The sequence below is a fragment of the Moorena sp. SIO3E8 genome (genome assembly GCF_010692445.1).
Lineage (GTDB): Bacteria > Cyanobacteriota > Cyanobacteriia > Cyanobacteriales > Coleofasciculaceae > Moorena > Moorena bouillonii.
In genome coordinates this window covers 1-55399 of record NZ_JAAHHM010000041.1, presented here as the reverse complement: position 1 = coordinate 55399, position 55399 = coordinate 1, and the positions used below count along the sequence as shown (strand labels likewise).

At 43.1% G+C, this 55399-nt stretch carries 54 protein-coding genes, 1 tRNA gene and 2 pseudogenes; 45 read left to right on the top strand and 12 right to left on the bottom strand.

Annotated elements, in window-relative coordinates; translation table 11 throughout:
* Positions 1 to 460: 460 nt before the first annotated feature.
* Positions 461 to 922 carry a hypothetical protein gene (locus F6K46_RS18745; protein ID WP_293059977.1) on the bottom strand — a complete coding sequence of 154 codons (462 nt, stop codon included), beginning with the start codon at positions 920 to 922 and terminating at the stop codon, positions 461 to 463.
* 195 nt (positions 923 to 1117) lie between these two features.
* Between F6K46_RS18745 and F6K46_RS18740 the strand changes: the two genes are divergently transcribed.
* Positions 1118 to 3370: an ABC transporter substrate-binding protein gene (locus F6K46_RS18740; RefSeq protein ID WP_293059974.1), complete on the top strand. Its 2253-nt coding sequence runs from the start codon at positions 1118 to 1120 to the stop codon at positions 3368 to 3370.
* A 28-nt stretch (positions 3371 to 3398) separates the two neighbouring features.
* Here F6K46_RS18740 and F6K46_RS18735 read toward each other — a convergent pair whose 3' ends face one another.
* Both F6K46_RS18735 and F6K46_RS18730 read right to left on the bottom strand, forming a co-directional pair.
* Positions 3399 to 3566, bottom strand: coding sequence for a hypothetical protein (locus F6K46_RS18735; protein ID WP_293059971.1), 168 nt, complete (start codon positions 3564 to 3566; stop codon positions 3399 to 3401).
* Positions 3567 to 3594: 28 nt separating this feature from the next.
* A complete protein-coding gene (locus F6K46_RS18730; protein ID WP_293059968.1) occupies positions 3595 to 4947 on the bottom strand; it encodes a nicotinate phosphoribosyltransferase in 1353 nt (450 codons plus the stop codon).
* 375 nt (positions 4948 to 5322) lie between these two features.
* Between F6K46_RS18730 and F6K46_RS18725 the strand changes: the two genes are divergently transcribed.
* Positions 5323 to 5472: a hypothetical protein gene (locus F6K46_RS18725; RefSeq protein WP_198954255.1), complete on the top strand. Its 150-nt coding sequence runs from the start codon at positions 5323 to 5325 to the stop codon at positions 5470 to 5472.
* A 261-nt stretch (positions 5473 to 5733) separates the two neighbouring features.
* Here F6K46_RS18725 and F6K46_RS18720 read toward each other — a convergent pair whose 3' ends face one another.
* Positions 5734 to 6384 carry a glutathione S-transferase family protein gene (locus F6K46_RS18720; protein WP_293059965.1) on the bottom strand — a complete coding sequence of 217 codons (651 nt, stop codon included), beginning with the start codon at positions 6382 to 6384 and terminating at the stop codon, positions 5734 to 5736.
* Positions 6385 to 6481: 97 nt separating this feature from the next.
* Entirely contained in the window at positions 6482 to 7189 is a 708-nt protein-coding gene (locus F6K46_RS18715; protein ID WP_293059962.1) for a diacylglycerol/polyprenol kinase family protein, read from the bottom strand.
* 62 nt (positions 7190 to 7251) lie between these two features.
* Between F6K46_RS18715 and yidD the strand changes: the two are divergent.
* From yidD to F6K46_RS18670, 9 genes and pseudogenes are all read left to right on the top strand, one after another.
* Positions 7252 to 7458 (top strand): annotated as a pseudogene (gene yidD / locus F6K46_RS18710) (membrane protein insertion efficiency factor YidD); the annotation flags it as partial.
* A gap of 158 nt (positions 7459 to 7616) precedes the next feature.
* Positions 7617 to 8327: a M15 family metallopeptidase gene (locus F6K46_RS18705; RefSeq protein WP_293028433.1), complete on the top strand. Its 711-nt coding sequence runs from the start codon at positions 7617 to 7619 to the stop codon at positions 8325 to 8327.
* 286 nt (positions 8328 to 8613) lie between these two features.
* Entirely contained in the window at positions 8614 to 8985 is a 372-nt protein-coding gene (locus tag F6K46_RS18700; protein ID WP_364303389.1) for a DUF3110 domain-containing protein, read from the top strand.
* A gap of 162 nt (positions 8986 to 9147) precedes the next feature.
* Positions 9148 to 10086: an N-acetylmuramic acid 6-phosphate etherase gene (murQ, locus tag F6K46_RS18695; protein WP_293059956.1), complete on the top strand. Its 939-nt coding sequence runs from the start codon at positions 9148 to 9150 to the stop codon at positions 10084 to 10086.
* Between the two features lie 2 nt (positions 10087 to 10088).
* A complete protein-coding gene (locus F6K46_RS18690; RefSeq protein ID WP_293059953.1) occupies positions 10089 to 11630 on the top strand; it encodes a site-2 protease family protein in 1542 nt (513 codons plus the stop codon).
* Positions 11631 to 11915: 285 nt separating this feature from the next.
* Complete coding sequence (locus F6K46_RS18685; protein ID WP_293028420.1) at positions 11916 to 12179, top strand: hypothetical protein; 264 nt, start codon at positions 11916 to 11918, stop codon at positions 12177 to 12179.
* A pseudogene (locus tag F6K46_RS18680) lies at positions 12145 to 12490 on the top strand (IS1 family transposase); the annotation flags it as partial. The gene F6K46_RS18685 and the pseudogene F6K46_RS18680, both read left to right, overlap by 35 nt.
* Positions 12491 to 12555: 65 nt before the next feature.
* Positions 12556 to 13191 (top strand): class I SAM-dependent methyltransferase, encoded by a 636-nt coding sequence (locus F6K46_RS18675; RefSeq protein WP_008179339.1) that lies wholly within the window; start codon positions 12556 to 12558, stop codon positions 13189 to 13191.
* A 66-nt stretch (positions 13192 to 13257) separates the two neighbouring features.
* Positions 13258 to 13962, top strand: coding sequence for a hypothetical protein (locus F6K46_RS18670; RefSeq protein ID WP_293059948.1), 705 nt, complete (start codon positions 13258 to 13260; stop codon positions 13960 to 13962).
* A 204-nt stretch (positions 13963 to 14166) separates the two neighbouring features.
* Here the strand turns inward: F6K46_RS18670 and F6K46_RS18665 are convergent, their stop codons facing one another.
* Positions 14167 to 16089 (bottom strand): family 10 glycosylhydrolase, encoded by a 1923-nt coding sequence (locus F6K46_RS18665; protein WP_293059945.1) that lies wholly within the window; start codon positions 16087 to 16089, stop codon positions 14167 to 14169.
* 129 nt (positions 16090 to 16218) lie between these two features.
* Between F6K46_RS18665 and F6K46_RS18660 the strand changes: the two genes are divergently transcribed.
* Positions 16219 to 17148: an ADP-ribosylglycohydrolase family protein gene (locus F6K46_RS18660; RefSeq protein ID WP_293059942.1), complete on the top strand. Its 930-nt coding sequence runs from the start codon at positions 16219 to 16221 to the stop codon at positions 17146 to 17148.
* Positions 17126 to 17392, top strand: coding sequence for a hypothetical protein (locus F6K46_RS18655; protein WP_293059939.1), 267 nt, complete (start codon positions 17126 to 17128; stop codon positions 17390 to 17392). Before F6K46_RS18660 ends, F6K46_RS18655 begins: the two co-directional genes overlap by 23 nt.
* On the opposite strand, the gene F6K46_RS18650 is transcribed toward F6K46_RS18655, so the two are convergent.
* From F6K46_RS18650 to F6K46_RS18640, 3 genes are all read right to left on the bottom strand, one after another.
* Positions 17385 to 18389: a hypothetical protein gene (locus F6K46_RS18650; protein ID WP_075905402.1), complete on the bottom strand. Its 1005-nt coding sequence runs from the start codon at positions 18387 to 18389 to the stop codon at positions 17385 to 17387. The two genes, F6K46_RS18655 and F6K46_RS18650, sit on opposite strands and share 8 nt — an antisense overlap.
* On the bottom strand, positions 18386 to 19423 hold the full coding sequence (locus F6K46_RS18645) for a hypothetical protein (protein ID WP_075905404.1): 1038 nt from the start codon (positions 19421 to 19423) through the stop codon (positions 18386 to 18388). The genes F6K46_RS18650 and F6K46_RS18645 overlap by 4 nt, the downstream gene beginning before the upstream one ends.
* A gap of 110 nt (positions 19424 to 19533) precedes the next feature.
* Positions 19534 to 20193, bottom strand: coding sequence for an Npun_F0813 family protein (locus F6K46_RS18640; RefSeq protein ID WP_075905406.1), 660 nt, complete (start codon positions 20191 to 20193; stop codon positions 19534 to 19536).
* 486 nt (positions 20194 to 20679) lie between these two features.
* Between F6K46_RS18640 and F6K46_RS18635 the strand changes: the two genes are divergently transcribed.
* The 3 genes from F6K46_RS18635 to F6K46_RS18625 all read left to right on the top strand — a co-directional run bounded on the left by F6K46_RS18635 (position 20680) and on the right by F6K46_RS18625 (position 23188).
* Positions 20680 to 20752, top strand: a tRNA-Arg gene (locus F6K46_RS18635).
* A gap of 225 nt (positions 20753 to 20977) precedes the next feature.
* Entirely contained in the window at positions 20978 to 21289 is a 312-nt protein-coding gene (locus tag F6K46_RS18630) for a hypothetical protein (RefSeq protein WP_075905408.1), read from the top strand.
* A 171-nt stretch (positions 21290 to 21460) separates the two neighbouring features.
* Positions 21461 to 23188 (top strand): succinate dehydrogenase/fumarate reductase flavoprotein subunit, encoded by a 1728-nt coding sequence (locus F6K46_RS18625; protein WP_293059933.1) that lies wholly within the window; start codon positions 21461 to 21463, stop codon positions 23186 to 23188.
* Positions 23189 to 23291: 103 nt separating this feature from the next.
* On the opposite strand, the gene F6K46_RS18620 is transcribed toward F6K46_RS18625, so the two are convergent.
* The gene (locus tag F6K46_RS18620; protein WP_293059930.1) at positions 23292 to 24185 is read right to left on the bottom strand and encodes a tetratricopeptide repeat protein; all 894 of its coding nucleotides are present in this window, start codon (positions 24183 to 24185) and stop codon (positions 23292 to 23294) included.
* A gap of 690 nt (positions 24186 to 24875) precedes the next feature.
* Here F6K46_RS18620 and F6K46_RS18615 point away from each other — a divergent pair.
* The 10 genes from F6K46_RS18615 to F6K46_RS18570 all read left to right on the top strand — a co-directional run bounded on the left by F6K46_RS18615 (position 24876) and on the right by F6K46_RS18570 (position 34591).
* A complete protein-coding gene (locus F6K46_RS18615; RefSeq protein WP_293059927.1) occupies positions 24876 to 25898 on the top strand; it encodes a hypothetical protein in 1023 nt (340 codons plus the stop codon).
* Between the two features lie 70 nt (positions 25899 to 25968).
* Complete coding sequence (locus F6K46_RS18610; protein ID WP_158069870.1) at positions 25969 to 26142, top strand: hypothetical protein; 174 nt, start codon at positions 25969 to 25971, stop codon at positions 26140 to 26142.
* A gap of 386 nt (positions 26143 to 26528) precedes the next feature.
* A complete protein-coding gene (locus F6K46_RS18605) occupies positions 26529 to 28322 on the top strand; it encodes an SLC13 family permease (protein WP_293059924.1) in 1794 nt (597 codons plus the stop codon).
* 376 nt (positions 28323 to 28698) lie between these two features.
* Positions 28699 to 29571, top strand: coding sequence for an ABC transporter permease (locus tag F6K46_RS18600; protein WP_293059921.1), 873 nt, complete (start codon positions 28699 to 28701; stop codon positions 29569 to 29571).
* A complete protein-coding gene (locus F6K46_RS18595) occupies positions 29571 to 30851 on the top strand; it encodes an ABC transporter ATP-binding protein (protein WP_293059918.1) in 1281 nt (426 codons plus the stop codon). Before F6K46_RS18600 ends, F6K46_RS18595 begins: the two co-directional genes overlap by 1 nt.
* Positions 30852 to 31017: 166 nt before the next feature.
* Positions 31018 to 31206, top strand: a complete 189-nt coding sequence (locus F6K46_RS18590; RefSeq protein ID WP_293059915.1) for a hypothetical protein — start codon at positions 31018 to 31020, stop codon at positions 31204 to 31206.
* Positions 31207 to 31305: 99 nt separating this feature from the next.
* Positions 31306 to 31749 (top strand): acyltransferase, encoded by a 444-nt coding sequence (locus tag F6K46_RS18585; protein ID WP_293059912.1) that lies wholly within the window; start codon positions 31306 to 31308, stop codon positions 31747 to 31749.
* 286 nt (positions 31750 to 32035) lie between these two features.
* Positions 32036 to 32881, top strand: coding sequence for a glycosyltransferase (locus tag F6K46_RS18580; protein ID WP_293059909.1), 846 nt, complete (start codon positions 32036 to 32038; stop codon positions 32879 to 32881).
* 42 nt (positions 32882 to 32923) lie between these two features.
* Positions 32924 to 33649: a 3-deoxy-manno-octulosonate cytidylyltransferase gene (kdsB, locus tag F6K46_RS18575; RefSeq protein ID WP_293059906.1), complete on the top strand. Its 726-nt coding sequence runs from the start codon at positions 32924 to 32926 to the stop codon at positions 33647 to 33649.
* Between the two features lie 93 nt (positions 33650 to 33742).
* Positions 33743 to 34591, top strand: coding sequence for a sulfotransferase domain-containing protein (locus F6K46_RS18570; RefSeq protein ID WP_293059903.1), 849 nt, complete (start codon positions 33743 to 33745; stop codon positions 34589 to 34591).
* A 284-nt stretch (positions 34592 to 34875) separates the two neighbouring features.
* On the opposite strand, the gene F6K46_RS18565 is transcribed toward F6K46_RS18570, so the two are convergent.
* Positions 34876 to 35016, bottom strand: coding sequence for a hypothetical protein (locus F6K46_RS18565; protein WP_293059900.1), 141 nt, complete (start codon positions 35014 to 35016; stop codon positions 34876 to 34878).
* A 309-nt stretch (positions 35017 to 35325) separates the two neighbouring features.
* Here F6K46_RS18565 and kdsA point away from each other — a divergent pair, with 309 nt between their 5' ends.
* The 15 genes from kdsA (at position 35326) to F6K46_RS18490 (ending at position 50875) form a co-directional block, all read left to right on the top strand.
* Positions 35326 to 36156, top strand: coding sequence for a 3-deoxy-8-phosphooctulonate synthase (gene kdsA / locus F6K46_RS18560; protein WP_293059897.1), 831 nt, complete (start codon positions 35326 to 35328; stop codon positions 36154 to 36156).
* A 190-nt stretch (positions 36157 to 36346) separates the two neighbouring features.
* Complete coding sequence (locus tag F6K46_RS18555) at positions 36347 to 36853, top strand: HAD-IIIA family hydrolase (RefSeq protein ID WP_293059894.1); 507 nt, start codon at positions 36347 to 36349, stop codon at positions 36851 to 36853.
* Positions 36854 to 37212: 359 nt separating this feature from the next.
* Positions 37213 to 38433, top strand: coding sequence for a polysialyltransferase family glycosyltransferase (locus F6K46_RS18550; protein WP_293059891.1), 1221 nt, complete (start codon positions 37213 to 37215; stop codon positions 38431 to 38433).
* A gap of 227 nt (positions 38434 to 38660) precedes the next feature.
* Positions 38661 to 39890: a glycosyltransferase family 4 protein gene (locus F6K46_RS18545; RefSeq protein WP_293059888.1), complete on the top strand. Its 1230-nt coding sequence runs from the start codon at positions 38661 to 38663 to the stop codon at positions 39888 to 39890.
* Position 39891: 1 nt separating this feature from the next.
* A complete protein-coding gene (locus F6K46_RS18540) occupies positions 39892 to 40092 on the top strand; it encodes a hypothetical protein (protein WP_293059885.1) in 201 nt (66 codons plus the stop codon).
* Between the two features lie 144 nt (positions 40093 to 40236).
* Positions 40237 to 41448, top strand: a complete 1212-nt coding sequence (locus F6K46_RS18535; RefSeq protein ID WP_293059882.1) for a glycosyltransferase — start codon at positions 40237 to 40239, stop codon at positions 41446 to 41448.
* Between the two features lie 50 nt (positions 41449 to 41498).
* Entirely contained in the window at positions 41499 to 42395 is an 897-nt protein-coding gene (locus tag F6K46_RS18530; RefSeq protein ID WP_293059879.1) for a glycosyltransferase family 2 protein, read from the top strand.
* Between the two features lie 6 nt (positions 42396 to 42401).
* Positions 42402 to 43343, top strand: coding sequence for a polysaccharide pyruvyl transferase family protein (locus F6K46_RS18525; RefSeq protein WP_293059876.1), 942 nt, complete (start codon positions 42402 to 42404; stop codon positions 43341 to 43343).
* Positions 43344 to 43369: 26 nt separating this feature from the next.
* A complete protein-coding gene (locus F6K46_RS18520) occupies positions 43370 to 43528 on the top strand; it encodes a hypothetical protein (RefSeq protein ID WP_293059873.1) in 159 nt (52 codons plus the stop codon).
* Positions 43528 to 44376, top strand: coding sequence for a methyltransferase domain-containing protein (locus F6K46_RS18515; protein WP_293059871.1), 849 nt, complete (start codon positions 43528 to 43530; stop codon positions 44374 to 44376). The genes F6K46_RS18520 and F6K46_RS18515 overlap by 1 nt, the downstream gene beginning before the upstream one ends.
* Positions 44373 to 45623, top strand: a complete 1251-nt coding sequence (locus F6K46_RS18510; protein WP_293059869.1) for a glycosyltransferase family 4 protein — start codon at positions 44373 to 44375, stop codon at positions 45621 to 45623. The genes F6K46_RS18515 and F6K46_RS18510 overlap by 4 nt, the downstream gene beginning before the upstream one ends.
* 313 nt (positions 45624 to 45936) lie before the next feature.
* A complete protein-coding gene (locus F6K46_RS18505; RefSeq protein ID WP_293059867.1) occupies positions 45937 to 47031 on the top strand; it encodes an O-antigen ligase in 1095 nt (364 codons plus the stop codon).
* Positions 47032 to 47051: 20 nt separating this feature from the next.
* On the top strand, positions 47052 to 48071 hold the full coding sequence (locus tag F6K46_RS18500; protein WP_293059866.1) for a glycosyltransferase family 2 protein: 1020 nt from the start codon (positions 47052 to 47054) through the stop codon (positions 48069 to 48071).
* A 154-nt stretch (positions 48072 to 48225) separates the two neighbouring features.
* A complete protein-coding gene (locus tag F6K46_RS18495; protein ID WP_293059864.1) occupies positions 48226 to 49425 on the top strand; it encodes a glycosyltransferase family 4 protein in 1200 nt (399 codons plus the stop codon).
* Positions 49426 to 49630: 205 nt separating this feature from the next.
* Entirely contained in the window at positions 49631 to 50875 is a 1245-nt protein-coding gene (locus tag F6K46_RS18490) for a glycosyltransferase (protein WP_293059861.1), read from the top strand.
* Here F6K46_RS18490 and F6K46_RS18485 read toward each other — a convergent pair.
* A complete protein-coding gene (locus tag F6K46_RS18485) occupies positions 50783 to 51013 on the bottom strand; it encodes a hypothetical protein (RefSeq protein ID WP_293059858.1) in 231 nt (76 codons plus the stop codon). The genes F6K46_RS18490 and F6K46_RS18485 overlap by 93 nt on opposite strands.
* A gap of 285 nt (positions 51014 to 51298) precedes the next feature.
* On the opposite strand from F6K46_RS18485, the gene F6K46_RS18480 reads away from it, so the two are divergent.
* The 4 genes from F6K46_RS18480 (at position 51299) to mraY (ending at position 55137) form a co-directional block, all read left to right on the top strand.
* A complete protein-coding gene (locus tag F6K46_RS18480; RefSeq protein ID WP_293059855.1) occupies positions 51299 to 52486 on the top strand; it encodes a glycosyltransferase family 4 protein in 1188 nt (395 codons plus the stop codon).
* Between the two features lie 234 nt (positions 52487 to 52720).
* Positions 52721 to 53617 carry a hypothetical protein gene (locus F6K46_RS18475; RefSeq protein WP_293059852.1) on the top strand — a complete coding sequence of 299 codons (897 nt, stop codon included), beginning with the start codon at positions 52721 to 52723 and terminating at the stop codon, positions 53615 to 53617.
* 29 nt (positions 53618 to 53646) lie between these two features.
* Positions 53647 to 53907, top strand: coding sequence for a hypothetical protein (locus tag F6K46_RS18470; protein WP_293059849.1), 261 nt, complete (start codon positions 53647 to 53649; stop codon positions 53905 to 53907).
* 120 nt (positions 53908 to 54027) lie between these two features.
* Positions 54028 to 55137 (top strand): phospho-N-acetylmuramoyl-pentapeptide-transferase, encoded by a 1110-nt coding sequence (gene mraY / locus F6K46_RS18465; protein WP_293059846.1) that lies wholly within the window; start codon positions 54028 to 54030, stop codon positions 55135 to 55137.
* Positions 55138 to 55399 lie beyond the last annotated feature (262 nt).

Here is a 55399-nt window from a genome sequence, read left to right as displayed (position 1 = left end):
TTGCTCGCTTTAGCTCTCTAGGGTCTCGATTGCTAGCTATAAATTCTTCCAGAGTCATGAGAACATGGTGGTAAATTTATATTCCATGATATCTCATTTTTCTTCAAAATCATTTAGGATTGGTATATATTAAAAATAAGTAATAGATAGAATAAAGTCAATAGATAGAATAAAATTAAAAAAATATTGATTAAATGGCCACCTAGTTTATTCTAAAAGTCCTAAGGGATGTTTTTTTTAGACAAGGTTGATTGTAAAAAGGTTGACTTGGCTAGAATTCAGTCTATTAATCATTGATCATTGATCATTTTTCACAAGCCTTTATCCTGTTTTAAATAATGTTCTTGACAGTTCTAATTCGTGGTTTTTAGAAAGGTTTAATCGCCGCCATTGCAGCAAGGGCGTGATTGCCCACTCACGAAGCCAGATAAGGTTGAACGCGATGGACGAAGTCCCGCTTTCAGCGATCGCGTGGCCTTTTGGCCAAGGTTGAACGCGATGGACGAAGTCCCGCTTTCAGCGATCGCGTGGCCTTTTGGCCAAGGTTTGATGGTTGATGGTTTGATGGTTGAATGTTGTTCGCGTAGCGTGGCCTTTGGCCAAGGTTGATGGTTGTTCGCGTAGCGTGGCCTTTGGCCAAGGTTGATGGTTTGATGGTTGAATGTTGTTCGCGTAGCGTGGCCTTTGGCCAAGGTTGATGGTTTGATGGTTGAATGTTGTTCGCGTAGCGTGGCCTTTGGCCAAGGTTGATGGTTGTTCGCGTAGCGTGGCCTTTGGCCAAGGTTGATGGTTTGATGGTTGATGGTTTAAGATAGAAGGTTTGATGGTTGATGGTTTGATGGTTTGATGGTTGATGGTTGAAGATTAGAGGGTTAACAACTGAAAGCCGGATGTATAACTGGCAACCTGTAACGTTAAACATGTAACATGTAACCTGTAACGTAAAATATAAACTTTATAACGTTAAACCTGTAAACTATAACGTTAAACCTTCAACCTGTAACCTTCAACCTGTAACTTTCAACCTGTAACCTTCAACCTGTAACCTGTAACGTTAAACCTGTAACCTGTAACCTGTAACCTGTAATCTGTGACCATTCAACTGATCAGGTGATATATGCTAAAAAAAGCCATCGTATTAGTATCTATAGTACTGCTTGCCTGCGCTACAGTTGTAGCAATCGATACCTTCCAGGGATATCAAGAGAGGATAACCATTGCGATCGCAGCTCCGTTAAGCAATGCTAGTGAATCAGCACAACGCTCAGGCAGAGCAATGGTAGACGGTGCTGAACTTTACATTAACCAAGTTAACAAGGCTGGTGGTGTTAAGGGCAAAAAGTTGAAGCTAGAGGTTTATGATGACCAAGGAAATCAGGATGTGGCACGGCAGGTTGCGAAGAAGATTGCTCAATCAAATGCGATCGCAGTGATTGGTCATTACAGTAGTGGGGTATCTACGGCTGCTGGTGAAGTTTATCAACACCATAAGATTCCTGCGGTGACCGGCTCAGCTACTGCTGATGGGTTCACCCAATCGAACAGTTGGTATTTTCGCACCATTTTTTCTAACAGTGCTCAGGGTACTTTTATCGCCAATTATATCCAAAAGATTCTGGGATCTTCCAATATTAGCCTAGTTTACAGCCCCAGCACTTATGGCTTGACCTTAGGGAAGACTGTTGAAGAGACCTTTCGGCAGTTAGGGGGAGAAGTAGTCAGTAAGTGGGTATTAGGGGATGATATAGACCAAGCCATAGAAACGATTTATCAAGATTTATTGGCTTTAAAAAATAGCGGGAAAGACCCAGGAGTGATTGTGATGACAGCGAATCGCAATCAAGTGGCTGGATTAATTGCCAAAATGAAGAGTTCTGGGATGGATTTCCCCATTTTTGGCGGTGACTCCTTAGCCGAAATATCCTTGGGGCAACGGTTTGAAGACTCCCCAGAGGAGAGGAATGAACCAGGCTTCTTTACCAATGGAATTTATGCCATTGCTCCGATTATTTTTGACATTTCTGATGATGGCGGTCAACAGTTCAGAAACGACTTTGAAAAGAATTACAAACAAGCGCCGGGATGGGTGGCGACTTGCTATTATGATGCGGCAAAAGCCATTGTTGAGGCCATTAAACGCTCTGATATTACCTGGGAGGATTTACCGAAAAACCGTTTGATGCTTAAAGAAAGCTTAGCAACTATTAATAGCCAGGAAACGGCATTCAAGGGGGCAACCAGAAATATTTATTTTGACTATTACGGCAATGCAGTAGCACCATTTTTTGTGGGTATTTTTGATAGAAGAAATTTTATTTCAGCGTTTAGCCAGCTGCAAATAATCCCGGACTTACGGGCTGTTGTTAATCTGCAAGAACAGCTCGACAGTGGTGAAATTGTAAAGGTTGGTAATAACTATATGGTAAAGACCCATATCGTTTACACCGGGATGGATATCAATGAGATTAGTCACATAGATGAAAAAACGTCCTCCTATTTGGTGGATTTTTACATTTGGTTTAGGTACCAAGGCGATATTCCAGCAGACCAAATCGAGTTCACAAATTATGGCATTGAGCGGCTAGATTCAGGAGAAAAATTGACCTTAAAGGAACCGATAGATACAGAGTTAAATGATGGTATTAATTATAAAGTCTACCGGGTTAAAGGCGATTTTCATGAAAAGTTTGATTTTCACGATTACCCGTTTGACCATCAGACTCTATCAGCCAGATTTCGACATCTTAACCTAACCCGGGACAAACTAATTTATGTAGTGGACTTCGTGGGAATGCGAGACACCACTACAGAAAAAGTTCTCAAAAATTGGAAGAGAGCTAAAGTGTTTGATAAGATTACCGATTGGAGTGTTGAGAATGCTAATTTTTTCCAGGATACGGTGATTAACGATTCGACTTTGGGCAATCGACGATTTATCGACACAGACTTAGATATAGAATACTCCCGATTCAATGTGGTTATTAAAATCAAGCGGGATTTAGTCAGTTTCAGTATCAAGAATCTATTGCCTCTACTGTTTTTTGTAGTGGTGGGATACCTGTTCATGTTTCTCCCCTTCGATCACATCTCCGTAGAAGCAGTAAGTGGCTTGCTACTAGCGATTGTCTTTTACCATCTGAGCTTGATAGAAGCACTACCGGAGGGGGTTGGCTATGTAGTGGCTCTAGACTATGCCTTTTTTATCGTTTATGTACTCAATGGCTTACAGTTGTTGATGGTGGTGATTGGGAATAGTGAGCGCTTTCAGTCTGGTAAGATTAAGATTAGCAAATTAATGGAGTTTGGAAGAGTGGCGTTTCCAGTGATTTTGGTAGTTTACACGTCTCTTCTGTGCTGGCGGTATTTGTAGTTATTTGTTATAGCGGTTTACGATTTTATTAAGTACATATTTCTGGTTTTTTAGGGAGCAGGGAGTAGCGATGCAGAGGTGCGACCCGTGGCGAATTTAATTCGCCAACGGAAAGCGCACCTAAGCGGTCTTGGGGGTTTCCCCCATGAGCGACTGCATCAAGACGGGAGTAGGAAATAGAGCAGTTGGCATTCAATCTAAGTTATTGATTAATGTTTGACAGCTTACCCTTTGGAGGTAGCTATGGTGAGCTGCTGTAGGGCATCAGAAATTTCTACCGGTAGTGGGGTTGGCTGATGAAGTTGTCGGGTTGACGTCGCAAGACTAGCAACAGAGGCAGCTGTGCGTTTTTGGATGACGTCTAAGGATTCTGGTGGCTTGAGTCGTTGACCTTGTTTGATGACTTGTTCCAGCAGGGGTTGTTCATGATCTTGGCAGGATTCAGCCATTAATCCTAGCCGGTCTTTGATAACTGTATCTTGGTGAAATTGGCGATAGATTTGCTTGCGTCCTGGATAGGTGACTTTGCTACTGGACTGTTTCATGGTGGGAATGCCATCAATTTCTACTAATTTGTAGACTCCATTGACTGGGTTTCCAGTGACTAGGCGAGTTCCGAGTCCATAACCGTCGATACAAGCACCAGCCTGTTTGAGTCTGGCTATTTCATACTCGTCTAAATCCCCACTGGCAAAAATTGAGACATTGGGTAAATGCGATCGCACCTCTTGGGACAAGGTCACTAAATCCCCAGAATCCAAACGTACTCCAGTCACTTGGATTTCTCCAGCTGCGATTTGTTGAGCCAGACTCTTAGCGGCTGCTACAGTATCGTAGGTATCTATTAATAAGGGAGCATTGGGAAAATACCGATAAAAGGCCGTAAAGGCATCCTGCTCACTTCCAGATACTGCTGTGATCGCCATGACCAAAGCATGAGCCATGGTTCCTTTAGGCTGACATCCTAATTTCAGGGCTGCTAATACATTAGATGTGCCATCCAACCCACCTGCTATAGCTGCTCGTGCTGCCCACAAGGATGCCTGAGGACTAAAGGCTCGTCGAGTGCCAAACTCTAGTAAGGTAGCCTCGGCCCCCGCCACATCTCTGAGCCGTGCTGCCTTAGTGGCAATCAAGGTCTGATAGTTAATTGTATTGAGTAGGTAAGTTTCTACTATCTGTGCTTGCCACAGAGGAGCATCCACCCGCAACAACGGTTCATTAGCAAACATTGCGGTTCCCTCGGGCACTGCCCAGACATCACCGGTGAAGCTTCCTTCTGCTAAGAGTGACCAAAACTGTTCCGGTGCTCCCTGAAAAATGTCTGTTTGTTGTAATGCTTCTAGTGCCTGGGGACTAAAGCGAAACTGTTCCAGGTAGTCGAGTACCTGGGCGAGTCCCATAGCAATCAAGTAACCAAAGCCATTAGGTAAACGTCGGGCAAATAGTTCAAAGGAAGCTCGTTTTTGGGCTAAGCCTTCACCACTATAACAGGCTGTCATGGTCAGCTGATACAGGTCAGTTAATAAGCTATAGTCCTCAGGTGTAGGTATTAATTCCTGGTGTTTATCATTCATGGTAGTACTGTTTAAGTAGTAATGTTTAACATAAGGTAAAGGAACTTTAAATAGGTACAGATTTGTTAACAAGCATCTCAAAATTACCAAACAAATCTTAGTGATTAGTTAACCTTGATAAAAGTATTGCAAATATTGCCAAACAAATATTACTAATACTGATCCCAAATCGATAATTTTCGATAAGATTAAGTACACCAAGACAAAAACGTCTTTCAGTCTTTACTGAGAGTTAATACTCAATAATTTGAGAACAGCAATTTGATGAGAGCAGGAAAGTAATCGTGAACCACCAGAAAAGCTAAAGGTTCGCGGTAATTATAACCACTGCTGCTGTTTTCAACTCTAACTCAACTAATTCAGGAGAGCAATTTTATGGGTTTTTACAAACTATTGGAAAGCAGTATTCAATATCTTTCTGAAGCAGTAGCTAGGATTTTTGGTCCTAATGATGACATTTATCCTGCTATTGGTGTTCAACCCTTTAGCGGTGACCCCTTTGAGCAAAAAGAGGCATCTTGGTAAATTCTTCGGTAAATTCTTTGAATTTAGCTAGAATTTGAACGCTAACTATAGCGGTTATTGCTGGAATAAACAACACCCTTAGGGGCGCACGCTGTGCGCCCCTACAGCTAATGTCGGGTTGCCTATTGACGGGATGATTTAAGCTGGGAGCGAACACTGTGATGTAGGTCATGTGGTAATTTAGCGGTTCTCATAACTCCCTACTCCCTACTCCCTACTCCCTACTCCCGTTAACTCAGGCGTTGCCAATTTTCTAGTGGTTTAGCGTGACAAAATTGCTTTCACCTTTGCTTTAAACATTTCAAACTCTTCTGGTGTTGGTTGCACTTGCTGCCAACTTTCCCGTTGCTGTAAAGCTGTTTGCCAATTTTGGACTGAGGGATAGTCAGCTAAATAAACGCCGATCTTGCTCATAAAATATACCGACAAACCGGCGACAATATCGGCTACCGTAAATTGCCCTTCTACAAAATAGTTTTTATTGCCCAATTTTTCGTTATAAAATTTCATCACTGTGGCAACTTGTTTTTGAGCTTGTTCTAATTTTTTGGCTTCTACTTCAATCTCCAAGTTATGGCGCATAAATGTTACGATAGCAGGAGCAAGCTCATTGACGTTGACCAGTTCTATCATCCTCACTGTAGCAATAGCTTGGGGGTCAGTGGGCATAAGAGCAGGAGTTGGATATTTAGCTTCTAAATAATCTAAGATGGCTAAGGATTCTATCACTTTAAATCCATCATCGATTAGGACTGGAACGTGATGAAAAGGATTGATTTCAATAAATTCTGGCGTAAATTGATCACCATCTAATTTTATTTCAACAGGCTCAAACTCAATCTGTTTTTCTAATAAAGCAATCCATACCCGTCGGGCATTGTTGGACATGGGATTATTGTAAAACTTTAACATTGAATCAACTCTCCCTTCCTATCAACGTTTGATTTATTCTTAGTTTAATATCTACTTTCAAGCACAAGCTCATAAACTGATCTATTTCAAGAACCCTTTAACCCAAGGTGAGGATTTGACTTAAAAAGAACCCTACTGCTGCACTACCGAGAGGCACTGTGAGATTATCAATACCGAACTTGGAGAAGGCTTCTAAGACTGTGGCAAAGAATGCGATCGCAATTGACATCAACCAGGTTTCCCAGACATTACCTTGAACAGCTAAAAGGATCAGGCTACTGACGACATAGCTAGTTACCGCCATGGTCCCAGACCCTTCCCAGCTTTTTTGCATCCCCCAAGCCTGATAGGGATGTTGGCCAAATTTCTGACCAATCAGTCCTGCCAGTCCATCCCCCCATGCCATCACTAAAATACCAATAGCGGCATACTGGAATTGTTGTAAGGGCCAAAACCAGGCAATCACGACACCAATACTGACAGCATAGAAGAAAGTGCCTAGACTTTTCCGCCCAACGCTGTTAATACCAGGCAAAATAGGAATGTAATAGGACAAAAGAGCGATCGCACTAGCGATAACTGATGCCAAGATACCTACCCAGGCAGGTATTTGTAGCCACCAAGCCACTAAAATAACGTTACCCGTGCCAATGTGAACAATTTTACGGGTAATTTCTGAATCCCTGGCGGTGCGCTGATGTAGTGTTTCCGCCAGCAGCACAATCGCACCGAGACCGACAGCAATCAGTGCAATTTGCAGCCATAGGGTTGGGATTGATTCTATCCAGGGTACAGAATTAAACAAGGATCTGATGGCAGCATACTTTAAGACCTATTTATTACTGTATTAGATGGGGTGACCATTACATGAAACTTTTACTGATTTGGCTAATTCGAGGCTATCGAGCGTTTATTTCCCCCCTATTTCCCCCAGTCTGCCGCTTTCGACCAACCTGTTCCCAGTATGCTATCCAAGCCATTGAGCGGTTTGGTGTCTTTCGGGGCGGTTGGCTAGGAATTCGGCGTATTCTACGGTGTCATCCTCTCTATCCAGGAGGTTATGATCCCGTGCCTGACGTTTATCCTAATGGTAATAGCGATAAATCTAGAAGTGTTGAACAGGGAACAGGGAACAGGGAACAGGAAACAGGGAACAGGGAACAGGGAACAGAGAAGAAGTAGTGACTCTTGTGGTTTGAGTATGCTGAAAAAACTGATAACTGCTATAACTTATGAAACCTTATCAGCAAATCCCAATTGTAGAGTGTGGAGAACCCCTCATCCCCATTCCCTTAGAACAATTTGCCGCTCGTACCCCTCATCCCTACCAAAAACTGGGGGCACCTTATGGTAAAGCTTCCCCTTATTATCTGCGCCAGAGTGTGATAGAAGCACTCTTTGTGGCTCAAAGCCAACTCCAACAGCAGCATCCAGGTTGGCGCATCCAGATTTTTGATGGCTATCGACCGGTAGAAGTCCAACAATTCATGGTTGACCATACCTTTGCTGAAGTAGCTCAGGCCCAACAACTCAACCCAACCACCCTATCGGAAAAACAACAGCAAGCCATTTGGGAACAAGTCTATCAATTTTGGGCAGTACCCAGCTCTAACCCTATGACTCCACCCCCTCACAGTACAGGTGGTGCGTTAGATATTACCCTGGTGGATGCTACTGGTGAAACCATTGATATGGGCTCTGAGATTGATGAAGTCTCACCACGCTCCCATCCCGATTATTACGCCAATCAGCAAGACTTGCCTTATCATCACAATCGACAGCTGTTAAAAAATTTAATGTACTCGGCTGGGTTCCGGTGTCATCCTAGAGAGTGGTGGCATTTTTGCCTCGGAGACCAAATGTGGGCTTGGCTGCGCAATCAAGAAGATTCAACCAATACCTTGATCGCACGATATGGTGGTGTTGACTGCGGAGCATGTTGAGTCCTGAGTACTGAGTCGGAGAGTCGGTCAGTCCTAAGTGGGGAGCGTGCTAAGTGGGGAGCGTGGTGATAGCTCAGTTGCTGCTAAGATGGTTTAGCAGTGGCATTGTAGTGGAATTGTTAATCAAGTAGCTCAAAGAATGCTACAAATAGACCATTTTTTATTGCCCCTCTTGCCTCTCTTGGCCCTCCTGCTATCTCTCCCTGGCATTAAAGCAAAATGGTATCAGATATCCTATAAAAACAATTAAAACATAACGATTACTTAAGGTTATATAAGATTTATGATGGCACCTAAGCAAGTATACGTCCTTTTATTTAATGCCCGGACAGAAAACGAGGGAATTCACACCATCCAAATTGGCGATAAGCAAACGGTATTGATGTTTGAAGAGGAAGACGATGCTACCCGCTTTGCTTTATTGCTCGAAGCCCAGGATTTCCCAACAGCAACCGTGGAAGCTATCGATCTAGAAGAGATTGAAGAGTTTTGCCAATCGGCTGGTTATGACTCGGAGTTGGTTACTGAAGGAATGTTGGCCATGCCACCGGAAACAAATCTAGAAAAGACTGATTGGCAACCTGACGTCAAGAAAACCGAAGAACCAGAAATATCAGAGCTAGACCGCATTCGCCGTCAGTTGGAAAATTTATTGTAAACTGATAAAAATTTGAGGAATACTTTTTAACTGTCCCCCTTGACCGGTAAACCAAACAACCAAACAACCTACCAGACACCGAATCGGCAAAGGCGAACAACCGTCAACGGTTCAAGCTTCAACCAAATAACCTTCAACCTTCAACTAATGACTAAATAAATAATGCAAAATTTAGAACAACGGGGACATCTACTGACCGAACAGATTAATCCCAATAGTCAGAACCTTGACCAGCTGACATCCCTAGAGTTAGTCGATCTATTTAATCAAGAAGATACCAAAACCCTAGATGCGATCGCAGCAGCTCGTAGCCAGCTAGCTCAAGCCATTGACTGCACAGCAAAGGCATTGCGTCAAGGAGGATGCCTCTTCTACGTGGGGGCTGGTACCAGTGGACGCTTGGGAGTCCTCGATGCTGCCGAATGTCCCCCCACCTTTTGTACACCCCCAGACCTAGTCCAAGGGATCATTGCTGGAGGAGCAGGGGCATTGGTGCGGAGTTCTGAAGATTTGGAAGACCGACGGGAAGATGGTGCAAAAGCGATCGCCCATCGCCGGGTACATGACCTAGATGTGGTGGTAGGCATTACCGCAGGTGGTACCACACCCTTTGTCCACGGCGCACTCCAAGAGGCACGACGGCGGGGCGCAACCACTATTGCGATCGCTTGTGTCCCTCCTGAACAGGTCAGTATTGATGCTGATATCGATATTCGGCTGCTAGTTGGTCCGGAAATCCTAGCTGGCTCTACTCGCCTCAAAGCCGGTACTGTCACTAAAATGGCCTTGAATATCCTTTCCACTGGAGCCATGGTAAAGCTTGGCAAAGTCTACGGCAATCGCATGGTAGATGTGGCAGTGACCAACAAGAAACTTCATGACCGAGCCCTGCGCATCCTCAAAGACCTGACCAACCTCAGCCGAGAAGACTGCGCTCACTTACTAGAGCGCAGTGGACGCCAGGTAAAACTAGCGCTACTAATGTACTGGACAGGATTAGACCAAGTAGAGGGAGCCAGCTTCCTACAGCAAAACCAAAGTGATCTCAGAGCCGCTCTCCAAAGTTGGAAACAAACTAGTACTCCATCAAAATTGAATTGATAATGTTTAACGGATCACAGACTACTGTCACTTTGGTAATCATACTTGTAGCCCTTGGTGTTCTAGGTTGGGGCTATAACCGCGCTCGTTCTTACGGCAAGCTGGGAATTTTAGCCTGGTTGCAGTCAGTAGTATTGACACTGCCCTGGCTATTATTCTTTGGCTTAGTCAGCATGGGAATTTACCTGAATATCGTTGGGATCCTATTTCTGCTACTCGCTTCCACCGGCCTATACATCTACTTGGGCAGGCTCTTACGTGCAGCAGGTCAAGATGAGGTTTGGCGGGAGCGTGCCACCAAACTGTTCGAGGATCAACAACAAAGCAAAGATGCCCAAAAGTCTGAGGAGCAAGATAGTGCAGCTGACAACAATTTAACTGCCGTATCCGAGGGTCCGAATACTACCAGGATCGGAGTAGCTACAATTCCTGATGAAGACCTACAACTGATTAAAGAGATTTTTGGGATTGATACCTTCTTTGCGACGGAAACTATAAAATATCAGGAAGGGGCAATTTTTACAGGCAATCTGCGGGGAAACGATGCAGAAGTTGTACATTCTCGTTTGTCAGCTAATCTAAAGGAAAAATTAAGCGATCGCTATCGGCTATTTTTAGTCGATAATCCAGAAGGGAAACCAGTTGTCATTGTCTTGCCCAGTACCAATGACCCACGAACCACTACAGTTGCGCAAAAAATATTAGCCCTGGTTCTGGTAATTGCCACATTTTTCACCACTTTAGAAGTATCTGGGTTACTGCTTGAGTTTGATTTATTCAGTGAACCAGAACGGTTTCGGGAAGCCTTACCGATTACCATCGGAATTTGGATAGTTCTGATTACCCATGAACTCGGTCACTGGTGGCAAGCCAAAGCTCACGACGTTCGCCTCAGCATACCCTTTTTCCTTCCCAGCTTGCAAATCGGCTCATTTGGTGCTATGGTTCGCTTCGAATCATTATTACCCAATCGAAAAGTATTATTTGATATTTCTATAGCCGGACCAGCCGTAGGTGGTGTAGTGTCTCTACTGATGCTGATGGCGGGATTAGTCCTTTCTCATCAAGGCAGTGCTTTTCAGGTGCCAGCGGAATTCTTCCAAGCGTCCATTTTAGTCGGAGGGCTGGCAAAGTTAGTGCTTGGTAGTGCTCTCCAAGAGTCTTTAGTGGATGTTCACCCTCTCACCATTGTCGGTTGGCTAGGTTTAACCATAACAGCTTTGAACCTAATGCCAGCAGGACAACTCGATGGTGGGCGAATTGTCCAAGCTATCTACGGACGCAAAACTGCTCGACTTACTACCATTGCCACCTTAGTAATTTTGGGGATTCTGGCCTTAATCAATCCAGCCAATCCCATCATTTTGTACTGGGGAATCTTGATTTTGTTCTTGCAGCGGAGTTTAGAACGTCCTAGCCTCAATGAAATTACCGAACTTGATGATACTCGAGCATTGTGGGGGTTATTGGCATTATTTTTAATGGTTGCAACTCTGATTCCCATTAATTCCGCTTTGGCAGGAAGGCTAGGAATTGGGGGCTAATTTCAAGGGTTGAACGCGCACCCGTGGGCTTTTGGCCAAGGTTGTTAAGTTGTTAAGTTGAAGGTTGAAGGTTGTTAGGTTGAAGGTTGAAGGTTGAAGGTTGAACGGTTGTTCGCCTTTGGCGTCCCTTGTAGATTAGGTTGATAGTTACATGCTTCTTGGGGAAAACTTCAACCTTAGTTAATCATACTTGATGAGCAAATTTTGGAATAATGGTGAAAAAGCGATGCATCGCTATTCCCTAAAATCCCAAACTTGTGTACCTCAATTAGTATAAGTATCACTATGCAATCTACTTCCCAAATTAACCAATGTACACTTCTCCCTGAGACCTTAATTAAACTCGCTTACCAGGGATTTCAACGTAAGCATTCAGCCGTCAGCCGTCAGCCGTCAGCTCTACAGCGAAATGCTCCTCACTCTGCGGCGGTGGAGGTCTTAACTAGACTACAACTCGACCTGCTACTGGCTTTAACACCACCTGGGAAAAAGAAACCCGAGAAACTGACTATTGACTGGTATTCTAGCTTACGGAATCGGAGAGCGTAGTACAATGACCTTTGAACTGGTGTGGGCGTACGAAGGGTTTGTGGGAGTGTTTCTTCTATGTTACAGATGGTTTCAAGGTGTATCCCAACTACATCCATCGATGGTGACCAGATATCGTCAACCCGTTGTATATGACCCGAGTCTAGGGTTATTTCACTCGATTGAGGAACTATCTGGCTCGGCTACATCCCAAGACTTTGTGTGACTCGAAGTCAATAGAAATGCTGAAGCATTCGATCGGACTGTTAGTGCATTACCTGAAGTTTTGGGAGGTGCCGGTGCCACCGAGGCACATACCTGTCTATCCCTGATTCATCCGGTAATTCAGTAACGCTTTGGAGTTTAGTCATTTCTACGTTGAATTGGAGAAGCAAACATGGTCAATCTGCATAAGAAGTACGAAGTTCAGAATGTTCAACAAAATCGTTCAGAACACGACCCTTTTACCTTGAAAAGGTACGAACAGTTCTTCAGTTTTTTTCAGAAAGGAGCTGTAAAGATTCTTGACGTAGGTTGCAATACGGGTAGAGGTGGATTACGTTTTAAGGAGTTGAACCCGAACCTGACATTATTTGGTCTTGATTGTGTACAAGAAAGATTAGATGTTTTGCCTGAGTGCTATTCACAAAAAGTCTATGGTCTTTCAACAGACATACCTATGGAAGATCGATTTTTTGATGTGATTACTGCTGGTGAGTTTCTTGAACACCTGTATCCTGCCGATGTAGATAAAACATTATGTGAATTCCAAAGAGTGTTGAAGATTGGCGGAAGGCTGTTGCTTACCACTCCCAATCCTAATTACATAAAAAATAAAATCATTGGAATGTCAGTTTACGGTGTCAGCCATTTAACTCAGCATTTTCCAGAAGTTCTGCGATTGAGATTGCAAATGCATGGATTCTCAGGAGTTAAATTATATGGATCAGGTAGGGTATCCCAGTATTTAGGTTGGCATTTTCCGTTGATGTCAATCTATGGTAGCTATCTCGTTGTAGCAAATAAGTACTGATCAGGCTAAGATTACCGTTTGTCTGCTTAAGGAGAAAATATCCCACCTGGAAAATTAAAAGGAAATGTGGCAATTCTTCCAGGGGGTAGGCTTTCCTGGAATGTCCTCCTGTGTAAGGTCAATGGCACTGAAGCAGAGGAATTAGCTCAAGCAGGTGTTAAACCCTCTGCTCAGATTCTCGAAGAGATGAATTTCGTTGAAACTTGGCTCAAAGGTATCGGAGCGAAAGCCGTTAAGCCTGCATCTGAGCTTTATATCCGCCATGCAGGCAATATTACTGGTGTGGTAAACCCTCTCTATGGCTCCCAAATGCTCTTAGGTGGCACACCCAATTGGTCTGCTTTGGGAACCTTTGGCTATCATTTTGATGTGCGAGGTGGTATCGAAGGTCTTGGTAACAGAGCCTCTCAGAACGGGATAAAAAGTGTAAGTTTTAGTAAGCCAATTTTCAACATTGGCATCCAGCATGCCCAAATTAAGACAGTCCCTAATTTAGCCGTTGTCAGTCCTGGTTCTGGGTTTCAAGGGTTTGCTTCATCCGCTGGTAGAATTGTGGAATTTAATGCTGGTGTTGGTCAGGCATTGGGGATTGCTGCCATTACTGCCCTTCTTTCTGGCAGAAACCTAACTATAGCGATTTATAACCTAATGAGGTACACAAAATTTTTTCCCTCTTGCCTATTGCCTATTGCCTATTGCCTATTGCCTATTCTCTGTTCCCTGTTCCCTGTTCCCTGTTCCCTAAAACCCAAAAATTTGTACCTCACCTAATTAAAAACCGCTATAATGTATCCAACTCTGAGGTCAGAAAAGTACTTTTAAGCACGAAGCAACTTCCTCGCGTCTATGGATATGCTAATAATAATGAAGCTAAGAAATTGAATAATTTCGAGTCTTTATTAGTGCTAGTTTGAGATCTGATGCTTTAGCAACAAATAACAACAACTAACACTACTGAAAGCACCAGCCACCAGATCAATTGGATTTCTTCCAATCCTCTATATCTGGTGCTTTCACAAATTCAGGAAACATAATCCCAAAACCCCTCTCACGCTCAGAAGCTGGTTCATCACTCATATTCAACAAGGTTTCATAGAAGAAAAACGACACACCAGCAAATCCCCGCAGTCGGACAGCATCCACTTGCCGCTGAATTTGTGATACCGGAACTAAGCGAGTTCTTAGACCACTTAAAATCCCAATCCCTACCGGAATATGACTCCTTGCTCTTTTGACTTCTGTCTGGTCTAATTCCGAGATAAAAGTGCTGAAATTATCTCGATAAATCTGGACAATTAGTTCTTCTACTAAACCCCGTTGTTCCCAACTTGCCCAGTCAGCTAAAAAGAATTGGTAAGAAAAACGCTGGGGATTGGGAGATAGGGAAATAATCACATCATTGTTACTGTCTTCAACACTGTCTTTAACTGCTCGAAACAGCTTGGTTAGGAAATCCGTAATTTTGTTGGCTCGCCAGCGTACCCATTCCTCATCCTTTGGGTCAGTGGGGGGAGATTTACCTTGGTGTTCTTTTTTGTACAATTCTACTGTGAAATCATCGTAACCAAAGGTCACTGGCAAGCCAAAGTGGTCATCGAATTGGATACCATCAACATCATAGTTGCTGACAATTTCGATAACTAAATCTTGAATAAATTGCTGTACCTCTGGTTTAAAAGGATTGAGCCAAACAATCTCTTGTAGTCTTTCATCCTCTGGTTCTAATCCTTTAGTAGTTTGAGTCTTGACCCCATCTTTGGTTTGGGTCAGCCAATCTGGGTGGCGTTTGGCTAATTCAGAATAGGAGGGTGCTTTGAAGCCAAATTCAAACCAGGGAATAACTCTCAAACCATTGTCATGTCCCACCTCGACAATCTCTTTGAGAACATCTCGTCCTCCCTGCACCCCCTTCTTTGGGTCAAATAAGTCTTTCTCTAACTCCGTCGATATTCGTGCTTCCAGTCCCACTACCCGTTTAGCTACTTGAGACGGATATAGTGTATAACCCCAATTCCACACTGTAGGATATACCGTGTTAAAGTTGAGCTCCTTAAGTTTTTGTAGGCTATCCGTTACTGCTTTAGTAGACAACAGTACCTCACTATCAATATTTGTCAGCCATACCCCTCTTAACTCCGCTTCAGTAGAACCAGGAGTTGGTGGCTCAACCTTAGCAATGTATTGATTAGGAATCAATCCAGTGGTTTGGGTAGCTTGGCACAAAAAAGCAGCTACCTCAGCTCGACTAGCTTGTTGGTTAGGTTTGAATTGCTTCACATTAGGGGGATTGACCACAATCTGATTTTCCGTAGCTGCTGCGATCGCATTTTGGGCATAGTTCGGAATTGCCGTAGCATCAGTAAACGCTGCCTTTAAAGTTTCTACGGAAGAGTTAACCGGTTTATACTTCAATCCACTCGCTAAAGATACTAACGCTTGGACACGAGGGATATTTTGCTTAGGCCGGAAAACTCTACCAGGATAGCCAGCCAAAAATCCCGTTTTATCAGCATTACGAATAGCCTGATTAGCCCAGTAATTAGTTGGTACATCTACGAATTTTTGGTCACTGCGCACTTGAGGAGCACTAGGGAAAGCCTTCAGAAGCAGTGCAGCAAACTCAGCTCTGGTGATCGGAGCATTCGGTTTAAAGGTACCATCTGGGTAACCCCTGATAATATTTTGTTGTGCTAGTTTGGTGATACACGGCTGTGCCCAATAATTGTCTGGGACATCTTTAAAGGTGCCACTGGCGTAGGATGGGGAAAGCTGGCATAGAGGAATTATCATCCCGATCACAAATAGCAAAATCCACCAACCCTGACGTTTAATGGTTTGCTTAAAAGAAACCAGTCTATTTACCAAGGCTATAGGCCAGAGTTTCAGTAACGGTTTCATTGGTTGAACAAGCTCCGGGTGAGGGTGTTGGGCTAATCAGGATTTTGATTAACCGCGAAGATGCAAAGAACACGACACTAGATTAGCAGAGGTTATGGATTAGAAGAGGAATTATCCAATGGAGCTAATATGGAGCTAATTCACCGTTACCGTGGCAGTCTGTTAGGATTGGCTGTCGGGGATGCAGTCGGTACTACTTTAGAGTTTAAGGCACCAGGCTCCTTCACCCCGATTGAAGATATGGTGGGTGGTGGGCCTTTTGGTTTGAAGCCAGGCTACTGGACTGATGATACATCCATGGCCCTGTGTTTAGCCCATAGTTTGATTGACCAACAGGGGTTTGATCCAGTTGATCAATTACAACAGTATCTGCGATGGTCCCGAGAAGGTTATCTCAGCAGCACAGGTCAGTGTTTTGACATTGGAAACACAGTATCCCAAGCCTTGCAGCAATTTCAAATAACCCAAAACCCTTACTGTGGTTCCACAGCTCCCCGTAGTGCTGGTAATGGGTCTATCATGCGCTTGGCTCCTGTGCCTTTGTTTTATGCTAAAAAACCAAAAGAAGCGATCGAGAAGTCTGGTGATAGTTCACGCACCACTCATGGAGTAGCAAGCGCTGTCGATGCCTGTCGCTACTTGGGGGCGCTGCTAGTGGGAGCAGTTAATGGAGTAAGCAAAGAAGAACTGCTTTCGGAACTCTATTGCCCCATTCCTCAATACTGGCAAGAAAACCCAATGGTTGGGGAAATACACGAAATTGCCACAGGATCCTTCAAATACCGCCAGCCCCCAGAAATTAAGGGGACTGGTTATGTCGTGAAATCCTTAGAAGCAGCTTTATGGGCCTTTGAGCACAGTAGCTCGTTTCGGGAAGGCTGTCTGTTAGCCGTCAACTTAGGTGATGATGCTGATACCACCGGGGCAGTTTACGGACAATTGGCAGGAGCATTTTATGGAGAGCAAGGGATACCAGAATCTTGGCGTTCCCGACTAGTTAAACGGGAGCTGATTGAGTCCACAGCTGACCAACTATTTGCCCTGGCTCAACGCGCTTAAGTTATATCAATTAAGTGATATCAAGTTAAGTTATATCAAGATTTATAGCGTTTCTCATACTTATAAAGTACATTCCATTTCCTTCCCCCCTCCCACCCTTCCTCCAGCAGTAGGGGGAATTCCGACTCCCGACTCCCGACTCCCGACTCCCGACTCCCGACTCCCGACTCCCGACTCCCGACTCCCTAAAACCCTAAGGGCGAAAGTCCCTCACCCAGAAGCCAACGGACTTGATATTAAATAGAATAGACCTGACCATCAATTAATAATCGGGTAATTCCTTTAGCTTGCAAATAAGAAGAGGTCTTCTGAAGCATCTGAGCATCAGGAACCTTGATGACTCGCTCAGAACGATTAGAAAAACGCCGTGCTACCCTATGGTTTTCAAATACTGGCAAGGTTGTCTCTTGAACTTCTTCGTCAGGAATTTGTCCGAGGTCGCTAAACTCATTCAGAGGGCGAGCAATTAACTCCGCCGCTCGGCTGACTACCAAATAGCAGGTTTTAGGAAGAGAAGCTTCCGAGAGGGGCAAAATTTCAATGTAAGAACCGCTTTTAGCCACAGAGGTTCTGATGGATTCGTGAATCTCAGGATCTGGCAAGTCATCGTCCCAATCTTCATCTAGGTCATCTAGGTCATCTAGATCATCTAGGTCATCTAGATCATCCAAATCCTCCAAATCCTCTAAATCATCATCTTGATCCAAATCCCCTAAATCTTCGTCCAACAACTCGGTGAATCTCCTAGTTGCTAGTCCCTTATGCTCAGGTAATAATTGATCTTGGTGATCAACAGACTTATCTTCCTCTGAACCTGATGTGGTAATATCAAGTTGTAATTGGGTATGTTGCTCCTCTTCCTCCACTGGTGGTTGAGCAGCCACAGAGGAACGCTTACGCCGCCGACGTCCATCAGTAGAGGTTGAAGTGAATAAATCACTGACAGATTCTGCTAATGGTTCATTTTTGAGTACAACTAGTGATGATTTAGTGGCTGTTTCTACCACAGGCTTAGCGGTTTTGACAGTAGAAGAGGAGACATTTTCAGCAGTACGATTAGAGCGCTTTTGTTGAATTAGAGCCTCGTATTCTGCCTCCAACAAGTTGCTCTTAAGGATACGGCTAATGGTGGAGTTACTAACTCCATAACGGTCAGCCAGCGTTGAGGTTGTCTCTGCTGTCTGTCGATATAGTTCTAGGATGTCCTGTTTATCGACATCAGATAGTTTTCTTGGACTCATGCTACTTTTTCAGCTCGCCTGCGTGAACCACGACGGGAACGGCTCGATATTTGATATTCCAGGGCAGCCCCTATTGCAAACAATACACCACTGAATACAAAAAAGACTTCTGGTAAACCGCCACTTTGGTAGTTCGGTCTAGTCTCAGCATACTTAAACCACATATCTGCAATGTACAGGCAAAATGTTGCAGCGGCAATCATTTGCCAGGATTGGGAAAAACGTCCACCCCAAAACGCTAACAGTAGGGATGAGGCAATAATCAGCAGAATTACATCGCAACCAATGTAGAGGGTGGTCAATTGGTTTGAATAGGCACTCAGTGACTTGTCAAGTTCAATCGCCCACCTTGGAGAATTATGAACGGTACTCTGATTAGCCTCAGATTTGGTTATTTCATCAGATGGCTCTGCCGAGATGACCATAGCATTATTTTCCAAGACCCGCAGTGGTGTGGTCGAGTCAGAAATAGAATAGGCAATTGTCACATCACCAGATTCAGGAGTGCTTGATTCGAGGGAAGGGGCAAGTAAGAGCAAAGCAGCTAAGGCCATCCCCACTATGGCAATCGCTATAATCGTTAACCCTTGCCAAAGTTCTAAGTTTAAGCGCCTGGGAATAACTGCTAAAAACATACCTACCCCAAGACATACGTAAGAGGATAAGTAAAACACATCTGCTAGTGATACATCAGGGTTAAGGTGAAAATACAGCTCCCACACACCGAATATCAAGCCACCAATCAAATAGAACAGATTCCCCAAACCGAGTCCTAGCCAGACATTTCGTCCACTGGCAATCTGAGGGCTACGCCAATTTCTGAAACAGAGAATACTTGCTACTAGGAAGGGTATACATTCTAAAAAGTAGGTACTAATCACGTACCAAAATGGACTCTCTTGCCCAGGGGATGTAATACCAAACAGCAAGAAAAATAATAGGGAAATAATCGCCCAAGCAATACCACCATAGATGATGGTATTGCTGCTGAGGGGAGATAGATTACCTGATGACCGTTCTGCAGAGCTGCTCATAGGAATTTCACACTTATCACTGACTGGCACAATAAGACTATGGTTAGCCAGATAACATATTAATGATTCTAATCGCTTATTTTTAATTGTAGATTATTGCCATATGTAGATTATTGCCATAGTTGACCAAGATCAGAGTTGTTAAGCCAGTTGATAAACTGAGTTTGCTCCTGAGCTGGCATATCCTGCAAGATATCGCTAACCCCCTGAGCAAAGTTGGTATTGCCAAAATAGCCTTTACCTAAGCGATAGAGTTCTTGCAACAGGGTGATCATATGATGTTCTTCCCAGATTGGAAAATCAGAGTTGGTAAGGGGGTCGATTTTGAGCAATTGTTGTACAGCTTGGGTCGATTCAACCTGGGGAAAGTTTGAATTTATCAAGATCTTGGCGATATCCTTCTGGAACAACCCAGCTTGTCTAGCTCCTAAGAAGTCTTCCACATCCATATACACCGTCTGTAGTAGCAAAATACAGGCTTGAATGTAGGATACCCTAGTGCCCCTAGAGCTTGGTTCAGTGCCTAATTGCTCCAGACGGATTTTTCCCCAAACGCTGTAGCGCTCAGGTTCTTCCAACAATACACAAGCTTTTCCCCGATGATCGGTGAGGTCTCGCCAGAAAGCTATGGCTTCCTCTTCCTGAGTGGCACCAAATACACTGAGCAGGCGAAAGGTTTGCCCCTGGTAATTGAGAATCGGGATTTGCTGCTCCCTCTGTGGGTGCTGAATACTAGAGATTTCAACATCCTGCCTTTTCAAAATAAACATGATACTGGCACATGACTCCTGACCCTGTCAGGGGGTGCTGTTGACGAAGTATTCTAACCCCCTAGTACTCTGTCAATTTAGTTTTGAGGGTTAGGGCAAGGTGGCAAGGTGGCACGCTGGCAAGGTGGCACGGTGTTAAGTAATACCTAATGCTTAGTAAAAGCATCCGGGAAAGTATAGTTTACCCCTCAATTCAATTTTGACAGAGTACTAGTCACTATCTCCTGATCAGAATCCTTGTGACAGAGTCTGACTAAGTTCTGATCAGTGACACTGACTATGTACCTACCTTAACTCGGGTTCGAGCTAAGTGCCTTGAGTCTTACCGCTAATTGAGACAAGCAATCGATAATTGTGGTGGCTATCCACTTAAGCTGAAGCCTATGGTGAGATCGGGAACGGGAAACTAGGTATTAGGCACACAGAGACTACTACCCGATCACGAGCCAAGCAAAAACAGTTTTTTCTGATGTATGATATAGCTATGCCCTCGTAGCTCAGTGGATAGAGCTAGGGATTTCTAATCCCTCGGCCGTAGGTTCAAATCCTACCGAGGGCGCTTCTTGATAATTGGTGATTAGTCAAAAGTCAATACCATCTGGCTTAATCGGGCTCACAAAATACACAGGACTAAGGATTAATGACTAATGTCTAAATGTAAAGTCTAAATGTAGATGTAAATGTAAAGTGATGTTGCGCTCCTCTTAAAAATTATTGAGAAATCCCCCAAACCTGGATGAGACGCATATGCTTATAAAAATAAAGAAATGTGTCAAGAGATTCCATGGATAACTTACAACGATATCGCATTGTATGCACCCTAAGCTTTGGTGACATTTATGGACAAATTATGGTTTGGTTAATCGTAATTTTCCTGAGTCTCGCCTCAGCCTTAGCTCTTTGGAGTGCTGACCGCCAAATTTACGCTCTGGCAACTGTCGGGCTGATTTTGGTACTATCTCTGCCCTTCCTGCTCTTTGCCTTCGTGACTACATTGTTAAATCATATTGAAATTGCTCAGATGGAAGAGGAGGAAACCACATCAACAGCGGTCGGCAGAGGGCCTAGACAGAAACCTATTGGGGCGACCGGTTGAAGAGAATCCGAACCATCCCCGGCTTTTTCCGCAACCCGGGGAAGGGGAGTTGAGAGCCTCCGTCCTTAAGGAGGGGCGCTTCATACTTTTTCCGCAATCCTAGAGGGTAAATGCCTAGAGGCTAGAACCTAGAGCCTAAAATAGGAATTCGGATTCCATAATACGAGCGAGATGCTAGAACACGATGTCATTATTGTCGGTGGGGGATTAGCTGGATGTCGCGCTGCTTTAGAGATTAAACGCTCTGAGCCTAAGCTCGATGTCGCCCTTGTCGCTAAAACTCACCCAATTCGTTCCCATTCGGTGGCTGCCCAAGGGGGTATGGCAGCTACTCTGAAGAATGTTGATGCTGAGGATAGCTGGGAAGCCCATGCCTTCGACACGGTTAAAGGGTCTGACTACTTGGCAGACCAGGATGCAGTCGAAATCCTCACCAAAGAGGCTCCAAAGGTGGTCATTGAGCTGGAACACATGGGGGTGCTGTTTTCGCGCTTACCGGATGGTCGGATTGCTCAGAGGGCTTTTGGAGGTCATTCCTATCGCCGCACTTGCTACGCGGCAGATAAGACGGGTCACGCCATTTTGCATGAACTGGTGAACAATCTCCGCCATAACGGTGTCAAACTCTACGATGAGTGGTACGTTATGCAGCTGATTTTGGAAGAGGGTCAGGCAAAAGGGGTGGTGATGTTCCAGCTCCTAGACACGAAGGTGGAAGTAGTACGGGCAAAAGCGGTCATGTTTGCTACCGGGGGTTATGGACGGGTATTTAATACGACCTCCAATGACTTTGCCTCCACTGGGGATGGTCTGGGAATGTCAGCTCTGGCTGGGGTGCCTTTGGAAGATATGGAGTTTGTACAGTTTCATCCTACGGGCTTGTATCCGGTAGGAGTTTTGATTTCTGAGGCGGTACGAGGGGAAGGGGCTTATCTGATTAACTCAGAAGGCGATCGCTTTATGAGGGACTACGCCCCCAAACAAATGGAACTGGCACCCCGGGATATTACTTCAAGAGCGATTACCCTAGAACTCAGAGCTGGTCGTGGCATTCATCCTGATGGCAGTGCAGGTGGACCTTTTGTTTACCTTGACCTGCGCCACATGGGCAAAGAAAAGATTATGAGTCGGATTCCGTTTTGCTGGGAAGAAGCCCATCGATTGGTTGGTATTGACGCAGTACATCAACCAATGCCAGTACGACCAACTGCCCACTACTCTATGGGGGGAATCCCTGTCAACACCGATGGACAAGTTCATAGTGGTGAAGATGGGTTAATTGAGGGCTTCTTTGCCGCTGGGGAATCAGCCTGTGTCTCTGTTCATGGGGCGAATCGCCTCGGGAGTAATTCCCTGTTGGAATGTGTCGTTTATGGCAAAATAACCGGTGCTGCGATCGCAAAATACGTCCAAGACCGGAAGTTACCAGACATTGACGAGCAATCCTACCTCAATGCAGCCCAGGCAAAAATCAAAGCCCTTGTGGAAAAATCTGGCACCTTACGGCTTAACCAGTTGCGTCAAGCTTTCCAAGACTGTATGACCCAATTCTGTGGCGTTTTCCGTAACCAAGGGTCCATGGAGGAGGGATTAAACCAACTGCAACAATTCAAACAACAGTACCAGCAAATTTATTTGGATGACAAAGGCAACTGTTGGAACACGGAAATTATCGAAGCCTTGGAACTGCGCAATTTAATGATAGTCGGAGAAATTATTCTTACCTCTGCTCTGAACCGACGAGAAAGCCGGGGTGCCCATAGCCGGGAGGATTATCCCCAACGGGATGATCCCAATTTTCTCAAACACACCCTAGCGTTTTACTCATCTGCAGGTATTGACCTGCAATATAAACCGGTAAGCATCACCTTGTTTGAACCGAAAGAGCGGAAGTATTGATTGTTACTCCGATACTGCCTCAGTGGTCGAGTCATGGGTAACTAGCGTTACTACTGTGTCTTGGTTACTCATGACTCATGACTAATCATGGTTTAGCCAATGACTAATTTTCTGGAGTTTCTGGAGTTTCTGGAGTTTCTGGAGTTTCTGGAGTTTCTGGAGTTTCGGCTGCCAACTGTTTGACTTGGTCTTTGTACTTGGCTGGTGCTAGGGATTCAGCCTGGTCAAACAGGGGTTTAGCCTTTTCAGTGTTACCCTGTTCTTTAAAAATCATGGCTTTAGCTAGCACTGGTCTCCAGTCATCTTGGCTGCCTTTGATCGCCTGGTCATATATAGCTGTGGCTTCGTCATAACGCTTCTGATTCGCGTAAACTTGACCTAACAACAACTGCACAGAAATGACATCAATGCTCCCAGGTTTAATCTCATTGACTTGCTGGGAACTTTTTAAGGTGTCTTGCAGCAAACCGATGGCTGCTTCTGGGCGGTTTTCCTGGGTTAGCAAACTAACTAACCCTTGCAGAGCATTCATATCCCCAGGCTTAGCGTTTAATATGTCCCGATAGGCTTGAGCTGCTCCTTCGCGATCGCCAATTTGTTGTTTTACCTGAGCCAGCAAGACCCCATAATCTGTCTGGTCAGTATTGAGTTTGGCTAACTTTTCTAAGGGTTCAATGGTGCCTTTGATGTCTCTGAGCTGCAGCCGTATCTCCAGCAGACCTCTCAAAGCCGTTAAATTTTCTGGTTCTCGCTGCAAGACTAGTTCATAACCCTTGGCTTGAGCTTCTAGTTCTGCTTGCTGCTGGGCAGAAATATTTGGTGTAGCTGTAGGTGTTGCCCCAACAGAGGCGGGATTATCCTTGAAAATATTCCCTAGCAAAGGAATCATCGAAATACCGATAAAGGCTAGCACAGCTAGTACTAGCACTATTTTGATCCAGAGACTGCGCTTTTGAGACACAAAACTTTCTTGAACTGTTCTATAAAACGTGAACATCGCGGACAAAAACGTCACAACGACGCCTGTTTACTTCCTGTTTCAACTAGGACTGTCGGCAGCACCCTATCCACAGGCTTCAAATCGGCTGGAACCCAACCTAATATTGAATTTGAGGTGACAACTTTGTGGCTTATCTCCGTTATTTTCGGGAGATTTAAAACTGATGGCTTTACTCAGTTACCTTTTCACAGGCTACCCACTCTTGTAGAAGATTATCTGGATGTCAAGCCTAATACTGTTATTGCTTGGTTATTGCATAGGCTCATTGTACCACATTCCCAGAGGAGTTTTCTTGAAAACATGCGGGTATGTTACCCATGCGTAACGCTAATCATCTACTAGATTGCTACTCTCTTCCCATTATGAAACGATTTGGGGAGTTTCAAGTCTCCTCCCATCAATCCCATCTATCTAAATAAGCTAGCATTAAAGCTCATTTAAATCGGCTAGAAACCGCTCAGATTAAAGATTCCATAAACTTTGCGGATCTAAGCTTTATCTCACTGCATTCTGTACAGTGGGTAGACTAGTACCAAGTGCGCTCACCCTCCAGTTTTTTGGTGGCAACAGTCCAGAAGAATTTTTTCTGGAAAGGACACCGGAAAGCTGGAACATGTTGACAAGACAATGCTGCCAATGTCAGTCAAAACCACCCATGGGAATGTGTCTCCGCCGCTAGGAGGTTATATGAATTCGTCTGTGAATGGGCTTCCCGACTCAGCTGAGTCGTCTCGAATCCAACCACCGGAAGTATCCAGTGTGCAAAACCAGCCCCCAGAAACACCAACTGGTGGCTCTCAAGATACCACCAAATCAGATCCCTTAGCTGAATCTAATGGGACAGTAACTACTCAGGTCTCAAGTCAGGTCTCAAGTCAGGTCTCAAGACAGCACCCAATTCCTGCCCCCAGTGAACCTAGGCAATACCGCGCCATCGGTCTGGTCAATGGCAAATATATGCCTTCCGCAGAGCAGTTGACCAGGGGAACACTTGTAGCGGCAGATGGAACCTTGATTGATGCGGTGTTACTCGGTCGGGTCATGAGTTTGGTTAAGAATCACTTAGATCTCAATCAGCCCCACCTCTGGGTTGTCTATCCCCGCATCAGGCAAGCAGACGATAACTTACATGTCCAAATTGTTGGCGTCTGGGAACCAGAAACTCTCGAATCCACAGCTGAAGCTGAAACAACTGACTCGGGAGTTGCTCAGTCCGAAGCAGAAGTCGAGACATCAAATGACTGCTCAGAAGCTGAGGTGGAACCGATTCCTAAGGATGGCTATTTTTCCATTCGTGGCGAGGTGATCTACCATTCGCGGGAGAATGAACAAGTCGTTGTTAAAATTAGGCAATTACCTCGTAAAGAGTCAGATAAGCCTAAGTTTTTCAAGTTAAAGCTTAAGGGTTGCCTGGGAGAAAGGGTCGTTGGTCATTTTTGGGATTTACATGCACAGCTGCAAGCCAATACCCTGGTAATCCAGGAAGGAAATGATATTGGTTTTCTCAACAAAAAAGGACCAAAGAGGAAACCATTTAATAAAAATAAGAAACGTTTTGGTCCTAAAAAGAGTTACCCGAAGCCACGCCCTGCTCGTAAAAAGGATGGCGCGGCTACAGCCACAGCACCCAAACCCCAAACACCAAGACCGAAACCGATCAAGCGTATTGACAAGGGTAGTCAGGGTGATCCCTCTGGGAATTCTGCTTGATGGAAAGTGGAGAATTGCTCGAAGCGTGAGCTACCACGCTTTACTTTGAAGAATATGGGGGGATGGGGGAATGGGGACGGACATGGAATATCCCCTACTCCCCTACTCCAGTATCTATTCTCCTGGCAGACTCAGAGGGACTCGCAGGAGTTTATTCAATTTTAATTTAATTGATTTTTTGCTTGGCGAGATGGTAGGATTAACAGTCAACGGTCAACCGTTAACGGTCAACAGTCAACAATAATTGACAGTTTATTATTAAAGTTTTTTAAACAAAGGCTGTCTTAATTTAAAGTTTTAATTAAGGGCTCTACTTGACTAGATTATAAGGAATAATTAACTTCATAACTACGTATGAATTCGGGGAATAAAGACTAGTACATTATTGTTCCGAAGTTCCGAAGTTATGAAGTTATGAAGTTACCTTTAAATTAATTTGATGTCCTAAGGATTCTGATCAAATCTATAACTATAAATTATAGATTTGATGAAGGATACGCTAACTAATAGCGTTATTGAATCCTATGGCGAGATAAATTCCATGGATAGGTAAATTTATAAAAATGTTTGATTGATGTCCATGAGCTACCTAATTAAGGTAGTCTTTTTTGGTGAGATCCTACGCTATCTATGACTATTTTTCTTACCCTGAGCGTTGTTGTACTAGCTTTAATCAGTTTCATTAGGGAATGGATGCCAGTGGATATCACTGCGATCGCAGTGATGGTGTTACTGATGCTTCTAAAGCTAGTCACCCCAGAACAGGGAATCTCCGGTTTTGGCAACCCTGCCACGATCACTGTGATGGCTATGTTTATCCTCAGTGCTGGGATTGCCCGAACTGGGGCGCTTCAAATCGTGAATGACCTACTGCTGAAGTGGGGAGGCAAGGAGTCAACCCAGCAAATATTTACCATGGGAATGATTGCTGGTCCGATAACGGGCTTCATCAACAATACTGCTGTGGTAGCTGTACTACTTCCCATTGTAGAAGATTGGTGCCGCAAGCAAAGTATTTCCCCTTCTAGGCTTTTGATGCCCTTATCCTTTGTCACTATCTTAGGGGGCATGATCACTACCATTGGCACCTCCACTAATGTCTTGGCCAGTGGGTTGTCTAAACAGTTGGGCTATGGTGATTTCAGCTTGTTTCAATTCACCCAATTGGGGCTAATTACATTTACCGTAGGATTGGCATATTTGGCTCTAGTGGCACCTCGACTTTTGCCCAACCGTAAAGTAGCTAGCAATGGTATTGTCACTCAAGACTATAATCTCAAAGAGTATGTCAGTGAAATTGTAATTACACCAGATTCCAGCCTAGTGGGACAAACCCTACGTGCCAGTGAAATCCAGCGGAAGTTTGATTTGGACGTTTTGGAACTGATTCGCAATGGTAGTCGTTTTCCCCAACCCCTGGCAGATAAAGTATTGCGACCAGGGGATATTTTGATTGTGAGGTCTGGTCGGGAGTGTCTGCTGAGAGTCAAAGATCAACGAGGGATAGAAATCTTAGCTGATGTCCAATTTGGACAACAACCCTTGGAAAGCGGTCTTACCTCTGGGGAGGAGGGGATTGCTGAGGTGTTGATCCTGGCTAACTCTAATTTAATTGGCTCAACCTTAAAGGATATGCGGTTTCGGCAACGCTATAACGGTACAGTTTTGGCAATTCGACGGGGACAGGAGCTGGTCAGAGAAAGACTTGGAGGAGTTTCCTTACACTTTGGTGATGTGCTGTTGGTACAAGGGCCGAGGCAAAGTTTGTTGGGATTGCAAACCAGTCGAGATTTGTTGGTGATTGGACAGCGAGATTTAGAAACCCTACGGCGAGAGAAAGCAGGGATTGCGATCGCAATTAGTTTAGGGGTAGTCTTAGCAGCTGCCTTTAATGTGCTAACGATTATGGTGAGTGCCTTGTTGGGAGTGGTGTTGATGGTGATCACTGGTTGTCTCAAGCCTGGGGAACTATACGGAACAGTACGCTGGGATATTATTTTCCTGCTGGCTGGGTTAATTCCTTTGGGGATAGCGATGAAGCAGTCAGGCACAACCCAATGGTTAGCGGAAAATCTAGTGGCACTAGGGGGTAATCTTCCTGGTTATTGGTTGTTAACACTGTTCTATGTGGTTACTGTCCTGATCACAGAGGTGCTGTCTAATAATGCTTCGGTAGTGTTACTATTGCCGATTGCTGTGGAGGTAGCTAAGAGTTTGAGTCTGAATCCTCTGGCATTTATGTTTACGGTGATGTTTGCCGCATCTAATAGTTTTATGACTCCGATTGGGTATCAGACCAATACCATGGTTTATGGGCCAGGGGGTTACAGGTTTTTGGATTTTGCTAGGGTGGGTGCCCCATTAAGTTTGTTGATGGCATTGATTATTCCGCCACTGGTTATTGCCCTGTATGGGTTGTCTTGAGTTTTACTGCTATAAATAAGCTAATCTTTATTCCCTCCTCATGCGCGCTTTGCCTCAAGACACGGTTTGTTTTTTAACTGAATAATATCCAATTTAAATGGGCAACAGCTTATAGTTTTTTTCTGAACCAATGAATTTACTTAATTGGTTAAACTATCCAGATTTAACAGATAGTTTTTGAATAAGTTAACAGATAATTATTATCAGGGATAACTCTAGATTTCACCTAGATTAAAATTTTAAATATAACCTGTATTTCTGCTCCCTACTCCCTACTCCCTGCTCCCTACTCCCTACTCCCTGCTCCCTACTCCCTGAAACCCGAAAATTTGTACCTCACCCAATTGATAACTGCTAGAAAAGTGAGGAGATAGTTTTGAAACGGACTAAAGGATCAGATCAGAGATTACCCAGGGTGGTTTATACTCCTGAGAGTAAGATGAGGCATCCGCTTCAATTATTTCAAGAGATGGGGCGAGACTTGCTAGCTTCTAGGGAACTAGCTTGGCGACTTCTGGTGCGGGATATCAGTGCCCAATACCGCCAGTCATTTCTGGGAATTGTCTGGGCTTTTATACCACCAATTGTGACAGCTGTTGGCTTTACTATGGCTAAGAGTAACGGGGTGATTAATGTTGGTAGCACGGAGTTGCCCTATCCAGCTTATGTGATGTTTAGCATGACCCTGTGGCAGACTTTTGTGGAAACACTGAATGGTCCTGTCCAAGCCGTGACCCAGGCCAAGGCAATGTTGGCTAAAATTAATTTCCCCCGTGAAGCGATTATTCTTAGCAAACTCGGTCAAGTATTTTTTAACTTTGGTATCAAGTTAATTCTGATTGTGGGCTTGTTTATCTGGTTCAAGATGCCAGTAAGTTGGAGCGTGATTATAGCACCAGTTGCTTTGATTAATCTTGTATTTTTTGGAACATTTATTGGCTTGTTATTAGCCCCGATGGGAGCCTTGTATAAAGATTTTTATATGGGTCTTACTTTGGCAACTGGATTTTGGTTATTTCTGACTCCAGTTGTCTATCCAGTTCCTAGTGAGGGGGTATTTGGCGCTATTGTGAAATTCAATCCAGTCACTCCTTTGCTGGTGACAACACGAGAGTTGGCAACCACAGGTGTGATCTCCGATCCCCTGGGATTTTGGGTGGCGAGTGGAATTGCTGTTGTGGGATTGCTACTAGCTTGGATTGTCTATCGTCTCTCCATGCCTTTTATAGTTGAGAGGATGAGTTCTTAATGATGATTAGTACCAGTGAGCAAGACCTTGCGAACAAATCCCAGGATAGTGAAGTCATTCTCTCGATTAATGGGGTTTCTAAAAAGTTTTGTCGGGACTTGAAGCGGTCTTTATTATATGGGGTTCATGATATTGCCACTGAGTTATTAGGATTGCGGCAGAAGGATGATAAGCTGCGGAAAAAGGAGTTTTGGGCACTTAAGGATGTCAGTATTCAATTGCGACGAGGAGAAGCAATTGGCTTAGTGGGTAAAAATGGTAGTGGTAAATCGACATTATTGCGGATTATTAGTGGTTTGATTAAGCCGGATGTTGGCTCTGTGGAAGTTAAAGGTCGCTTGGCACCATTGATTGCGTTAGGAGCAGGGTTTAATCCGATTTTGACAGGGCGGGAAAATATTTATGCCAATATGTCGATTTTGGGGTTGTCGAAAAAAGAAATTGATCAGCGGTTTGATCAAGTTTTAGAGTTTGCGGAAATTGGCGATGCGATTGATGCGCCCGTACAAACCTATAGTTCTGGCATGGCAGCAAGGTTAGGCTTCGCTAGTGCAATTCATACAGAACCAGATATTCTTCTGATTGATGAGGTGCTAGCAGTTGGCGATATTCTGTTTAGGATGAAATGCTATAGAAAGCTATCTGAATTACGGTATAAAGGTACAACGTTTGTGTTAGTAGCTCACAATCCTAATTCTATTCTATCTATTTGTGATTCAGCAATTTATCTTCAACGGGGAAAATTACTAGCAGTTGGTAAAGCCCCTGTGGTAATGCAACAATATGATCAAGATTTGTTCCTAGATAACAAACAGGAATCAAAAGGAGCTGTTTTCTTTAAAGAAAAACCCGCAGAACAAAGCACTGGTTTAGATATTATTGGCGTTTACTTTAGAGATGGACAAGGAAATAGGATTGACTATCCTCTCAGTGGTCAACCGGTATCCTTTTGTGTTAAGTGCAAAGCTCACACAGAAATTGATAATGGAACCCTTTTTATTATTATTAGACAAAGTTCTGGAGAAGGTGAACCATTCTTAAATCTAGATAGTTACCTAGACAACACAATATTTAAATTTTCTAATGGACTAGTTGAGCTTCAGATAGAAATGCCTTACCTTGGATTACGTCCAGGTTCTTATTCTACTAAAGTCTGGGTTCAAAAACCACCTAAATATATCTACGACCACGTAGTATTCAAATTCCAAGTTAAAAGTAATACTTTAATGACTCAATGTCAATTTTATCAACCTAGAAAATGGAAAGTTTTATACCATTAATATATTGACCCGGTGGGTGGAATGGGCATCAGGCGTGGAACGGGCATCTTGCCCGTTTCATTTCCGGACGGACTGTCCCAACACTGGCTACCGAGAAAATGAGGGCTAGCCCAAAGGTGGTGCGTTACGGGGCGGGCTGTCCCAACACTGGCGCTCGAGGTTGAACATGAGGGCTAGCCCGCCCCGTAACGCACCCTACGCAACTCTGCTCCCTACTCCCTATTCCCTATTCCCTATTCCCTGTTCCCTTTGCTATATGTATGAATTCTTTAAGTTAATCAATAAATTATGGAATAATCATAAACAGAAAATCAGACACAACTATTATCGTAACCAACTTGGAAATATTGGGTAAGAGTGTTATATAGGCAAAAATGTAATCAAAAATAATTTAAGTAAATTATTTCTAGGCAATCGAGTTATTGTAGAAAATAATGTAACCCTTAAATGTAATTTGGAAGATTCTGCTATTCATATTGGCGATCGCTCAATTATCCGAAGTTCAGCAATGCTCATATCTGCACAGGGTAAGATAAAAATTGGTAGTGACTTTAGTGTTAACCCTTTTTGTTTTCTTTATGGTGCAGGGGATTTAGTTATAGGAAACTGGGTCAGAATCGCTACCCATACTGTAATTGTTACTTCAAACTATACCTTTGACGATCTTGATAGGCCTATCGACCTTCAACCGTCTACTAAGAAAGGTGTCATTATAGAAGATGATGTTTGGATCGGGGCGGGAGTAAGAATCCTTGATGGTTGCAGAATAGGTAAAGGTTCTGTCATTGGTGCTGGGACAGTTTTAACCAAGAGTGTTGAGCCTTACTCCGTAGTTGTAGGAGTACCGGGTAAGGTTATTCGTAAACGTGGTGAATTTAAAGATAGTAAACAGCAATAAACAGGAGATTTTTTTTGACAAGACTATTCAAAGTTAACTAAATTTATCTGATCAAATTATGACTAATAAATAATCCAGGCTATCCTAGACTGATTATAGTAAATAATTTAATTTAGCTTAACTCCTTAAACACCAAGGGAGTGAATACAATGAAATTTAAAAAGAATTACTTTTGAAAATCGCTACAAGCCTCTTTTAGTAAGCTTTGTAGCGATTATTTTATACTAATTTAGTTTCCCCACACTCTAGAGAGCCATAATCCCTAGCACTATGAGGATAATTAGCTATGAAAAATAAAGAGCCTGTGCGAGTATTTATCGGCTCTGGTGAAGCCAGTCTAGTGGAGAGGAAAGTTTCAATTTACTCTCTTCGTAAGCATAGCCGTAGGGAACTGGATATTTATGTTTTCAATGGCACCCACAATGCTATTGAACGTAATGATGATCAACCTTATCTCGCTCCCATGTCCTTACGAGTTAAATATCGCAATACAACTGAGTTTAGTCTCTATCGATATTTGATTCCACAGCTGTGTAACTATCAAGGTAAAGCTATTTATATTGACTCAGATACTATCTGTTTGACTGATATTGGTGAACTGTTCGATACACCTTTGGATGGCTGTGATTTCCTGGCAAAAAGAGCTTATAGCACTGAAGCTAAAGACCTTTGGGGCTTGAGCGTAATGCTGATCGATTGTCAAAAATGTAACTTTGATTTAGAAACCTACTACAACGAAATTGAGCAAGGTCTGTATTCTTATCCTGACCTTGCCCGTATGAGTCCGGCTTTTCTGGCTCATCACCATTACCAAATCGGAGAACTAAACCCCCTTTGGAATGTCTTTGATTACTATGACAAGGATACGAAGTTAATCCACTATACAAACCTCTACACTCAACCGTGGAAGTCTCATAATCATCCCTATGGAGATTTATGGTTTCAGTACTTTAATGAAGCTAGGGAGTGCGGTTATATAAGCGAAAATGATATTGATTTAAGCTTTGCTCGTTCCTACGTCAGGCGTGATTTACTAAAGGGAAATTTCTCAGGTAGTTTTTTAAAAAAAGTGAGATACACCCCATTGATTTATCGTCTTTACGAGAGTTTAAAAAAGCTACTGATTAATTAATTTTATAAACGTGATTATATCACCAGTTAGGTAACTTAGTTTATGAATATTCTTGCTGTTATTCCTGCTCGCTATGATTCAATTCGTTTTCCTGGTAAACCCTTGGCAATGATTGGCGATCGCCCAATGGTGCAGAGGGTTTATGAGGCAGCTAAAGGTTGTCCTAATTTCACTAAGGTGGTAGTTGCCACTGACTCTGAATTAGTTGCGGATTGTGTGGGGCAGTTTGGGGGAGAGGTGGAAATGACTCGCTCAGACCATGCTACTGGTACTGACCGGGTTGCAGAAGTAGCTCAACGTTATCCGGAAATGAGGGTAATCGTTAATGTCCAAGGAGACCAACCTTTTGTTACTGGTCAGATGCTGACCGAGCTGGTAAGTCCTTATCTCAAAGGGGAGTTTCCTGCGATGACGACTCTTGCTTGTCCTCTGGATATGGCAACAAGCTATCAAGACCCTAACTCAGTCAAGGTTTTATGCGATCGCAAAAATCACGCCCTCTACTTTTCCCGTGCTCCCATTCCTTACTTCCGTAATCCTGGAGATGCTCCTGTATTCCACCATCTCGGACTCTATGCTTTTGAGCGAGATTTCCTGAGCAAATATGCTCAACTGTCACCGACACTGCTAGAAAAGTGTGAAGGCTTAGAGCAGTTGCGAGTACTTGAACATGGATTTGCCATTCGGGTGTGTATTACTGAAAAGGCAGTTTTGGAGATTAATACCCCTGAGGATTTAGTTAAAGCTCAAGCCTTAATTTATCATTAAACCTGGAGATGCTATCCAAATTATTGAGAATAGATCCCAGTTTTCCCTAAGTAGCTAAAAACTCTGTTAATATGTAAGTCTATCAATAGATAAATGATTATCTACATTGCCTCATATCCACGCTCTGGAAACTCATTGACCCAGCAAACAATTCAAACTTTCTTTGAGCGACCAATGACTGTAGTCTACGGAGGTAGTAGGAAACCTGAGACCTATGCTAGTGGAGCCGTAAATTTTATCAAAAACTGGCGTTGGCCAAAGGACAAGACAATTTCAAAATCTTTGTGGGGTAAGTTGCATGCTCAAATTAATAAAAACAATCTAGAAAACTGGATTGCTCTGTATGACCTGAATGTGCCCCCTTATACGAAAGATTGCCGCTACTTACTTCCTGGCTGTTTGAGCGTGCTAACGCCGAAAAATCGCCAAAAATTGGCAGCTGAGGAATCTCCCTTCTTTATCAAAACCCACGAACTACCCTACCAAGAATATTTTGAAGGGGAATACGTCATCTTAGCTGTTCGTCATCCCGGTTCTGTTCTTTGGTCTTATTTCAATTTTATCAAGGATTTCTGGCAAGACGTTAAAACTCTCGATGAAGTAATTAGAGGAGAAGTTACATTTGGCTCGTGGAGTGAATGGTATCAAAGTTGGAATCAAGCCATACCTTCTCTAAATGACAGACTTTTAAGACTCCGCTTTGAAGATGTGCTGGCGGATAGGCGCAGGGCATGTCAGCAGATAAAAGCCTTGATTAGTCTAGATTATAATCCCTCCAAGCAAGAACTTTCATTTGAGGAGCTGCATAAAAAAGACCCGCAACATATCCGCTCTGGAAAAGCTAATGGCTGGGAAAAGTACTATACCGACAACCAGCTCAGCCTTCTTTGGGAGTTACACAGTGCAACCATGCAGCAATTCGGTTATGAGATGCCTAAATAGGCATAGTCTACGTTGGCTTCTGAGGTTAATCAGCCTGCCTTGCTAAGGCAGAAGGCAGAAGGCAGAAGGTAAAAGAGTTTCAGGGTTTTTTTTCTGATTTAATACCAGGGAGTTTAAATGGGTGACAGCTTACCTATTAGTACAACCCATTGTATAGTTAACAATAATTGACACTCCCCGTCCTGTAAGAACGGGGATTCTTACTTCAACGAGCCGACTTGCTCAGCCAGGTCGGAACCAGAAAGAGTAGAGGCCGATTCGACCTAAGCGTTTTGATCATAGATCTAGGTTTCGGTGTGCCCCACCGTACCTTTACTTTTTTTTTTAGAGATAGATACTTTTTTAGATCTAAATTTTTCATAGACGTTAAAGTCGTTGTCTTGATGCAGTCGCTCATGGGGGAAACCCCCAAGACCGCGCTGCATCGCTAGACTAAATTACGCAATATGTATCTCAGACATATTTTTTACGTTGCCTACTTATGGTTAGATAGTATCTATCTCTTTTAAAAGTCTATTGTTTATAATCTTATAGTAGCACACCTAGTACAAACTGTCAAGAAAAAGTTTTAAAAAAAAGCCGTCCCTAGAAGTTACCGTAAGAATAAAGAAGCCTTTAAAGGGGGCAGGCTATGAGCATAAGGGTTAAAACTTATTAATTAAGGCTTCTTTATTCTAAGGTTTCTATCCAGCGAAGGACGGGGCTTTAAACCCAATTTTTTTGGTAACTAATTTATGAATCGCGCTCAAATCACAGATACCCTCTCGATTGGCGATCGCTACCCACTCACCCTGATTGGTGGTCCGTGTGTGATTGAATCGGAAGACTTTACCTTAAAAATGGCAGAGGAGATCCATAAAGTATGCGATCGCTTAAATATTCCTTTCATCTTCAAGTCTTCTTTTGACAAAGCCAATCGAACTTCCATCAACTCCTTTCGGGGACAAACCCTAGACACAGGTCTAGACATTCTCCAGAAGGTCAAACAGAAGGTGGGTGTGCCAGTGCTTACCGATATCCACGAAAGTCACCAAGCTGCAACGGTTGCTGAAGTAGTCGATGTCCTGCAAATCCCAGCGTTTCTGTGCCGCCAAACTGACTTGCTAATCGCTGCGGCTGCCACAGGTAGGGCAATTAATGTCAAAAAAGGTCAGTTTCTTGCCCCTTGGGATATGAAGCATGTGGTCACCAAACTGGAAGCTGGGGGAGCCAAGAATATTTTACTCACAGAGCGGGGTACTAGTTTTGGTTACAATACCCTAGTGGTAGACTTTCGCTCCCTCCCTCAGATGCGCGAGTTAGGTTATCCTGTAGTTTTTGATGCCACTCATAGCGTCCAGATGCCTGGAGGAAAGGGAGATAAATCTGGTGGACAGGGGCACTTTGTTCCCTATTTGGCCAGAGCTGCCGCTGCCGTTGGCATTGATGCTCTGTTCATGGAAATTCATGAAAATCCTGACATCGCCCTTAGTGATGGTCCGAATATGGTACCATTGGCAGAACTGGAAAATGTCCTCAAGGGAATTCTGAATGTTCGTGCAGCTTTGGACGCTACAATTGGGTAAAATTTGCGGATAAATTTGCGTTGCTTAATAATGGAATGAATGCGCGATCATATGGTTTTGTTGAAGCCCCCTAAATCCCCCGAGCGAGCAATCCCTCGCTCGGGGGACTTTTAGAGTTTTTTTCCCCCCAGAATTGGGGGGTTAGGGGGGCGAAACCATACCCAGAATCAGCAACGCCGAAAAATTTGCTATGAATAACATCCCTGAGACCGAATTACAAGCACGTTTATCCCAGGTGAAACTGCTAGCTCTAGATGTAGATGGAGTCATGACCGATGGCGGACTTTACTACACAGAAAGCGGTGAAGAACTCAGAAAATTTAATGTCAAAGATGGCATGGGAATAAAGCTACTCCAACAGACTGAAATTGAGGTAGCTGTTATTACCAATAGCAGTTCTACGGCAACCCGAAATCGAGTCCACAAGCTAGGAATCAAGTACAGTTTTTTTGCCATTGAAGATAAGTTAGCTGTGCTCAAAGAACTCTGTGAACAGTTGAGTTTATCTCTTGCCCAAGTCGCCTATGTTGGTGATGATATAATTGATTTACCAGTTCTGAAAGCTGTAGGATGTCCCTTAACTGTTGCTGATGGGATACCAGAAAACCAAGACACTGCTGTGTATGTTACCAAATTAGCAGGTGGCCAAGGAGCGGTTCGAGAAATATGTGAGCTTTTGATGAAAGCACAGGTTTAAGGTAAGTATTCAGTATTCAGCTATCAGCTATCAGCTATCAGCTATCAGCTATCAGCTATCAGCCCCCGCAGCCTAGAACTTAAACGCTACAGCTGAACCAAAAGCTCACTTGATGCCCGTAGGAAGTATAGAAGACTATCCCGATTCAAAACATAACGTCTGAAAGGGTTAGTAGGCAATGTTTTTCAAGTAGTAAGCCTATGGGCTACGCCCACGCTACGGGAACAGCTGGCTTTTGAATTAAACAGGTAAGCATTGGTTTAATCTCAGTTACCTCAACTGACCGCTGACCGCTGACCGCTGATAGCTGACCGCTTAGCTCTTAACCAGGAGCAATGCTGACTACTTCCATAAACCAAATGACTAATCCTAAGCTTGTTAAACGCATCATTACCTGTCAAGGCACCATTCAACTAGTGACTGCCTTATCAGTGCTTAGTTACAGAGAAAAACAGCAAAAAGACCTTACTATTAAATACCAAGATTACCTTGTTATTTATCATCTCTATTCTCCCCCTGGGCAAATTGATGAATTTGCAGCCTTTATCAAAAGGATAGCAGAGTTAGTGGGGGAGTGGCAGAAAATTGTGTACATCACCCCTGAGCAACTCAGTGATATTGAGAGTCGATTAGACTATTCCAGCCCATCAAAAATTTTCCGGATAGTCCATGAAATGGTAGGCACTAACAGCGCTGATGAAATTTACCTGTGCCGGAATTGGATGTTTGGAAATAAACTACTGATTAATAGTTACAAATCTGCCCTGAAACTTTGTTACGGTGATAGTATTGGTTTTTACTTTTCGGTAAAATCAAAAGCATTATTTGCCGATAAGCCAGAAATTAAGCCTAATTTAATTAGCTACCTACAAAAAAAACAAAAAGCATTAGTTCGTAAAATTAAAACGAGTTTACGACTAATCACTTATCTAAAAATTAGACCAAAATTTGATATCGGTTATTTTGTATTACCTGAAGCGTTTGGGGAATCCCCTCCCATGAAAACTGTCACATTAAATAAAGTGTGGCTTCTCGAAACGTTTCAAAAGCTCAGGGGTTTGGTAAACCCAGAATACGTTCTCCAGTTTCGCAATAAAATTGCTGAATCTCCTGTTTCAATCCTACTCACTTCAAATTTCTCTGAGGCTCGTAGAATGTCTCTGGAAAATGAAATTGCTGCTTACCGTGAATTCCTGATCACTGAAGGTATAGAGCCAAACACAGTACTGGTGATAAAACCCCATCCTAGAGATGACAATGTTAAACTCCAGAAGTTGGAGGATGCCCTATCTGAATTGTTTGATAAAATAATAATATTATCAGAACCAGACCTCTTTTTTCTACCGTTTGAGGTATTTTTTGCCGAAGCTTTTATACCCCTAGATTCAAGGGTCAATAATCAACCCAGGGTGTTTGCCGTCAGCACAGCTTGTGTCTCCCTAAAGCTACTGTTTAATGTTCCCAGTATTGTTGGCTTTGGAGACCAGATTACTTCCAAGCTTTTCTATGAAAGTTATGCAGCTGGTAGGTTGGAACACGAGCAGGAGTTAAGAGCAGCAATCAACAACGTTGAAATATAGCACTACCCATTAAGGTGTTTGACATTGTCTTGATGCAGTCGCTCATGGGGGAAACCCCCAAGACCGCACCGGTAGTCGCTCATGGGGGGGACCCCCAAGACCGCGCTACCTCGCTGCATCGCTCCTAAACTCCGAAACTTAGTTATAGCTTACTTCTGACTTCTGACTTCTGACTTCTGACTTCTGACTTGCGCCTAGCGCTATACCTGGAATTATTAGCGAGCACCATGAAAGTCCTACATATCAATCAATCTGATCTTTCTGGGGGAGCCGCGATCGCAGGCTACCGACTCCATCAAGGTTTGCTCGGTCAAGGCGCAGACTCACGCTTGTTAGTCTGGAGACCCAAAACGATTAGTGATCGTGTAGATTATGCTGCCCGTTTAGCCATTCTAGATAAACTAACTGCCCCGATTACCCAACAACTAGGACTTTACTATATTAATAAACTGGGCACCTTTACGATTCCTAAGCACAGCTTTTATAAAAACGCCGATGTCCTCAATTTTCATGTGCTTCATGGTGGCAGTCGTGGATACTTTAATTATTTAGCAATCCCTTCATTAACTAAACGTAAACCTGCTGTGTTTACCTTCCATGATATGTGGAGCTTTACTGGACATTGTGCCTATAGCTATGACTGCGATCGCTGGAAACGTGGTTGTGGAAAATGTCCCGATCTAAATATTTACCCAGCTATTCCAAAAGATAACACTCATATAGAGTGGAAGCTAAAAAACTGGGCTTATAGTCACTCAAACTTAACAATTGTTACTCCCAGTCGCTGGCTTTGTGAGCAAGCTAAGCAAAGTATGCTCAACCGGTTTGAGATTCACCATATTCCAAATGGTATTAATACCGAAGTCTATCAGCCCCTCGAATCCCAACAGTGCAAATCTGTACTCAACATTCCCACTGGCAAAACAGTTCTGATGTTTGCCGCCACAAACTTAGCCGAGAAGCGCAAGGGCGGCGATTTGCTGTTGAAAGCGTTGCAAAGTCTACCCCAGTCTATCAAGGCGGAAACTATAGTGCTAACCTTTGGTAGTGGTGGCGAAACGATTGCTGAGACTGTTGGCATCCCAGCATTGAATCTTGGTTATGCCAGCAATGATCACTTTAAAGCCATTGCCTATTCTGCTGCTGATTTGTTTCTTTTCCCCACCCGTGCGGACAATCTTCCCGTGGTCCTGCAAGAGAGTATGGCTTGTGGTACCCCCATGGTGTCTTTCAACATCGGCGGCGTTCCCGATTTGGTACGTCCTGGTATTACTGGTTACTTAGCTCGGCCAGAGGATATTCAAGATTTCTGTAATGGTATTGTGCAGTTACTGGAAGACAAACCGCTACGGGAAACCATGGCACAACAGTGTCGTGCTATTGCCTTGGAAGACTATTCACTTGAACTGCAAGCCCAGCGATATATGGACTTATATCATCAGGTGTTACAAAACTAGAATGCGATCGCATCCGTCAACAGCACTATTAGATGACTCTAGAAAGTTATATAGCGTTTCTCATAGCTATTACGTAAACATTATTTTTTCCCACTCCCGACTCCCGACTCCCGACTCCCGACTCCCGACTCCCTGTTCCCTACTCCCTACTCCCTACTCCCTGTTCTCTTTACTATATAAATTCCATATGATGGCTGATTAAATATCAGCAATATTTATTGAAATTAGTATTAGAGAGAGTATATTAAGAACTCTGTAAAAATAAAATTATGATCCCTGATATCTATTTAGTTAGTATGTATTGATAGCTAGTAGCCAGATATAATTATTTTAAGAGGTGATTACCTTGAAAACCATTGCTCTCATTGAGGAAAATTGGAAGGGACATCGTCCAACATACCTCAAGGTTTTCACCAAAATGTTGCTTGAGCTTGGTCATCAAGTAATAGCCTTCTGCCCAAAACCATTAGAATTAACTGAATGGATTGCCTTTAACTGCCCTAACTATCAAGAGCAATTCCAGGTTTTTCAATTTCAAACACCAGAGCCTAGCTCATTTAGGATCAATGGAATTCGCACAGCCCTGAATGCAGTAAAACGTTGGTATTACGCCAAAGCTAGCATTCAGTATGCTTCATCAAAAATTGGTAAAGTACCCGATCTAGTATTTTTTCCCTGGCTTGATAGTTGTTTAGCGCCCTACCTGCTACACCATATAGTAGACAATATTTTCCCTTACCCTTGGTCTGGTCTCTATGTTCAACCTCGTCATTTGAGGCTTAAACAAAAGTTTTGGTCTATCAATAGAGGTCCTCTAAAACCTCATGCTGCGTTAAAATCCTCTAATTGCCCAGCTGTTGCTGTTCTTGACGAAGGGATTGCTAACCAATTACAAAGCAAAATCAACGGCAAAACTGTCATTACGTTTCCCGATTTTACCGACGAGTCAGCTCCAGACTTGAATTGGTCAATCGTGAAACAAATTCAAGCCAAAGCGAAAAGAAAAAAAATCATTGGATTACTAGGGATACAATCCCAGCGCAAAGGAGTTCTGACACTTTTAGAAGTTGCTCAGCAGATGGTGAAACAAGACTATGTTTTTGTCTTCGCCGGTCAGTTATCCAAGCACAGCTACACTTACCAAGAGCAAGCAAGACTCCAGACTCTTATTGACCGAAAGTTACCTAACTGCTTTTTTTATTTTGAGCGTATTCCTGATGAAGCAAAATTCAACGCTTTAGTTAGTACTTGTCATATCTTATTTGCTGCCTATCATGACTTCCCCCACAGTAGCAATATCCTAACTAAAGCAGCAGTTTGTGAAAAACCTGTGATTGTGAGCAGCAAATTTTGTATGGCAGAGAGAGTACGTAAATTTAAATTGGGTTTGACTATTAATGAAGGGGATGTGCTGCAATGTATTTATACTATAGGTCGCCTTTGTAGTCAACTGGATAACTATAACCAACAAGTGCAACCTGATTTTGATGGTTATAGACGTCTTCACTCTACTGATCAGCTCCTACAAAAAATTCAGAGTATTTTAACTAGTATTTAGCAAGTCGCTACTGAAAAATACTAGTTTTTATATTAATTATGTAGATAAAGATGAAAACTCCAGTTGCCTTCATAATCTTCAAACGACCAGATACTACTGAGAGAGTATTTGAAGTAATTCGCCAAGCCAAACCTCCCAAACTTTTTGTGATTGCTGATGGACCCCGTGCTGATCGACCAGGTGAAGCAGAAAAGTGTGCTGCAGCTCGTGCAATTATTGAGCGCGTCGATTGGGATTGTGAGGTTTTGGAAAACTACTCTGATGTAAATCTGGGCTGCTGTCAGCGAGTGTCAAGTGGAATAGACTGGGTTTTTAACACCGTTGAAGAAGCAATTATTCTTGAAGATGATTGTCTCCCCCATCCCGATTTTTTCCCATTTTGTGAAAATCTGTTAGAGCGATATCGAGACGATGAGCGAGTCATGATGGTTAGTGGGACTAACTTTCTAGGTAAATGGAAGTCTGATCGTCAGAGTTATCATTTCTCCTATTATGGTGGAATTTGGGGTTGGGCTTCTTGGCGAAGGGCATGGAATTATTATGATATTACTATGAGTCTTTGGTCAAATCCTGATATTAAAAATCGCATCAGGGATGTGTTGGCAAATAACGAGCATTACCAAGCCCGTAAAAAATCCTTTGATTCTACACTAAACGGTAAGTATGATGCTTGGGATTACCGATGGAGTTTTGCCAGACTTGCACAGTCTGGATTATCAATTGTTCCTGCTGTTAACCTGATTTCAAATATTGGTTTTGGGGAAGGGGCAACCCATACCGTATCAGCAACTAGTCAACTAGCACAACTGAAAACCATAAGTCTTAATTTTCCGATTAATTATAACCAATTTACCGCTGTCGATAGAGATTATGACCACAATTATTTTCAAAATTTTATTAAACGCTCTAAATTAACTAAATTATTAAGCATTTTCAGATTTGCTTAAAAAACTATGAAAGTCATTTCCCTTTTAGATCCATCGATTTGCAGCTCTAACCTAGGCGATCAGATTATTATTGACTCTGTCGATAACATTATAAATAAAACCTTTGATGAACCCCTATTAATTCGGATTCAAACTCAAGATCAAATTTCCAGTAATTCCTATAAATACATGAGGATGAGTGACCTCAAAATTATTGGGGGAACTAATCTTTTATCATCGAAGATGAATTCCTATAAGCAATGGAAAGTTAATCTGTGGGATTCCCTATTTATTAATGACATCATTTTGTTGGGTGTGGGCTGGTGGAAATATCAACAAAAGCCTAATTTTTATACAAGAGTTTTGTATAAAGTGCTGCTCAGTAATACCTATCTCCACTCGGTTAGAGATAGCTATACCGAGCAAAAATTAAAATCCATCGGCATCCCTAACGTAGTTAATACCTCTTGCCCGACATTATGGACTCTGACAGAGGAACACTGTTCCAATATACCACGAAAAAAGTCAGACTCCGTTTTAGTTACCTTCACGGAGTATCATCAAAATGAAAAGTTTGATTTCAACCTAGTCAAGGTATTGTCACAAAACTATCAAAAAATTTATTTCTGGACTCAGCAGCCCAAAGATTATCACTATATGCAATCCTTTTGTGGCAAGAGTGCTATATATCTGAAACCTAGCCTAAAAGCATTAGATCAGTGTTTATCTAGCTGTGATGTAGATTATATAGGTACGCGATTACATGCTGGCATTCGAGCATTACAACACAGTAGAAGAGCACTGATTCTTGCTATTGATAACAGAGCTACTGAAATTGCTAAAGATACTAACCTTCCAGTTATTAAACGAGATGATATAGACTCGATTAAACATTGGATAGATTCCTCCTATGAAACAAAAATAAACTTACCAATAGAAAATATCAATAGATGGAAAAATCAATTTTAATCAACGTAAGCTGTTTTGCATTTAAATTGCACAACAGCAAGGCAGAAGGCAGAAGGCAGAAGGCAGAAGGCAGAAGCGATCCAGCGCGGTCTTCGACATCCCTACTCCCTACTCCCTACTCCCTACTCCCTACTCCCTACTCCCTTTGCCATATCGTTAGTGATGTTAGTTTTATGGTAGGTTGATGTTAAAACTAATAAATATAGGTTGCGGCTCTACATATTCTAATCATCCGGCGTGGACTAATGTTGATTTAGCACCACAATCATCCGATATTCATAATCATGATATCAGGAAAAAGTTGCCCTATCCTGATGCTTATTTTGATGCTTGTTATAGTTCTCATGTAATAGAACATCTCAAGCAGCATGAAGCTGATCAACTTATTGCTGAGTGTTGGCGTGTTCTTAAGCCACAGGGAATAATTAGGGCAGTTGTTCCTGATCTAGAATCAATAGCTAGACATTATATCTCTACTTTAGAACAGGTTGAGTCTGGTGTTACGGAAGCAGAGCCTAACTATGACTGGATAATGTTAGAACTTTATGACCAGACAGTGCGCCACGTTAAAGGTGGTGAAATGGCTAGTTATCTAGCTGATACTCATCTTACTAATAAAGAATTTATCAGATCTCGTATCGGTAGCAATGCTGATATATTTTTGGATAAAAACTCTGAAAAAAAATCCTGGATAGAGCGACTAGCATCTAAAGATAGGTATTGGTTTTACAAAACCTTGAGGAAGTTTAATCTCAGAACTAGTATTGCCAAATATCTAGTGACTCTGATCGCAGGGAATGAAGCACGACAAGCATTTGAAGTCGGGTTGTTTCGGAATTCAGGTGAAATTCATTATTGGATGTATGACCGGTTTTCTTTACGACGACTGCTGGAGCGCTCAGGATTTGTAGAGGTGCGCGTTTGTGGTGCTGATTCAAGCCGTATTCAAGATTTTAATAGCTACGGTCTAGATATGCTTGAGGGCAAAGTGCGTAAACCCGATTCACTGTTCATGGAAGGTATTAAACCATGAAGACTCTAATTGTTAGTAGTTTCGATATCTCTGGTGGAGCTGCTCGTGCTGCCTATCGATTACATCAAGGTTTCCACAGCATTAATTTAGATTCCCAAATTTTAGTGCAGGAAAAATTTAGTCATGATCAAACTGTCATTGGACCAACAAAAAAGTTGACACAGGGCCTAGCCAGGAGCAGATGGACTTTTGGCGCTTTACCTCAAAAGCTTTACCCCCAACGGGAAGATAAAACCTTTTCTAGCCAGTGGTTTCCCGATGCAGTTGTTCCCAAAGTTGCCCGACTTAAGCCCGATATTATTAATCTCCATTGGATTTGTGCTGGCTATGTCCAAATTGAAACCATTGGGAAACTAAAGCGACCAATTGTTTGGACTCTTCATGATATGTGGCCATTCACAGGAGGATGTCACTACAATCACGATTGCGATCGCTATACAGTCTCCTGTGGTAATTGTCCTCAACTTAACAGCAGCAAAGACTGGGATTTATCCCGTTGGGTATGGCAGCGCAAAGCCAAAGCTTGGCGAAATCTTGACCTGACAGTTGTCACCCTCAGCTCATGGTTAGCCAAATGTGCCAGTGCCAGTTCCCTTTTCCAGGATCTGCGAATTGAGCTCATTCCCAATGGCATTGATACTCAACAGTACAGACCCATCCATCAGCAGGTAGCGCGAGAATTACTTAACTTACCCCAGGATAAGCAACTTATTTTATTTGGAGGAGTAAATGCCACTAGTCAAAAACGCAAAGGGTTTCAATTGTTACAACCAGCGCTCCAAGAGCTGAGCCAATCCGGATGGCGAGATCAACTAGAGTTAGTTATTTTTGGTGACTCTCGGCCAGACAATCCACCTGAGTTTGGTTTTAACGCTCACTACTTAGGGACATTCAGCGATGATCTCTCCCTAGCGCTAGTTTATGGAGCAGCAGATGTATTTGTTTGCCCTTCCCTTCAAGATAACTTGCCCAACACAGTCATGGAAGCGATCGCATGTGGAACTCCTTGCGTCGCCTTCAACATTGGCGGGATGCCCGATCTGATTGAGCACCAGAAAAACGGCTATTTAGCCCAACCTTACCAAATTGAAGCTCTAGCTCAAGGAATTGCTTGGGTGCTAGAGAACACAGAACGACATCAGAAACTATCCTACCGCGCCCGCGAAAAAGTAGAAAAAGAATTTACCTTAGAAATTCAAGCAAGACGCTACTTATCCCTTTTTACTGAAATTTTATCCGGAGTATAACTATCATTACTAGAAAATATAGTATCACTGATATAACTAGGGTTATATAACTCTCAATAAGAGATAATTCATGATAAATTTAAAAAGGTTATCTACTAATCAGTTAATAACTTTTTTTTTAATAAAATTAGAACCATTTTTGATTGGAATATGCTTATTTTCCGGCATGTTTCTTGATTTTCCAGGTCCTCTACTTAAGCTTTTAAAAGTTGGTAGCTATCTAATCTTGTTTTTTTTAATTCTTTGGCGATGGAAAAGATTTGCCTATGTTTTTACAAGGGATATACCGTTACTATGCTTAGTAGGGACTGCTGTGTGGTCGGTTGGATGGTCTGCGGTTCCCGGTATTCCAGAATTACTTAGAGCCGTCTTACGTGCAACTGCCCTCGGAGCATACTTAGCAGTTCGCTATAACCCTAAGGAGCAAATGCGTCTGGTGGCATGGGTGCTAGGTATAGTGGCGATTTTAAGCTTATTGGTCACTTTAGCTCATGGCTTAGGGGACGCTCCCGCTCAGGGTATCTTTAGGCATAAAAATCATTTAGCTCGTCTGATGACCCTAAATGCCATAATTTCGTTATTGAGCATCCTCAACCATCGGAAATATCGCTGGGTAGGGTGGGTGGGATTTAGCTTATCTGTTTTGATGCTACTACTTTCTCAGGGAAAATCAGCATTGCTAATCTTTTTAGTTATGATTACCCTGCTGCCCCTTTACAAGTTTGTCAAACAGCACTATAAGTTACAAACTGTTCTTTACATGGTCTCAGCCCTCCTGGCTTTTGTGGCATCGATAGTAATTTTATGGAACCTGGAATTCATACTAGTTGATATTCTAGGCAAAGATCTACAATTGAATGGGCGTTTACCGATTTGGACTTTAGTATTTGATAAAATTTTAGAACGACCTTGGCTAGGTTACGGTTTTGAAGGATTCTGGTCTTCCGACGCTGGCTACTCTGTCATCAACTCTACATGGCTTGCCCATGGAGGATATGGTAATGCTCATAGTGGTTATCTTGAGTTAGCTCTGCAACTTGGATTTTTAGGTATTTTCCTTTTTGTGCTTAGTTTATGTATAGCCTTATTTAAGACAATTCAAGTCCTAAGCGTCACCAAAAAACTAGAATTTTTCTGGATGTTTCTCTACCTAGTATTTTTCAGTATTGTTAACCTGAGCCTAGACCCATCAATTCTTGCCGAAGACATCGTGTGGACTCTGTACGTATCAACCGCTCTTTCGGCAGCTGTTTACCAGAGTCGAATTGTCAAGAATCCCCACTTACTAGGTGTTAGGGAACAGGGAGTAGGGAGTAGGGAGCACAGAAGTCAGAACAGGAAAGAGGTAAGAGGGAAAAAATCCTGTGTACCTGATTGCTATGAAAAACCCTGTAAATTATTTCAGTAAAATAAACGGGATAGTAAGCCATGAAAAACTCAGAGGAAAGTACCATTGATGAACAAGAAGACCCTCCCTTAGCCGAACTTCCGAGCATTTCGATAGTTGTTCCTAATTATAATAGCGGATCAACTATCTGTGCCACCTTACAAAGCTTAATTGAGCAGAACTATCCCAAGCTAGAAATCATTGTAATTGATGGCGGATCTACTGACAACAGTGTCGAAGTAATTAAGCAGTTTGAACCATACATTACCTGGTGGGTTAGTGAAAAAGACAGTGGTCAATCCAATGCCATTAATAAAGGTTTTGCGAAGTGTAATGGTGATATCGTTAATTGGCTGTGTAGTGACGACCTCCTAGCACCAGATGCCTTACACACAGTGGGAAAATACTTTGCCGAGTCGCCTGATATTGACGTCTTAGTTGGTCGCAGCCAAATTGAATATAGGACTGACAATTTAGGTCAACCACTCAAAGGAGCTAATTTTTGGATGACTCTATTTGGGCGAGTATTGCCCTTAGGATTAGGGTCACGACCGATGATATTGGATGCTAAAAAACAGATCTACATTAAAGCTCCTACACTCAAACAAATTGACTTAATTTCTGTTGCTTCTCCCATTCACCAACCTAGCTGCTTTTATCGGCGCAAGCTGCTTGATCGACCTCAACCATTAGATGAAAGCTATGAGTACACCATGGATATTGAGCTATTTAATTATTTCTACTCCCGTGGTGTGCGCTGGCGCGTGATCGAAGAGGTGCTAAGCATTGCTCCAGTAAGTGGTGACAATAAAACCAGCATCGCTGGTGTAAAAGCTACCTATGAATTAGAGCAAATATACAAAACTTACACCAAAGAATTAATCCCTCTAACCTATTGGCATAGACGACTACGTTATCCCTTGGAGCGTTTTATCAAACGTCATCGTGGCCGTCTTTGGTTATACATAGTCGGACCAGTATGGGTTGCCCTCACACTACTATTAAGCCCATTTTATGGTGTTGAAAAAGTTTGGGCACTTAGGTGGACAAAGTGGATTTGATTACTTTTAGGGAACAGGGAACAGGGAACAGGGAATAGGGAATAGGGAATAGGGAGCAGGGAGCAGGGAGCAGGGAGCAGGGAACAGGGAGCAGGGAGCAGGGAGCAGGGAGCAGGTTACCGAAGTCCTGAATGTCTTAAAATTAGGGAAAATTATGGTTCACTATCCGTCTTCACACACAAGTAAAGACACAAGTAAAGACACAAGTAAAGATACAAGTAAATACCAAAAATTAGACCTTAAAACACAAAATAATTTTCCTGTCGTGGGATGTCAGGTAGTAATGTTAGGTGACAACCTTCAGATCAAGGCTGGTATCCCATCAGTGCAGAAGGTTATTCTTCGTAATGCACCCTCTCAGGTTAAAATTCAGCATATTCCTACTACCTGTACTGATGGCAAAAACGGATCAATTACTCGTAAGCTCTTAGTTTTTGGAAAAGCTCTGGGGAAGTTGCTGTGGAGGTTATCCACAAAAAAGACTGATCTGATTCACGTGCATTTTTCTCAAAGGGGTAGCACGCTCCGGAAAATGATTTTGATGCTCCTTGCACTAGCATTCCATGTCCCTGTGGTTTTGCACGCCCATGGTAGCGAGTATAAGTTGTTTTACACTGGGCTACCTCAATGGGCAAAAGGAATAATTAGCTTGGTGTTTCGACAATCTGCCTACTTTATTGTTCTATCACAAAGCTGGAAAAACTTTTACCAGTCCAGTTTCCGACTAAAAGCAGAACAGGTTGTAATTCTTCCTAACCCAGTAGAGTTGCCATCAAAAATTCCAGAGCGCACAAATTCCAAACAAATAATGTTAGTTTTTGTGGGAGAAATCGGTAAACGGAAAGGAGTATTTGATCTGATCCGGGCGTTTGCTTCTCTCTCTCCTGAACAAAAAACTTGCTCAGAATTACTATTAGCAGGGGATGGAGAAGTAGAGCAAGCCTGTCAATTAGTTCAAAGTCTGGATTTAGGAGACCATATCAAAGTCCTTGGCGGCATAGACTCAGCTCAACGGGATGCTCTTTTAGCAAAAGCGAACATATTTATCTTGCCGTCTTATAACGAAGGTCTGCCCATGGCATTGCTTGAAGCCATGGGTTGGGGCTTACCTGTGATCACCACACCAGTAGGGGGGATACCAGAGTTGGTAATACATGGTGACAATGGTTTGCTAGTTAAGCCTGGACAGATACCAGACCTATCTATGGCTATGCAGACTCTAATTAATGATCAAGGGTTACGGCTCTCCTTAGGATCTAGCGCAAGAGCAAGCGTTGCCCATCTCAATGTCAAAAACTACCTCAGTTCTCTGCTTAATATTTATGGCTCAGTGCTTACAGGCGTTTTCAGATGAATTGACCTCACTACCTTTAGCTGCAAGCCCCCTAAATCCCCCAATTTTGGGGGACTTTAACTCAATTTCCCCCCAAATTTGGGGGGCTAGGGGGGCGAAACTTGCTGTAAATCTCAAGCAACAGCTCCATGAACACACTATTGAGTTTCTCAAGATCTCTGTTATACAAATATCTGCTGATGTCTGGGATACAGGAGGTTGACCCATGAAAGTATTACTTTCAGCGTATCAGTGCCAACCTCATACAGGTTCAGAAAACGGAATCGGCTGGGCTTGGGCGACACAACTGGCTCGAATGGGGCATGAAGTCTGGGTGATTACCTGGAGTCATAATCGGATTCCGGTAGAGCAGGAACTTCAGGTAAATCCAATATCTAACATACATTTTTTCTTTTGCGACCATCCTACCTGGTTATCTCGGTTGTTCAAAATTCTGATTACCAGACACCTAATATTGCTCTCAGTTCCCTTGTGGCAATTGATGAGTATCTGGTGGCAATGGGATGCTTATCGAATCGCCAAATCATTAACCCAGGAGGTGGTATTTGATCGGGTTCATCACGTAACTAATACAACAATTCGACGCCCCAGTTTCATGGGTCTTTTAGGAATCCCTTTCATTTTCGGACCGGTAGCTGGTGGAGTAAAAGCACCTTGGTGTCTCAGGAAAAGCTACCCAGTCAGGGGCTGGTTATTTGATTTTATCCGCGATATTTCTAATACTATTGTTAAATTTGACCCGCTGATGAACTTAACGTTTATCACCGCATCAAAAATCTATTGTCGCTCAAAGCCTACCCAGGCACTTATCCCAAAATTTTACAAGTATAAGTCTGACGTTGTTTTTGATATTCCTATATATGATATCATAAAAATACCTAAAATTATTGAAGAATACTTCATCAATAAAGATACTTTTAATGTTCTTTTTGTAGGGCGTTTTTTACATTGGAAAGGGATACATCTGGCGCTGAAAGCCTTTTCTCTGTTGCACCAAAAGATTCCCAATACCCATTTTACAGTCATTGGTCGTGGTAGTGAGCAAACTTGGCTGCAGAGACTGAGTGAGAAATTGGGTATCAAGGATGCTGTAGACTGGATACCTTGGATGGAGCAGAAAGAATTAAGTTCACCTTATCTAGAACATGATGTTTTTCTATTCCCCAGTCTCCATGATTCCGGCGGGCTAGTAATTCTAGAAGCTTTGTCCCATGGCTTACCAGTAGTTTGTCTAGATTTAGGAGGACCAGGGGTGATGGTGGATGAAACCTGTGGACGGGTGATAAAAACCGATGGTTTGACGGAAGAAGGGGTGATACAGAAGCTTAGTGATGCCTTAGTAGAACTGGCAGAAAACTCAGAATTGCGACAGCAGTTGAGTGCAAGGGCCTTGGCGCAACCAACTAAATTTGAATTTAAGAATGTTGTGGAAAAAATATATATAAATTAATTGGTTGAGGTAAAAAGTTCTGGGTTTTAGGGAGCAGGGAGTAGGGAGTAGGGAGTAGGGAGTAGGGAGTAGGGAGTAGGGAGTAGGGAGTAGGGAGTAGGGAATAAGGAGTAGGTAAAAAAAACCTGTGTAAATCATTACTATTACAAGCGATATAATTTTTAAAAAAATTTTAATTTATTAAAACTAAAACTATAGTTTAAAATACGGCGGTTTGCATAACTATCAGGTATACAGTATTTTTTCCTCTTCCCTCTTCTCTCTCCCCTCTTTTATTCTCCCTGCTCCCTGCTCCCTGCTCCCTGCTCCCTAAAACCTAATAATTTGTATCTGATCAATTGCAAACCGCTGTACTTATGCATCTATCCTTAAAGTCACATTTGGTGATTTTTTTTACTGATTTGATTAAGGATATCAATTTTAATGGCTTCATTTTCAAAAGTATTAATAATTGTCGAAAATTTACCTATACCCTTTGACCGACGGGTATGGATGGAAGCTACTAGCTTACAGAAAGCTGGTTATCAAGTTACTACAATTTCTCCCAAAGGGAATGGGTTTGATAAGGATTATGAAGTCATGGAAGGGATTCATATTTATCGCCATCCCCTACCACCAGAAGAAAGCTCGGTTACTGGCTATCTTCGAGAATACAGCTGGGCTGTGAATTGGCAATTTCGCTTAGCTCGTCAAGTATGGCAAGAGCAAGGTTTTGACATAATCCACATTTGTAATCCGCCAGATTTAATGGTTCTAGTAGCGGGATGGTTTAAATTGTTTCGGGGCGTAAAAGTAATTTTCGACCATCACGATCTGGCTCCGGAGATGTACATCGCCAAGTATGGACGAAAAGATATCTTCTATCATGGTCTACGCTGGGCTGAGCGCTTGACTTATGCTACGGCAGACATGGTGATTTCAACTAATGAATCCCATCGCAAAGTCGCCCTTACCCGAGGGGGGAAGAAACCAGAGCAAGTAGTTGTAGTGCGCAGTGCTCCTGATCTAGAACGGTTTCGGATCATGCCCTCAAACCCGAGTTACCGCAGAGGTCGTGACTATCTGGTCGGTTATATGGGGGTTATGGGGGAACCGGAGGGCATTGACTATCTTCTCAGGGCAATACGTTATATTGTGCAGGAAAAGAAGCGCCAAGATATTCACTTCATGCTAATTGGCAGTGGCCCTGCTGCTGAAACCCTCAAGGCTTTATCTAAACAGCTTGACCTGACTGATTTTGTAGAATTCACAGGATTTCAGACCGGGGAAGCACTTTTAGAGCGGCTTTCCAGTTGCGATGTATGTGTGGAACCCTCTCCCACATCGGCTTATAACGAAAACTGCACTATGAATAAAATCTTGGAGTACATGGCTCTAGGTAAACCCATTGTTCAGTTTGACCTCCGAGAGGGAAGACACTCTGCAGGCAATGCATCTGTTTATGCTACGCCTAATGACGAGCTGGAGTTTGCTGAGAAAATTCTCGAACTTCTCAATTCTCCTGAAGTCATAGAAACAATGAGTGCAGAAGGTAGGCGCAGGATGGAAGAAATGCTGGAGTGGCGTCATCAAGCGCCTAAACTTTTAGATGCTTATAGGAAAGTTTCGTGAGTTTTATTAAGAGCAAAGGGAACAGGGAGTAGGGAGTAGGGAGTAGGGAGTAGGGAGTAGGGAAAACATCCTGTCTAGTTCAGGTGCGACCCGTGGCGAATTTAATAATTAGATGCGGAAAGCGCACCTAATAGTTATGATAAACGCTATCTATTGCTTTAGCAAAAGTAACTATATCAGTTATAACCTAGAAAATAGATGGTCTTATAGTATCGATTTTATAAAACTATTTTTATGATATTGAATGAAAATTATTTAGTAAAAAAACTCAAACGTTTACCGGGAAAACTTAAGAGAGAGTCTTTGCGAATACCAAGGCTAGAGCACCTGTATTATGGTGACTATATAAAAAGACTAGAAAATCATGCTAACTCCCTACCTGCCCTAGCTCCAGTAGATTTACCGTTGTTGAATTCTCTCTTGAAACAAGGAACGGTTGTTACTTCTCTAGAAGAGTTAGAAATTTCCTATAAGGAACTGATAGATAGTGCTGAGGATATCTTACCAAAATTACGGGGATTACCTATACCGAAACTTGAGTCTTGTATAACCTATCGCGAAGAGCTAATTAGTTACCCACAACTTTTTAAGTGGGGACTTAACGAACGATTGCTTGATATTGTTGAAAATTACCTTGGTGTTCCAGCATTATTAGCTGCTGTAACCCTTCAAAGGACTATTGCGGATGGAAAACCAGTACATGTCAGGCAATGGCACGTAGATCCAGAAGACTATCGCATGGTTAAAATTATTATCTATTTGAATGATGTGGGGTTAGATGGTGGCCCTTTTGAATATATTCCCAGACATTTAACCTCATCATTAGCTGAAGCCCTGAACTACAATTATTACAGTTCTGGTTTTGTCTCGGATCAAGAGATGGCGAGGGTTGCGCCTAAAGCTACCTGGATCCCTTGCCCAGGACCCTATGGCACAGTAATTTTTACTGACACACGCAGCATTTTCCATCGTCTGAAACCACCTACTGGATCAGAGCGATACTCAATTACTTTTTCCTACACCTCTAGACGACCGATCACAACCTTTGAGAGAAATTTCTCTAAACACCAGTTGCAAGCTATTGCCAGCGGGTTAAGCCAACGACAACAAGATTGTCTCTTTTTCGATTAAAGCTGTGATCATTACAGTGGAGTTGCACCATGGTTAACCCAGTGGAACAGGCATCAGGCGTGGAACAGGCATCTTGCCTGTTTCAATTCCCAGGCGGGCTGTCCCAACAAGGGGCGAAGAGGCGGAAAATGAGGGCTCTCCCTTGGGTGGTGCGTTACGGGGCGGAGTATACCAACGCTGGCTACAAAGCGAAACATCAGAAGCTTTCCGCCCCTAAAGCACCACTAGCAACTGTGATCCGGTCATGGCTTGATGATCTCGTAAATTGCCAAAAATCAATCCTACCCTGAGCGATCGCATACCTTTGATGTTAGGATTTGACTCGTAACCGTAAATTATACGGATATGAACAAAGATACAGGGAATTGTATCTTTGTGAGGAGTGTTCGAAAAAAAGGAATAAGAGGCTTGTGGTAGATTCTAAACGATTGTCTGGGCAGTTGTTCAACTTAACGGGAACTAAACTCCTATATATTCTATCAATCGGCTTAACTCTGGGTGCATTAATTTTGGATGGGACAGCAGCTCGGTCCCTGATCGCAGGTAACTCCATCACTATACCCCTGTTGATCTGTGCTCTGATCACTACTGGGATTGGATATCGAGCAGTCCCCTTTCTACAAGCACTCAAAATGGGTCAGATTATCCGTCAAGAGGGTCCCCAATCCCATTTACACAAAGCGGGTACCCCCACCATGGGTGGCATATTTTTTGTGCCGGTAGGGGTGGTGATTGCCCTGGTGTGGTCAGGATTATTCCTCCGGCAGCAGGATTTTATCCCGGTCCTAGCGGTATCCCTAGCTACCCTTGGCTATATGTTCATTGGCTGGGTGGACGATTGGCAAGTAGTCCAACGCCGCTCCAATAAAGGGATGTCCCCGAGAATGAAACTGGCCTTACAAATTGTAGTCAGTTTACTGTTTTGTCTATGGTTATCACAAACCCAGCCAGCCAGTATCACTAACATCACCCTACCCTTGGGGATCGTCTTACCCTTGGGATTCTTGTTTTGGCCGGTGGGTATGTTTGTGCTATTAGCAGAAAGTAATGCTACTAATCTTACCGATGGAGTGGATGGACTAGCAGCAGGAACCTGTGCGATCGCATTTTTAGGACTAGCTGCCCTGATTGCTCCGACCTCCCCTGGTTTAATGGTCTTCTGTGCTTGTATGAGTGGCAGTTGCCTCGGTTTTATTGCCCACAACCGCAATCCCGCCAAAGTCTTCATGGGGGATACCGGTTCTCTAGCCCTAGGAGGAGCACTAGCAGCGGTAGGACTTTTGACTGGGAACCTCTGGGGTTTATTTATAATTAGTGGTATTTTCTTCCTAGAAGCCGTATCAGTGATAGCTCAAGTTAGTTACTATAAAGCCACCAAAGATGCCAATGGGGTGGGTAAACGTTTATTAAAAATGTCACCGTTCCACAATCATCTGGAACTTTCTGGCTGGTCAGAGACCCAGATAGTGGCGGTATTTTATGTAGTTAATGGGCTTCTGGTCTTGTTGTGTTTGGGGTAAATTCTCATTGGTTTTTTCTCCTTTGCCCAAGGCCTATAGTTGATCAAGGCAAGAGGCATGCATGCAAGACTAACCCACGCCTACCCCCTCACAGGGGTAGGTTTTTTTACATTAAGGTCGGGAGTCGGGAGTCGGGAGTCGGGAGTAGGGGGTCGGGAGTCGGGAGTGGGGAGTCAGGAGTGGTGTGTGTGAAGGCATTAGTATAATAGGTATAACATAATGTAAGGAGTATGGATGTGAGGGTAATCGTCTTAAAGCTAAA

What these genes read in the sequence shown, in the direction of transcription:
- F6K46_RS18745 (WP_293059977.1), bottom strand. Translation starts at nt 922, where the DNA reads ATGTTTAACGTTACAGGTTGCCAGTTATACATCCGGCTTTCAGTTGTT.
- F6K46_RS18740 (WP_293059974.1), top strand. Translation starts at nt 1,118, where the DNA reads ATGCTAAAAAAAGCCATCGTATTAGTATCTATAGTACTGCTTGCCTGC.
- F6K46_RS18730 (WP_293059968.1), bottom strand. Translation starts at nt 4,947, where the DNA reads ATGAATGATAAACACCAGGAATTAATACCTACACCTGAGGACTATAGC.
- F6K46_RS18725 (WP_198954255.1), top strand. Translation starts at nt 5,323, where the DNA reads ATGGGTTTTTACAAACTATTGGAAAGCAGTATTCAATATCTTTCTGAA.
- F6K46_RS18720 (WP_293059965.1), bottom strand. Translation starts at nt 6,384, where the DNA reads ATGTTAAAGTTTTACAATAATCCCATGTCCAACAATGCCCGACGGGTA.
- F6K46_RS18705 (WP_293028433.1), top strand. Translation starts at nt 7,617, where the DNA reads ATGAAACCTTATCAGCAAATCCCAATTGTAGAGTGTGGAGAACCCCTC.
- F6K46_RS18700 (WP_364303389.1), top strand. Translation starts at nt 8,614, where the DNA reads ATGGCACCTAAGCAAGTATACGTCCTTTTATTTAATGCCCGGACAGAA.
- murQ (WP_293059956.1), top strand. Translation starts at nt 9,148, where the DNA reads ATGCAAAATTTAGAACAACGGGGACATCTACTGACCGAACAGATTAAT.
- F6K46_RS18690 (WP_293059953.1), top strand. Translation starts at nt 10,089, where the DNA reads ATGTTTAACGGATCACAGACTACTGTCACTTTGGTAATCATACTTGTA.
- F6K46_RS18685 (WP_293028420.1), top strand. Translation starts at nt 11,916, where the DNA reads ATGCAATCTACTTCCCAAATTAACCAATGTACACTTCTCCCTGAGACC.
- F6K46_RS18675 (WP_008179339.1), top strand. Translation starts at nt 12,556, where the DNA reads ATGGTCAATCTGCATAAGAAGTACGAAGTTCAGAATGTTCAACAAAAT.
- F6K46_RS18665 (WP_293059945.1), bottom strand. Translation starts at nt 16,089, where the DNA reads ATGAAACCGTTACTGAAACTCTGGCCTATAGCCTTGGTAAATAGACTG.
- F6K46_RS18660 (WP_293059942.1), top strand. Translation starts at nt 16,219, where the DNA reads ATGGAGCTAATTCACCGTTACCGTGGCAGTCTGTTAGGATTGGCTGTC.
- F6K46_RS18650 (WP_075905402.1), bottom strand. Translation starts at nt 18,389, where the DNA reads ATGAGTCCAAGAAAACTATCTGATGTCGATAAACAGGACATCCTAGAA.
- F6K46_RS18645 (WP_075905404.1), bottom strand. Translation starts at nt 19,423, where the DNA reads ATGAGCAGCTCTGCAGAACGGTCATCAGGTAATCTATCTCCCCTCAGC.
- F6K46_RS18640 (WP_075905406.1), bottom strand. Translation starts at nt 20,193, where the DNA reads ATGTTTATTTTGAAAAGGCAGGATGTTGAAATCTCTAGTATTCAGCAC.
- F6K46_RS18630 (WP_075905408.1), top strand. Translation starts at nt 20,978, where the DNA reads ATGGATAACTTACAACGATATCGCATTGTATGCACCCTAAGCTTTGGT.
- F6K46_RS18625 (WP_293059933.1), top strand. Translation starts at nt 21,461, where the DNA reads ATGCTAGAACACGATGTCATTATTGTCGGTGGGGGATTAGCTGGATGT.
- F6K46_RS18620 (WP_293059930.1), bottom strand. Translation starts at nt 24,185, where the DNA reads ATGTTCACGTTTTATAGAACAGTTCAAGAAAGTTTTGTGTCTCAAAAG.
- F6K46_RS18615 (WP_293059927.1), top strand. Translation starts at nt 24,876, where the DNA reads ATGAATTCGTCTGTGAATGGGCTTCCCGACTCAGCTGAGTCGTCTCGA.
- F6K46_RS18610 (WP_158069870.1), top strand. Translation starts at nt 25,969, where the DNA reads ATGGGGACGGACATGGAATATCCCCTACTCCCCTACTCCAGTATCTAT.
- F6K46_RS18605 (WP_293059924.1), top strand. Translation starts at nt 26,529, where the DNA reads ATGACTATTTTTCTTACCCTGAGCGTTGTTGTACTAGCTTTAATCAGT.
- F6K46_RS18595 (WP_293059918.1), top strand. Translation starts at nt 29,571, where the DNA reads ATGATGATTAGTACCAGTGAGCAAGACCTTGCGAACAAATCCCAGGAT.
- F6K46_RS18590 (WP_293059915.1), top strand. Translation starts at nt 31,018, where the DNA reads ATGAGGGCTAGCCCGCCCCGTAACGCACCCTACGCAACTCTGCTCCCT.
- F6K46_RS18580 (WP_293059909.1), top strand. Translation starts at nt 32,036, where the DNA reads ATGAAAAATAAAGAGCCTGTGCGAGTATTTATCGGCTCTGGTGAAGCC.
- kdsB (WP_293059906.1), top strand. Translation starts at nt 32,924, where the DNA reads ATGAATATTCTTGCTGTTATTCCTGCTCGCTATGATTCAATTCGTTTT.
- F6K46_RS18570 (WP_293059903.1), top strand. Translation starts at nt 33,743, where the DNA reads ATGATTATCTACATTGCCTCATATCCACGCTCTGGAAACTCATTGACC.
- F6K46_RS18565 (WP_293059900.1), bottom strand. Translation starts at nt 35,016, where the DNA reads ATGCAGCGCGGTCTTGGGGGTTTCCCCCATGAGCGACTGCATCAAGAC.
- kdsA (WP_293059897.1), top strand. Translation starts at nt 35,326, where the DNA reads ATGAATCGCGCTCAAATCACAGATACCCTCTCGATTGGCGATCGCTAC.
- F6K46_RS18555 (WP_293059894.1), top strand. Translation starts at nt 36,347, where the DNA reads ATGAATAACATCCCTGAGACCGAATTACAAGCACGTTTATCCCAGGTG.
- F6K46_RS18550 (WP_293059891.1), top strand. Translation starts at nt 37,213, where the DNA reads ATGACTAATCCTAAGCTTGTTAAACGCATCATTACCTGTCAAGGCACC.
- F6K46_RS18545 (WP_293059888.1), top strand. Translation starts at nt 38,661, where the DNA reads ATGAAAGTCCTACATATCAATCAATCTGATCTTTCTGGGGGAGCCGCG.
- F6K46_RS18540 (WP_293059885.1), top strand. Translation starts at nt 39,892, where the DNA reads ATGCGATCGCATCCGTCAACAGCACTATTAGATGACTCTAGAAAGTTA.
- F6K46_RS18530 (WP_293059879.1), top strand. Translation starts at nt 41,499, where the DNA reads ATGAAAACTCCAGTTGCCTTCATAATCTTCAAACGACCAGATACTACT.
- F6K46_RS18525 (WP_293059876.1), top strand. Translation starts at nt 42,402, where the DNA reads ATGAAAGTCATTTCCCTTTTAGATCCATCGATTTGCAGCTCTAACCTA.
- F6K46_RS18515 (WP_293059871.1), top strand. Translation starts at nt 43,528, where the DNA reads ATGTTAAAACTAATAAATATAGGTTGCGGCTCTACATATTCTAATCAT.
- F6K46_RS18510 (WP_293059869.1), top strand. Translation starts at nt 44,373, where the DNA reads ATGAAGACTCTAATTGTTAGTAGTTTCGATATCTCTGGTGGAGCTGCT.
- F6K46_RS18500 (WP_293059866.1), top strand. Translation starts at nt 47,052, where the DNA reads ATGAAAAACTCAGAGGAAAGTACCATTGATGAACAAGAAGACCCTCCC.
- F6K46_RS18495 (WP_293059864.1), top strand. Translation starts at nt 48,226, where the DNA reads ATGGTTCACTATCCGTCTTCACACACAAGTAAAGACACAAGTAAAGAC.
- F6K46_RS18490 (WP_293059861.1), top strand. Translation starts at nt 49,631, where the DNA reads ATGAAAGTATTACTTTCAGCGTATCAGTGCCAACCTCATACAGGTTCA.
- F6K46_RS18485 (WP_293059858.1), bottom strand. Translation starts at nt 51,013, where the DNA reads ATGATTTACACAGGTTTTTTTTACCTACTCCTTATTCCCTACTCCCTA.
- F6K46_RS18480 (WP_293059855.1), top strand. Translation starts at nt 51,299, where the DNA reads ATGGCTTCATTTTCAAAAGTATTAATAATTGTCGAAAATTTACCTATA.
- F6K46_RS18475 (WP_293059852.1), top strand. Translation starts at nt 52,721, where the DNA reads ATGATATTGAATGAAAATTATTTAGTAAAAAAACTCAAACGTTTACCG.
- F6K46_RS18470 (WP_293059849.1), top strand. Translation starts at nt 53,647, where the DNA reads ATGGTTAACCCAGTGGAACAGGCATCAGGCGTGGAACAGGCATCTTGC.